A 57133-nucleotide genomic window follows, 5' to 3' on the forward strand; every position below is an offset into this window, starting at 1 on the left:
GCCCAGGATGCTGTCGATGAATTCATCCAGCGACACTTCGATAGGCTCCGGTAAACGCGCGGGGTTTTGCAGGCGGCTGTACGACAGCAATTCCAGCACCAGTTCGTCGAGCTCACGGATGTGATTGACCAACCCCTGCAAGCGCTCGCGGCTGGTGGCGGGCAAATCATCGGAAAGGGCCAGGGCCAGGCCAAAATCCAGGCGGGTCAATGGCGTGCGCAACTCGTGGGATACGGCGTTGAGCAGGTCCCGCTGCTGATTCAGCAGGTTTTCGATGTCGCCAGCCATCGTGTCGAAAACGTTGGCAAGACTGCCGATGTTGGAACTGGCGGCAATCTGCGTACGCTCGCTCAAGTGCCCCTTGCCGAAGCGTTCCGCCGCGCCCTTGAGCCGTTCCAGGTCACGCCAGTGCGGGCGCAGCCACAGCAACAGACAGGCGAGCATGGTCGCGCCGATCAGCACGTTGATGCTCCAGTACAACAGGCTGACGTCCATCGGGTCTGGCGGCACGACCATTTGCACCACGGTGCGCTCGTTCAGCGGTGCCACCGCCAGGGTGCGCCAGCCCCAGTCGCCAACGCGCACGACGTTTTCGCCGCGCTGCAAACGCTGCTGTTCTTCGCTCGACAAGCTGGCATCGTCAATGGCGCTGAGCACGATATGCAGCGGTTCGAATTCCTTGTCCATTTGCGCGGCCAAGGCTGGCCATTGTTCGCTCGGGACGGCCTTGAACTGCCTGACCATGAGGGTTTGCAAACCACGCGAGTAGTCCAGGTTGTAGGTGATGAAGCGCTCGTGGAAGACCTTGATCACTAGGTCCGGCACCAGGTAGATCGCGGTGCTGAACGAAACGATGGTCACCAGGTACAGGCGAAAGAGGATTCTGAACATCGTCTCAGCATTCCCACTCGGATCGACTGAACAGGTAACCCTTGCCCCACACGGTCTTGATCTTGCGAGCCTCGCCGGCATTGTCGTCGAACTTGCGCCGCAGCTTGGAGATGGCCACGTCCACCGAGCGGTCGGTGCCGTTGAACTCGATGCCACGCAGGCGTTGCAGGATCTGGTCGCGGCTCAACACTTCGCCAGCATGTCGGGCCAGCACCACCAGCAAGTTGTACTCGCCGCTGGACATTTCCACCGGTTGCCCGCGCCAGGTCACCGTGCGCTCGGACAGATCGATGCACAGGTTGCCCATGAGGATCCGGTCATTGGCCGCCAATGGCTCGGCAAGGCTGCTGCGCCGTAGCAAGGTGCGCACCCGGGCCAGCAGCACCCGGGGTTCGCAGGGTTTGGTGACGTAGTCGTCGGCGCCCATTTCCAGGCCCAGTACCTGATCGTGGCTGTCGTCGCGGGCGGTGAGCATGAGGATCGGCAAGCTTGCTGAATCGGCGCGCAGCAAACGGCAGACTTGCAAGCCATCGAGACCGGGCAGCATCAAGTCGAGGATCACCAGGTCCGGCGGTGTGAGCCGTGCGCGTTCGCGCACCTGATCGCCTCGACCGATTACGTTGACGGAGTAACCGTTGCGTTCCAGGTAGCTGGCGATCAGCTCGGCGAGTGCGGTGTCGTCTTCGACCAGGAGGATGTTGGGCATGGGTGTTTCCAGAAATGCTGTGGTGCCGGTCAGGCCGCTTTCGCGAGCAGGCTCGCTCCCACAGGGAATGCATTTCAACTGTGGGAGCGAGCCTGCTCGCGAAGACAATCTGACAGGCGCAATAAAATTCATGGCCTGAAGGATATACGCCCTCACACACACCTGAGCAAAACCCTTACACAATTTCACACAGCACCAACAAAGCTTCACCGCTACCATCGCCGTCGCCCAGTAGGATGCTGGGGGTCACTATTGGGGTCATCCATGTCAAAGAAACTGCTTGCCGGGCTCAGCCTGATCGCACTGGCGTTGACGCTGAGCGCGTGCGACAAGTCTTCGATCGCCGAAGAACAGCCGCCATTGGCCAGCGTTCGCATCGAAACCGTCGAAACCCGAGCGCTGTCGATCAGCAGCGAATTGACCGGGCGCATTGCCGCGCCGCGCATGGCCGAGGTGCGCGCCCGCGTCGCCGGCGTGGTACTGCAACGGGCCTTTCGCGAGGGCAGTGACGTGAAAAAGGGCGAGGTGCTGTTCCGGATCGATCCGGCGCCGTTCAAGGCAGATCTCGATAGCGCCGAGGCAGTATTGCGCAAGGCCGAGGCCAACGCGTTCCAGGCGAAACTGCAAGAGCAGCGGTACGCCCAGTTGATTGACGACAAGGCCATCAGCGGCCAGGACTACGACAACGCCCGGGCCAACGCCCGGCAAACCGCCGCCGACGTAGCCGCCAGCAAGGCGGCGGTTGAACGCGCCCGGCTGAACCTTGGCTACGCCACGGTCACCGCGCCGATTTCCGGACGTATCGGTCGCGCGCTGGTCACCGAAGGCGCACTGGTCGGGCAAAACGAGACCACGCCTTTGGCGCTGATCCAGCAACTCGATCCGATCCACGCCGACCTGACCCAATCAACTCGCGAACTCAACGACCTGCGCCGGGCGTTCCGGTCCGGCCAATTGAAGGAAGTGGGCCAAGGCCAGGCCAAGGCCACCCTGATCCAGGACGACGGGAGCCTCTACCCGTTGCCCGGCAAGCTGCTTTTCACCGACATCACCGTCGACCCGGGCACCGGCCAGGTCATCCTGCGCAGCGAATTCCCCAACCCGGACCTCGACCTGCTGCCTGGCAGCTTCGTGCGCGTGCGCCTGGAGCAAGCCGTCAACCAGCAAGGCATCAGCGTGCCGCAACGGGCCATCCAGCGTGACAGCGCCGGCATCGCCCAGGTATTGCTGCTCGACGCAGAGCAGCGCGTCAGCCAACAGCCGGTCGAACTGGGGCCGGTGCAGAACGACCGTTGGGTCGTCACGGGCGGGTTGAAGCCCGGCGACCGCATCGTCATCGAAGGCCTGCAACACGCCCGCCCCGGCGAAAAAGTGCAGGTCGACGACACCCCTCTTCCACTTGCCCAGGTTTCTGGCCAGTAAGCAGGACGCTTGTTTATGCCGCAGTTCTTTATCGATCGCCCGGTGTTCGCCTGGGTGGTCGCGCTGTTCATCCTGTTGGCCGGTGCCCTGGCCATTACGCAGTTGCCGGTGGCGCAATACCCCAACGTCGCACCGCCGCAAATCGAAATCTATGCCGTGTACCCCGGTGCGTCAGCGCAGACCGTGGACGAAAGCGTGGTCAGCCTGATCGAGGAAGAACTCAACGGCGCCGACCATCTGTTGTACTTCGAATCGCAGAGCAGCCTGGGCAGCGCCACGATCAAGGCCACTTTCCAGCCGGGCACCGATCCGGAAATGGCCCAGGTCGACGTGCAGAACCGCCTCAAGGTGGTGGAGTCGCGTCTGCCGCAGGCGGTGAACCAGCAAGGCTTGCAGGTGGAAAAAGTGTCCGCCGGCTTCCTGCTGTTGATCGCCCTCACCTCAAGCGACGGCAAGCTCGACGACGTGGCGCTCAGCGACTACCTGGCGCGCAACGTGATGAACGAGATCAAGCGCCTCGACGGCGTCGGCAAGGCGCAGCTGTATGGCGCCGAGCGCGCCATGCGCATCTGGATTGACCCGCGCAAGTTGATCGGTTTCAACCTGACCCCGGCGGATGTCAACGCCGCCATCGTCGCGCAAAACGCCCAGGTCTCAGCCGGCAGCATTGGCGATTTGCCGAGCCGCACGACTCAGGAAATCACCGCGACCATCCTGGTCAAAGGCCAGCTGTCGAGCCCTGAAGAGTTCGCCGCCATCGTGCTCAAGGCCAACCCTGATGGTTCCACGGTGCGCATCGGCGATGTCGCGCGGGTCGAGATCGGCAGTCAGGACTACCAGTTTTCCACGCGCCTGAACGGCAAGCCGTCGACTGCCGTCGGCGTCCAGTTGTCACCGGGGGCCAATGCCCTGAACACCGCGACCCTGGTGAGGGCCAAGATGGACGAACTGTCGCGCTACTTCCCCGCGGGCGTCCAGTACACGATTCCTTACGACACCTCGCCTTTCGTCAAGGTCTCGATCACCAAGGTGGTCTACACCCTCGGCGAGGCGATGTTGCTGGTGTTCGCGGTGATGTTCCTGTTCCTGCAGAACATCCGCTACACCCTGATACCCACGCTGGTGGTGCCGGTGGCGCTGATGGGCACCTTCGCGACCATGTTGGCCCTGGGGTTTTCCATCAACGTGCTGACCATGTTCGGCATGGTGCTGGCCATCGGTATCCTGGTGGATGACGCGATCGTCGTGGTGGAGAACGTCGAGCGGATCATGGCCAGCGAAGGCCTGTCGCCCAGGGAGGCGACCCGCAAGGCGATGAAGCAGATCACCGGGGCGATCATCGGCATCACCCTGGTGCTGGTGGCGGTGTTCATTCCGATGGCCTTCATGCCGGGTTCGGTCGGGGTGATCTACCAACAGTTCTCGCTGTCGATGGCCACCTCGATCCTGTTCTCGGCCTTCCTCGCCCTGACCTTGACCCCCGCGCTGTGCGCGACCTTGCTCAAACCGATTGCCCAAGGCGTACACCACGAGAAGACCGGATTCTTTGGCGGGTTCAACCGCCGCTTCGAGCGACTTACCGAGCGTTATCAGGGCTGGGTTGCCTATGCATTGCAGCGCACCGGGCGTTACCTGTTGATCTACGCGGTGCTGCTGGTGGCCCTGGGCGTGTGTTTCATGCGCCTGCCCTCCTCGTTCCTGCCGGTGGAAGACCAGGGCTACACCATCACCGACATTCAATTGCCACCCGGCGCGAGCAAGCACCGTACGGTGCAGGTGGTCGAGCAGATCGAAGCGCACAATGCCGGCGAACCGGGCATCAGCGACAGCGTGGTCATTCTCGGTTTCAGCTTCTCCGGCAGTGGCCAGAACGCGGCGCTGGCGTTCAGTACGTTGAAGGATTGGTCCGAAAGAGGCGTCAAGGACTCGGCCGCTGCCATTGCCGACCGGGCCAACGCTGCCCTCAGCCAGATCAAGGATGCCATGGCGTTTTCGGTACTGCCGCCACCCGTCGATGGCCTGGGCACGTCCAGTGGCTTCGAATTTCGCTTACAGGATCGCGGCGGCCTCGGCCATGCCACGCTGATGCAGGCGCGCAGTGAATTGCTCGCGGCGGCTGAAAAGAGCCCGGTACTGATGAACGTGCGCGAAAGCGCCCTGGCCGAAGCGCCGCAAGTGCGGTTGGTCGTCGACCGTCAGCAGGCCAACGCTTTGGGCGTGTCGTTTGCCGACATCGGCAGCGTGCTCTCCACCGCGATCGGTTCGACGTACATCAATGACTTTCCCAACCAGGGGCGGATGCAACGGGTGGTGGTCCAGTCTGAAGGCGATCAACGCAGCCAGGTCGCCGATCTGCTGAAGATTCACGTACGCAACAACAACGGAAAAATGGTGCCTCTATCGGCCTTCACCCAGGCCGAATGGACCCAGGGCCCGGCGCAACTGACCCGTTACAACGGTTATCCGGCGATCAGCATCTCCGGCGAGCCGACACCCGGCCACAGCACCGGCCAGGCCATGGCGGAAATCGAACGGCTGGTGGCGCAAGGTCCGGCCGGATTGGGCCAGGAGTGGACCGGGCTGTCGTTGCAAGAACGTTTGTCCGGCAGCCAGGCGCCGATCCTGCTCGGTTTGTCGCTGTTGATCGTGTTCCTGTGCCTGGCGGCGTTGTACGAGAGCTGGTCGATCCCGACCTCAGTTTTGCTGGTGGTGCCACTGGGTGTACTCGGCGCAGTGCTCGCGGTGACACTGCGCGGCATGCCCAACGATGTGTTCTTCAAGGTCGGCCTGATCACCATCATCGGCCTGTCGGCAAAAAACGCGATCCTGATCATCGAATTCGCCAAGAGCCTGTACGACGAAGGCCACGATTTGATCGACGCCACCCTGCAAGCCGCACGCTTGCGCCTGCGGCCTATCGTCATGACCTCGCTGGCGTTCATCCTCGGCGTGGTGCCGTTGGCGATCGCGACCGGCGCCAGTTCAGCCAGCCAGCAGGCCATCGGCACCGGGGTAATCGGCGGAATGATCTCCGCGACCCTGGCGGTGATATTCGTGCCGGTGTTTTTTGTGGTGGTGATGAAACGGGTGCGCAAGCGCCATAAAAACCTATAACCAACACCACCCCTGTAGGAGCGAGCATGCTCCTACATATTTCCTGCGCTATGGTGCACTGACGCCCTGCCACAGTGAGCCTCCATGCCCTACCTCACTCACACCCACCCTCGCCTGTCCGCCGCCGTCACCTTCGGCATCGCGGCTGGCATCCTGGTTCCGGCCGACTCGATCATCAGCAAAATTCTTATCGGCTGGAACGTCGGGGTCTGGACCTATCTGCTGCTGATGTTCTGGCTCATCGTGCGCTCCAAGGCGACCGATGTGAAACGCATCGCCGATATCGAAGACGAAAACGCCGGGCTGGTGCTATTCGTGGTGTGCATCGCAGCGATTGCCAGCCTGGCGACCATCGCCTTCGAACTGGCCGGCAGCAAAGACCTGGAAACCTCCCGCAAGCTGCTGCACTACAGCTTCACCGCATTGACTGTCATCGGTTCATGGTTGCTGATCGGGGTGATTTTCAGCGTGCACTATGCGCGGCTGTATTACACCTGGAATGGCAAAGAACCTGCACTGCGTTTTGCCGAAGGCTTGACCACACCCAACTATTGGGACTTCCTGTATTTCTCGTTCACCATCGGCGTGGCAGTGCAGACTTCGGATGTCGGCGTGGCCACCCGGGAGATGCGTAAGATTGTCCTGGCGCAGTCGTTGATAGGCTTTTTGTTCAACACGGCGATATTGGGGTTTTCGGTCAATATCGCCGCCGGGTTGTTTGGCTGACGTTGCCTTACTCCGTCGTTATCTCGCTAACCAGGGCGATCTCTCCGCGCTGGCGTTTCATACGTCGGCAACCCGCCTGACAGACGCAGATGACCCCACATAACGGGCTCGACCTCCTTTATCGCTGGGCTCGGCCCGGTTGAGTGCATTGGCCTGACCTCCATCCGTCGACATTCTTCACTTGATGATCATCCCGACCCTTGACGAACGATTGGTTTTTGGTGTTTCCTGAAACCGGTTTCAGCGCCATGCGCCAAACCCAATAAATCCAATAACAAGGTTTTCAGACCGTGAACGATTTCTCCGCCGCCCAGCGCAGCCGCGTGACCATGCTTGATGTCGCCGAACACGCCAAGGTGTCCAAAGCCAGCGTGTCGCGCTTCATCGGCGAGGATCGCGCCCTGCTCTCCGATGCCATTGCCGAGCGCATCGAGCAGGCCATTGCCGAACTGGGCTACCGCCCGAACCAGATGGCCCGCGGTCTTAAGCGCGGCCGCACGCGCCTGATCGGCATGTTGGTGGCCGACATCCGCAACCCTTATTCGATTGCCGTGATGCACGGGGTAGAAACCGCCTGCCGTCAGCACGGCTACAGCCTGGTGGTGTGCAACACCGACCGTGACGACGAGCAGGAACGCCAGCACCTGGCGCTGCTGCGTTCGTACAACATCGAAGGCCTGATCGTGAACACCCTCGGCCATCACCGCGACGAATTGCACGAACTGCATCGGGAAATGCCGCTGGTATTGGTGGATCGCAAGGTGGAGCACCTCGAGAGTGACATGGTAGGGCTGGACAACCCGGCAGCCGTCGACATGGCCCTTACCCATCTTGAAGAACGCGGTTACCGCGACGTGCTGCTGGTGACCGAACCCTTTGACGGCACCAGCTCGCGGATCGAACGTGTCAGCAGCTTCAAGGCGATGATCGAGCAGCGGCCCGCGCTTCGCGGGGCCATCACTGAGACCGGCAGCGAGCTGACTGCGAATCTGAAAACCTTTCTCGACACGCCAGGGCCCGGTCCCAAAGCGCTGTTTTGCGCGAACGGGATTGCGGCGTTGGCCAGCACCCATTCATTGCGCGAACTCAACTGCCACCTGTTCGCGGATGTCGGCCTGATCGCCCTCGATGACCTGGATTGGTACCCGCTGGTGGGTAGCGGCATCACCGCCCTCGCCCAACCGACCACCGAAATTGGCGCCAGTGCGTTTGAGTGTTTGCTCAAGCGTTTGCGGGGGGATGATGGTGCGGTGCGGACCTTGGATTTTTCGGCGAGATTGATTGTGCGGGGATCGACACTTGGAGATCTTCGGTGATTGTTCCGGCCTCATCGCGAGCAGGCTCGCTCCCACAGGGAACCCGGTGTACGCGCAATTTTTGTACAACACAAAACCCTGTTGGAGCGGGCCTACTCGAGATGGCGCCCTAAAGATCGATATTTTTTGAACAAAAATGAAACCGGTTTCAGAGGTAGAAAAACAATGAATACACCCGCCGTTTCCATCAGCCTCTCCAGCTACGGTGCCGATCTTGTGCGCCAACGTGGCCAGGGCAGTTTTATCGAAATACTGGCCGCTGCCGGAGCCTCGCGAATTGAGTGGCGCGAAGAGCTACTGACCAACGAGGACCCCGCTCAACTGGCCATTGCCTCTCAAGCCGAGGGTCTGGAGAGCGTGTATTCCTCGCCGATTGAGCTGTGGCTGGCGGGTCAATCCAAACCCAACCCTGAACTGATTGCCGCCCTGCAACGGGCCCAGGCTTTTGGCGCCAAATGGCTAAAAGTGTCGCTGGGCTATTTCACCGACAACAGCGATCTGCAAACCCTCGCCCGGCTACTGCGCGAGAATGCCGTGCAGTTGCTGGTGGAAAACGACCAGACCCTGCACGGCGGTCGCATCGAGCCCTTCCAGCGCTTTTTCGCGCAAGTCGAGCAGCACAGCCTGCCAATCAGGATGACCTTCGATATCGGCAATTGGCACTGGCAGGACCAGTCGCCAGCGAGCGCTGCGCGATTGCTCGGGCGCCATGTGGACTATGTGCACTGCAAAGCGGTGACCCGTCGCACCGACGGCAAGCTGGTCGCCATACCGCCCGCCGCCAGCGACCTGCAACAGTGGGAACACCTGCTGCGGCACATGGCCCAAGGTGTCATGCGCGCGGCGGAATACCCGTTGCAAGGCGATGACCTGGTGCAGTTGACCCGCGAACACGTCGCCGCTCTCGCCCATCTGGGCCAGCCGCAGCGGGAGAATGCACATGTCTGAGATCGATATCCTGTCGTTCGGCGAAACCATGGCGATGTTCGTCGCCGAGCAGGCCGGTGATCTGGCCAGCGTCGGCCAGTTCCACAAACGCATCGCCGGCGCGGACAGCAACGTCGCCATCGGCCTGTCGCGCCTGGGCTTCAAGGTCGCATGGCTGAGCCGGGTCGGTGCCGATTCACTGGGCCGCTTCGTGATCGATACACTGGAGAAGGAAGGCGTGGACTGCCGCCATGTCGACATCGACACCGCTCACCCCACCGGTTTCCAACTCAAGTCGCGCACCGAGGATGGCAGCGACCCCGCCGTCGAGTATTTCCGCCGCGGTTCGGCGGCCAGTCACCTGTCACCACACTCGATCGTGCCCCAATTGCTCAATGCCCGACACCTGCACGCCACTGGCATCCCGCCAGCGCTGTCGGAAACCGCCCGGCAAATGTCGTTCGAATTGATGACGCGCATGCGCGAGGCCGGCCGCAGCGTATCGTTCGATCCGAACCTGCGCCCCAGCCTGTGGGCCAGCGAGCAACAGATGATCAGCGAGATCAACCGCCTCGCCGCGCTTGCCCATTGGGTGTTGCCGGGGCTCAGCGAGGGGCGCTTGCTCACCGGTTTTGACGATCCGGCCGACATCGCCGCGTTCTACCTCGATCAGGGCGCCGAGGCGGTGGCGATCAAACTCGGCCCGCATGGCGCTTACTACCGCACTCAACAGGATCAGGGTTTTGTCGCTGGCGTGCCGGTGCAAACAGTGATCGATACGGTGGGTGCCGGTGATGGATTTGCCGTGGGCATGATCAGTGCTCTGCTCGAGAACCACAGCTTTGCCGACGCCGTGCAGCGGGCCAACTGGATTGGCAGCCGCGCGGTGCAGAGCCGGGGGGATATGGAGGGGTTACCGACCCGAGCTGAACTGCCTCCCCCTTTCACCGCTCGTTCCCACGCTCCTGCGTGGGAATGCAGCCCGTGACGCTCTGCGTCACAGGGGACGCGGAGCGTCCCTAGAGGCATTCCCACGCGGACCGTGGGAACGATCACCGTTACCTGCTGCGACAAAAACAACAAGCTCAGGAGCACCACCCATGAAAACCGCAACCCTCGCCACCCGCCGCTGGTGGTACATCATGCCCATCGTCTTTATTACCTACAGCCTGGCGTATCTGGACCGCGCCAACTACGGCTTCGCCGCCGCCTCGGGCATGGCGGCCGACCTGATGATCACTCCGGGCCTGTCGTCGATGCTCGGCGCGCTGTTCTTCCTCGGCTACTTTTTCTTCCAGGTGCCGGGGGCGATCTATGCGCAGAAACACAGCGTGAAGAAGCTGATTTTCGTCAGCCTTATCCTCTGGGGCAGTCTGGCAACCTTGACCGGTATCGTCTCCAACGCCTACTGGCTGATCGTCATCCGCTTCATGCTTGGGGTGGTCGAGGCCGCAGTGATGCCGGCCATGCTGATCTATCTGTGCCATTGGTTCACCCGCGCCGAACGCTCGCGGGCCAACACTTTCCTGATCCTCGGCAACCCGGTGACCATGCTGTGGATGTCGGTGGTCTCGGGTTATCTGGTGCAGCATTACAGCTGGCGCTGGATGTTCATCGTCGAAGGTCTGCCAGCAGTGTTCTGGGCCTTCATCTGGTGGCGTCTGGCCGATGATCGTCCGTCCCAGGCCAAGTGGCTCAACGACCAGGAAAAGCAGGACCTGGAAAGCGCCCTGGCCGCCGAGCAAGTCGGCATCAAGGCAGTGAAGAACTACGCCGAAGCCTTCCGCTCGCCGAAAGTCATCCTCCTGGCCCTGCAGTTTTTCTGCTGGAGCATCGGCGTCTACGGCTTCGTGCTGTGGCTGCCTTCAATCCTCAAGGCCGGTGCACAGATGGACATGGTGCAAGCCGGCTGGCTGTCGGCGTTGCCTTACCTGGCGGCGGTGATCGGCATGCTGCTGGTGTCCTGGGGCTCGGACAAACTGCAAAAACGCAAGCGCTTCGTCTGGCCGCCGCTGCTGATCGCCTCATTCGCTTTCTATGGCTCCTACGCCTTGGGCGCCGAACATTTCTGGTGGTCCTACACGTTGCTGGTGATTGCCGGTGCCTGCATGTACGCACCTTACGGACCGTTCTTCGCGATCATCCCGGAGATCCTCCCAGCCAACGTCGCCGGCGGCGCGATGGCGCTGATCAACAGCATGGGCGCCCTCGGTTCGTTTGGCGGCTCCTACCTGGTCGGTTACCTGAACAGCTCCACCGGCTCGCCCGGCGCGTCCTACCTGTTGATGAGCGGCGCGCTGATGCTCTCGGTGGTGCTGACGATTTGCCTCAAGCCCGGCGCCAGTGACCGGGAACGGCCCACGGTCGCATTAACCCGCACCGCTGCACATTCCTGAATTGGATGACGACAATGAAAAAGCAGGTTGTTCTGTACAAGAAACTCTCGCCGCTGCTGATGGCTCGCTTGCACGAGCAGGCCGAAGTGACGCTGATCGAAAACCTCGACGCCGATGGCCTGGCCCGATTGCGCGATGCCCTGCCCCGCGCTCACGGCCTGCTCGGTGCCAGTCTGAAGCTGGATGCCGAACTGCTCGACCTGGCGCCCGACCTTGAAGCCATCGCCAGCGTCTCGGTGGGCGTCGACAACTACGACATCGACTACCTGACCGAGCGCCGCATCCTGCTCAGCAATACACCGGACGTGCTCACCGAAACCACCGCCGATACCGGTTTTGCGTTGATTCTAGCCACCGCTCGACGCGTGGTGGAACTGGCCAATATGGTTCGCGAAGGCCGTTGGCAGCGTAACCTCGGCCCCGCACATTTCGGCAGCGACGTGCATGGCAAAACCCTGGGCATCATTGGCATGGGCCGTATCGGCGAGGCACTGGCCCAGCGCGGACACTTCGGTTTCGGCATGCCGGTCATCTACCACAGCCATTCGCCAAAACCTGCAGTCGAGCAGCGTTTCAATGCGCAGTACCGCAGCCTGGGCGAGCTGTTGCAGCAGGCGGATTTCATCTGCCTGACCTTGCCGTTGACCGCGCAAACCGAGCGGCTGATCGGCACCGAAGAATTTGCCCTGATGCGCCCGCAAAGCATCTTCATCAATATCTCCCGAGGCAAAGTGGTGGATGAAGCGGCGTTGACCGAGGCACTGCGTGCGGGGCAGATTCGCGCAGCGGGGCTGGATGTGTTCGAGCGTGAGCCGCTGGACCTGGACTCGCCGCTGTTGCAGATGGACAACGTGGTGGCAACGCCACACATGGGCTCGGCGACCCATGAGACACGGGAGGCAATGGCGCGGTGTGCGGTGGAAAATCTGTTGGCGGCGTTGGCGGGTGAACGGCCGGCTAATCTGGTGAATGTGCGGGCGTGGAAGGCTTGAGGAATTAGTTGTCCGTCAGGCCGTCTTCTCAGGCAAGCCCGCTCCCACAGTGTCGGTGGTGATCACAAAATCCGTGTCCACATCAGACCCTGTGGGAGCGGGCTTGCCCGCGAAGGGGCCGGTCCGAACAACAAAAAACTGTCAGGCCCGCCGCGCCTCCAGAAGGTCCATGGCGCACTGCCCAATTCGCTGACAGGCATCCGCCAGTTTGCGCCGGTCCACCACCAGCCCAATGCGGATATGCCCCGCCGCACTCGGCCCGAACGCCTCACCTGCCAGTACCGACACGCCATACCCCTCCAGCAGCCGCTCGGCGAAATGCTGGGCGGACAACCCGGTCTGGCGCACGTCGGCCATCACGAACATCCCACCATCCGGGCGAATGGCCCTGATACCCGGGCATTGGTTCAGGCGCGTACACACCAGGTCGCGGCGCTGGCGATATTCTTCACGCATCAGCGCCACCTCCGGCAGGTCTTCATCCAGCGCCAGTTGCGCCGCCTTCTGAACGAACTCCGGAATGCCAAACAGCATGCTCAACGAGAGATGTTCCAGGTGGTCGTTCAAGGTTTTCGGTCCGATCACCCAACCCACTCGCCAACCGCTCATGGCGTGGGATTTGGACAGGCTGTCGATGGTCGCGGTGCGCTCGGCCATGCCCGGCAAGCTGGCCGGGCTGATGTGTTCGCCTTCGTACAGCAGATCGCCGTAGACCTCATCGCTGATCAACCAAAGATCGTGACGCACACACAGCAAGGCCAGCTCCTGCCAGATCATCAGCGACAAACTGGCGCCGGAGGGGTTGTTCGGACTGTTGAGCAACAGCGCGCGGGTCTTGGGTGTGATGCGGGCCGCCACATCCGCCGGATCGACCCGAAAGCCGTTCTCCGGACGCACCGCCACCGGCACCACAGTGGCCCCGCACGCGCCGAATACGCCTTCATACGTTACGTACATCGGCTCGGCAACGATCACTTCGTCCCCCGGATCGAGCAGGCATTGCGCGACCGAATAAACCGCACATTGCGCACCGGGCATCACGATCACGTGATCGGCATCCACCACTTGACCACTTCGACGCCGATGACGGCAGGCAATGCTGTCGCGCAAACCCCGACTTCCGCGCACCTGCGAGTAATGAGTGTCGCCCGCCAGCAAACTGTTGATGGCGGCCTGGACGATGGGGCTGGGTGTATCGAAATCCGGGTCGCCGACCGATAGCAGCAGTACGTCGACGCCTTGTTCGCGCATTTGCAGTGCGCGGTCGTGAATCTGCCAGGCCGCAGCGCCATCTCCGGCGATGCGTTGGGTCAAGCCTGAATAGCGCATGTAGTTCTCCAATCGCGCGAGTTCCTGAGTCAACCCTATCTCAAATCGCGCCACGCGCCACTACCTCGATGAAATCGACGAACGGGTTAGGCAACAGAAATTCAGCAAATCCTCCTACATGGCTGGGTTCTTTTACTGACAGCCAACTCGGCGCAGTCGGATTAAGGTCCAGCACCTGTAATTTGTGACAGGTTCCAAGTGGAGTGATTCGCGCTATAAGGAAGTCGAGCCTCCAGCCCTGAATCAGGTGCCTGAAGGACGGCCGCGCGAACCATGCCATCAAGATGTAGGAAGATTCCGCCGCGCCCACGCCGTCAAAGATGATGAATGGGAGATTCAACTATGTACCGTGCCAATATCGGATCAGTTCGATCAACGCCCACACAGGCCAATTTCCAATCACAGGAGAGCCCTCAACCGAAAGCGATCAAGCTGACGGCTCGGGAACAGGAGTGCTTGAAGTGGACAGCTCTGGGTAAATCGTCCTGGGAAATCGCGCAAATCGTTCAATGCACTGAAGCAGGTGTGAATTATCACTTTTGCAATATTCGCCGGAAATTCGGCGTGAGATCGCGCTGGATCGCCATGGTGATGGCACTGCAACAAGGTCTGATCCAGTCACCTTGACCCCCTGTCTCTTCAGCGGTCGGCTTCTCATTGACCCCTGTTGAGACAATTCATGAGCCGGGACCCCATACCTCGATCCCGACCGTTTGACCTCTACCACGCCAGTGCCTGTGACGATGCGCCAGTGTCCCATGGGCACCGACCGAACAAAGGGCTGCGAATCATCATTGCCGACGATCATCCGATCGTACTGACGGGCATCGAAATGGTTCTCTCCTCCTTTACCGATTTCACATGCTCAGTGGTCGCCAAGGCTGAAAATGCCCTGTGCCCTGGTGATCGTCCTGACAATAAAACTGACTCCCCCAGGCGCGTCAGGCCGCACGAGCGGCCATCCGCCAGACCCGCGCTACGTCACCCGCTCGTTCACGCAATAGACGCGGTGCTTCGCTGCAGGCTTGCGCCAATGTCATCGGCCCGCTCGTCAGGGCAAACGCGGCGTCGATACCATGGGCATACAAGGCTTGATAGCCCTCGCCCAACGTACCGGCAATGACGATGACCGGAACACCGCATTCACGAGCAATACGCGCCACGCCAAAGGGTGTTTTGCCGCGCAATGTCTGTGCATCGAAGCGGCCTTCGCCGGTGATCACCAGATCAGCACCGGCAACCGCATCGGCCAGCCCCACCAGCTCGGCGACCACTTCCACCCCGGCCTTGAACTGCGCCCCCAGGAACGCCTTGGCGGCAAACCCCAGGCCGCCTGCTGCGCCGCTGCCCGGTTCGTCGCGCACGTCTTTGCTCAAGGCTTTTGCGCAGTGGTCGGCAAAGTGCCCGAGGGCAAGATCCAGTTGTTCGACCTGCGCAGGCGTTGCGCCTTTTTGCGGGCCGAAAATGGCCGACGCGCCGTGAGCACCGCACAATGGATTGTTCACGTCGGCGGCGATGTCGAAGCGCACCTCGGCCAAGCGTGGGTCGATGCCACTCATATCGATGCGGGCCAGCTGTGACAGTGCCAAGCCGCCCGGTGCGAGGATTTGCCCCTGTGCATCGAGCAACTTCACGCCCAAGGCTTGCATTGCCCCTGCGCCGGCGTCATTGGTCGCACTGCCGCCGATGGCCAGAATGATACGTTGCGCCCCGGCGTCGAGGGCAGCGCGAATCAATTCACCGGTGCCGAAAGTGCTGCTGATGCAGGCATCGCGGCGGTCGACCGGAACCAGCTGCAAACCACTGGCTTCGGCCATTTCGATGATCGCCGTATGGCTGTGGGGCAACCAGCCCCAGGCAGCATCGACGGCTACGCCGAGCGGCCCGTGAACCGTCGTGCGATGCAGCTCGCCAGCACACGCGGCAAGCACCGACTCGACCGTCCCTTCCCCGCCGTCGGCCATCGGGCATTTAATCAATTGCGCATCGGGCCACACCTCTGCCAGACCGAGGGCAATGGCGTCGGCCACGCCTTGAGCGCTGAGGCTGTCCTTGAACGAGTCGGGGGCGATGACGATTTTCATGGGGGTTCTCCAGTTCCAATGCTATCCATGCTGCCAGCCGGCACGAACAATAACGCCAGGCCGCTGCACAACGGGCATCGAGGATTATTGTTCATTCCCACAAATCTTATGCTTTCCATGTAGGAGCTGCCGCAGGCTGCGATCTTTTGATCTTGACCTTGAAAAGCAAAGTCAAAAGATCGCAGCCTGCGGCAGCTCCTACAGGGGGGGCGGGTTTTGGTCAGGGAGTTGGGGCGGTTTCGGAGAGCAGCTGTACGCCGAGATAGAGGGCGAGCATGCCGTCCAGGCGTAACGGATCAACGCCACTGAGTTCTGCAATGCGCTCCATCCGGTAGCGCAGGCTGTTGCGGTGGATGCCCAGCGCATCGGCGCAGGCCTGGCTCTGGCCATCGTGTTCGCACCAACTGCGCAAGGTCGCCAGTAACTGGCCGTTGTTGTCCCTGGCAATGACTTTACGCAACGGCTCAAGCAGTTCGTCCAGTGCATCTTCGTTGCGATGGCGCCACAGCAATACCGGCAGCCGATAACGGGTAAGCGTCAGCAAACGGGATTGGGGCAACACCTCGCGCCCATAGGCCAGCAAGTCGCCGACCCTACGATAGCCGCGGCGCAATCCTGTCAGCCCATCCGCCTGCCCACCCACGGCAATGCGCAGGATGTTCCAGCCCAGGCCGTCGAGTTTTTCCAGCAGCCGCTCGTTGTCGACGGCCTGGTTCGTCGGTCGGCACCACAGCAACGAAGACTTGGCCGAACTCACGCACCAACTGTCCGGGTAACGACTGGTCAGCCAGGCGCTGAGCGCTTCGACGGAGTGCCCCGGTCCCTGCTCCTGGCCCAGTTCGAACAGGTAAGGCACCCGCGTCAATTGCGGTTTAAGCCCAAGCTGTTGCGCTTCGTCGATCAAGCGCGGCGAGTTGCCGCCGTCACTCAGCAGCAACGCCAGCAGGTCATCGCAACGCTGGCTCCGCCACTGCTTCTCGGCCTGTTGGTTGCGCTGGCCCACCAGCATCTCGGCGGTCATGCGCACCAGCTCCGCGTAGGTGCGCAATTGTTCGGGATCGCCGGTGATGCCCAGCACGCCGATCAAGCGCTGGTCGAGCATCAGCGGCAGGTTGATGCCCGGCTGCACGCCCTTGAGGTGGATCGCGGTCTGTGCGTCGATCTCAACCACACGGCCGTTGGCCAACACCAGTTGCGCGCCTTCATGCCGGGTGTTGACCCGCTCCGGCTCGCCACTGCCGAGGATCAGGCCTTGGCTGTCCATGACGTTGACGTTGTACGGCAGGATGGCCATTGCCCGGTCGACGATGTCCTGGGCCAGGTCGTGATCGAGTTCGAACATAACGGGGTTCCTTGAAACGGGGTGGTCGAGACTCACAGGTTGATCAACGTTACCCTTTGCATCGCCAGAAATCATGATAAAGAGAACTTGCCTGTCACAGGGCTTTTGCCCCGCTATGCCATTGTGGTATTTGATTGAGCCTTTCCCACCGGCAAAAGGATTTCCTCATGAGCTACCGCACGCTGGGTCATTCGGGCCTGCAGGTGTCGACCCTGACCCTGGGCACCATGATGTTTGGTGAGCAGACCAATACCGAAGATTCCCTGCGGATCATCGACAAGGCCTGGGACCAGGGCATCAATTTCATCGATACCGCCGACGTCTACACCAATGGCCGTTCTGAAGAAATCGTCGGCGAGGCGATTGCCGGTAACCGTCACGAATGGGTACTGGCGACCAAGGTCGGTTTCGGCCCGGTGGACGGTGTGCCGAACCGCAGCGGCCTGAGCCGCAAGCACATCTTCAACGGCATCGACGCCAGCCTGACGCGCCTGGGCACTGACTATCTCGATATCTATTACCTGCACCGCGAAGACCACAACACGCCGCTGGAGGTCACGGTGTCGGCCATTGGCGACCTGATACGCCAAGGCAAGATTCGCTATTGGGGCCTGTCGAATTACCGGGGCTGGCGTATCGCCGAGGTGATTCGCGTGGCCGACAAGCTCGGTGTCGACCGGCCGGTGATCAGCCAGCCACTGTACAACATCGTCAACCGCCAGGCAGAAACCGAGCAGATCACTGCCGCGCAGAATTACGGCCTGGGTGTGGTGCCCTACAGTCCGTTGGCCCGCGGCGTGCTCAGCGGCAAATATGCGCCGGACGTCAAGCCGGACGCGAACAGTCGTGCAGGACGTGCCGACAAACGCATCCTGGAAACCGAATGGCGTGTCGAGTCCTTGCGCATCGCCCAGCAGATCCAGCAATACACCCAGGATCGCGGCGTGGGGATCGTCGAGTTCGCCATCGCCTGGGTGCTGAACAACAGCGCCGTGACCTCGGCCATCGTCGGCCCGCGCACTGAAGAACAGTGGGATGCCTACACCAAGGCGCAGGCGGTGAAGATCACGGCTGAGGATGAGGCCTTCATCGATGCGCTGGTGACACCTGGGCATGCTTCGACGCCGGGGTTCAATGATGTGAGTCATTTCGTGTCCGGCCGCAGACCACGTACCAACTGAACATACAAAACCACTGTAGGAGCGAGCCTGCTCGCGATGGTCGTGAACGATAGCGCGTTAAACCAGACGCCCCGCAGCGCCCTCGGGTTTTTCGCGAGCAGGCTCGCTCCTACAGGGATGTTGTAAATATTGATCATCCGGACAATATTCAGCACAAAAACCACGTATCCTCCGCACCCCGTTTCACGTTCAACCTCGCGAGGACAGCTTGTCAAAAGGTATCGCTTTATCGGTTTCAGCCTCGGTGCTGTTTGCCGTCATGTATTACTACACTTCGTTGCTCAAACCGTTGAGCGGCGTTGAGATTTTCGGCTGGCGCATGCTGTTGACCGTGCCCTGCATGACCCTGTTCATGCTGGTGTCGGGAGAATGGCGGCGCGTGGCCGACCTGCTGCGTCGGTTCTGCGCCCAACCCAGGTTGATCGGCATCCTGTTCGTCTCGGCGGCGTTGCTGGGCGTCCAGCTTTGGCTGTTCATGTGGGCACCGCTCAACGGCTACAGCCTCGATGTTTCGCTGGGCTACTTCCTGTTGCCGCTGGCCATGGTGCTGACCGGGCGCATCGCGTACGGCGAACGCCTGTCTTACCTGCAAAAGATCGCGGTGTTCTTTGCAAGCCTGGGTGTGGTCAATGAGCTGTATCAGGTCGGCGGCTTCTCCTGGGCCACACTGGTAGTGGTCGTGGGTTATCCGCTGTATTTCGTGGTGCGCAAATGGCTGAAGACTGACAACCTCGGCGGACTGTGGGTCGACATGACCCTGATGCTGCCGATCGCGCTCTGGTTCGTGAGCAGTGGTGAGCAGGGCTTTGGAGTCTTCGATCAACACCCGGCATTGACCTGGCTGATTCCCCTGCTGGGCTTGATCAGCGCGTCGGCGCTGGTGGTCTACATCATCGCCAGTCGCTTGCTGCCGTTCAGCCTGTTCGGGTTGTTGAGCTACGTCGAGCCGGTGCTGTTGCTGGGCGTGGCGTTGATGCTGGGGGAAAGCATCAAGCCCGGTGAATGGCTGACCTATATTCCGATCTGGATGGCGGTACTGGTGCTGGTGTTTGAAGGGTTCAAGCATTTGATGCGCCATCGCCGCCCTTGAAAGCAAAAGATCGCAGCTTGCGGCAGCTCCTACAGGTGGACCGTGTAGGAGCTGCCGCAGGCTGCGATCTTTTGATCTTTACAACCAATCAGTCAGTGGACAACACACCACGACGTACCTGGTCGCGCTCGATCGATTCGAACAGCGCCTTGAAGTTGCCTTCACCGAAGCCGTCATCACCCTTGCGCTGGATGAATTCGAAGAACACCGGCCCCATCAGGGTTTCCGAGAAAATCTGCAGCAGCAGGCGCTTGTCGCCCGACTCGGACGAACCGTCCAGCAGGATGCCGCGCGCCTGCAACTCGCCTACCGGCTCCCCGTGGTTGGGCAGGCGACCTTCGAGCATTTCGTAGTAGGTGTCCGGCGGCGCGGTCATGAAGCGCATGCCGATACTTTTCAGGTGATCCCAGGTCTTGATCAGGTCATCGCTGAGGAAGGCCACGTGCTGGATGCCCTCGCCGTTGAACTGCATCAGGAATTCTTCGATCTGCCCGGCGCCCTTGGACGATTCTTCGTTCAGCGGGATGCGGATCATGCCGTCTGGCGCGGTCATGGCCTTGGAGGTCAGGCCGGTGTATTCGCCCTTGATGTCGAAGTAACGGATTTCACGGAAGTTGAACAGTTTCTCGTAGAAGTTCGCCCAGTAGGCCATGCGACCGCGGTACACGTTGTGGGTCAGGTGATCGATGATCTTCAGGCCAGCCCCGACCGGGTGACGGTCAACGCCGTCGATGAACACGAAGTCGATGTCGTAGATCGAGCTGCCTTCACCGAAACGGTCGATCAGGTACAGCGGCGCACCGCCGATGCCCTTGATCGCCGGCAGGTTCAGCTCCATCGGGCCAGTCTCGATGTGGATCGGCTGGGCGCCGAGTTCCAGGGCACGCTTGTAGGCCTTTTGCGAATCCTTGACACGGAAGGCCATGCCGCACACCGATGGACCGTGCTCGGCGGCAAAGTACGAGGCGACGCTGTGGGGTTCGTTGTTGAGGATCAGGTTGATCGCGCCCTGGCGATACAGGTGCACGTCCTTGGAACGATGGGTCGCGACCTTGGTGAAGCCCATGATCTCGAAGATCGGCTCCAGGGTATTGGGGGTCGGCGATGCAAGTTCGATGAACTCGAAGCCCATCAGGCCCATTGGGTTTTCGTATAAATCTGCCATGGTTGGCGCCTCATCATGCTTTAGGAATTAACCGCTGAAATTAACAAGCGTTAGTTGCTAGCAATGCTGAGAGCGGTGGGTGGCGCACAGGAGATGCCCCGCACGCTGCGGGCGAGGAAATCACCGTAGATCAATTGAAACCCGAATATCTTCATTGTCGACCCAAGGCTCTGAGGGCGAGGCTTCTGCTGCCAGAAGACGATTATTATTGTATGCGTAACCTGATTCTACACAGCGTAACTCAATTTGTCCGCCTTCTGTATCAAATCCCCTTTTCCCCATGGCGCGCAAGGGCTTTGTTACACAAGAAAATCCCCATTGGAATCATCCCTCGGCACAAGTGCCAAGGGCCAACTATCCTGCCTCTTGCTTGAACGCTTGATGGGAAGCATCACTTCCCGCCAGGCGTTGAGAGCCCCACTTCAGCGATACAGGTTTCGCGAATGCCACTGAAAACCAACGCCCACCCGAGAGGCATCAGGCTCGCTGTAACCTTGTTGAGTGGACTGCTGCCGATCCTGCTGGGTTTCGTCATTCTTTACATGCAGGCCGAACGCGTACTCAGGCTCAGCAGCCAACAAACCGCCGAAGAAGCGACTCGCCAATTCGAACTGATGCTCGACAACACCGCCCAGGCAGCGCGCGAGTTGCTGCCGTTGGCTGGCCAAAGTTGCATTGACGTCAACCTCGCGTTGCGCGAGCAGGTGACACGGCGTCCATTCGTGCGCTCAACCAACCTGCTATGGGACGACACTGTCTATTGCAGTTCCCTGTTCGGTGACTATCACGAAAAAATGGCTTCCGGAGATTTTGCCAACGGCCAGTTGTTGCTGATGAAAGGCAACCCGGTGACGCCCGACACCGCGTTATTGGTTTATCGACTCAGCGACGGTAAACGGGGCGCCATGAGCACGCTGGACGGTTACCACCTGAGTAATATCCTGCGCCTGATCGGGCGCCAGACACTGTTGTTGTTGCAAGTCGGGCCGCACTGGTTATCCGCCGACGGCAGTTTTCACGAAGGCGATCCACCCGAGTTCCCCATCGCACAAAACACGCTGGCATCTTCGCGTTATCCCTTCAGCGTAACGGCCGGTTTCCCCGAAGGCGAAGTGTGGCGCTACATGAGCAGTGAATATCCGCCACTGTTCAGTTTGTTGCTGTTCTTCGGTGTGATTGCCGGTTTTATCGGGCACGTCATACAGAAGCGTTCCTCGTCGCCAACCCTTGAGATGCAGCGCGCACTGGACGCGGCGGAATTCGTTCCGTACTTCCAGCCAGTGGTGCATGCGCTGAGCAAAAAATGCACGGGAGTCGAGGTACTGATGCGCTGGAACCATCCCAAGGAAGGTTTGGTCAGCGCCGATCTGTTCATTCCGTTTGCCGAACACAGCGGGCTGATCGTGCCGATGACGCGCTCGATCATGCAACAAACCGCCAGGCTGTTGGCACCGAAGTCGGCGTCGTTCGATGAGCCGTTCCATGTGGGCATCAATATCACCGCCAATCATTGCCAGGATCTTGCGCTGGTCGAGGATTGCCGGCAATTCCTCGCCGCCTTTGCCCCGGGCTCCATACACCTGGTGCTGGAGTTGACCGAGCGCAAACTGATCGAGCCCTCGGCCATTACCCATCAATTGTTCGAGCAACTGCATGAGCTTGGCGTAATGATTGCCATCGACGACTTCGGCACCGGCCACTCGAGCCTCGGTTACCTGCGCCAGTTCAACGTGGATTTCCTGAAAATCGACCAGAGCTTCGTCGCCATGATCGGCATCGATACCCTCTCCAGCCACATTCTGGAAAGCATCATCGAGTTGGCGGCCAAGCTTGACCTGGCAATGGTTGCCGAAGGTGTGGAAACCCAGGAGCAAAGTGACTACCTGACGGCCCACAACGTGAACTACCTGCAAGGTTATCTGTTTGGTCGGCCGATACCCGCCGCCGATTTCATTAATGCATTAAGTGATGATTAACTAGTGGCCTTTAGCAGCGATTCAACGACACACCGCACTCCTCCATTTGAATCAAGTACAACTCTTGTTACATGAACAAAAAGTCATGATTTACTCTTGCCCCATTAACTACTACAATTTTTCATGCCTGCATCAGATTGGCAGGTGTGGCATCTAATCCCCGAGTCGCTTCAAGGCTCTTGGCTTATAGCTTTGTTTGCGGTTGGTATCAGCCAAACACACTATTGGAGTAAAGATATTGTCCAGACTCGCTGAATTTCGTGCAGCTGAAAAGGCCCTTCAAGAGCAGCTCAAGCAGCTTGAATCCCTGAAGAACGATGCCGGGCTCAAGAAAGAAATCGAATTCGAAGAAAAGCTCCAGGGGCTGATGAAAACCTACGGCAAGAGCCTGCGCGACATCATCGCCATCCTCGACCCGAACCCGGCAAAATCCGGTCTGCAACAGGCCGCTCCAAAGACCCGCCGCGCCCGCGTGGTCAAGGTTTATCAGAACCCGCATACCGGCGAGCTGATTGAAACCAAGGGCGGCAACCACCGTGGACTGAAGGCCTGGAAGGAACAATACGGTGCCGCCACCGTTGATTCCTGGCTGCGCGGCTAAACCCTCGCACTGAAAAAACAAAGCCCTGCACCTGCAGGGCTTTTTTTCATTGAAGGCATCTAAAGGCAAGGCTGACCGGTACTTTTCCGGCAACTTTGTGCTTAATCCTTTTGGCTATCTAACGCCGTCGGCACAGACATGAAATCGGTGCCCATTGAAGCCTTCAGCTAAAGTTTCAAGCCGTTACGAGCCGCCTCTATTTCATTCTGACTGGCCTTATAAGCTTCGGCCTGCCCGGCGTAGGAAAATACGTAGGCCTTATCGGCATCCACCGCGGCAACCAATGTTTGAGACAGCACATGCCGACCGTTTTGTGTGATGGTGCAAGTGGTTTCCAGCGCCGGCAAGCGACTCAAGGTGGCCGAGTGAATCCGGTTGCAAACACTTTGATAACCACCCCGGAAAAAGTCTTTCTGCACTGATTTGCGCATCTCCAGCAACACAGCTTCCAGGTTCACCTGGTGATCGGGTTGCACCCGGCTCACGGTCAATTCCATCACCATCAACGGCATGCCTTGCGCGTCGTTCTTGACCGCGCGCTGGCGACTGACACCGGAGCCAGCTTCGCCTTGGGCAACGGCTTCGACCTGCCAGCCCGGCGGCCACGCCACGACGGGCTCATCGGCGTGAGCCCGGGCCAACACAGAAAGCACACCACTCAGGATAATCAACGACCTGCACAATCGAATCATTACCATCAACACCCAGCCAGTTAGCCCTGAAGTTTGATCTTCGGCCAGCGGTCAGGCAATAGCAGACGCTTTGGGTTTGGTGATGTCGCAACCCATGCGTATCATTGTCGGCAGCCCCATTTAATTTCCGGAGGGCCCATGAGCCTGCAAGATCTGAACACCTTCCCCGGCGTGACTGCACAGCCTGACACCGCCACCCAGAAATTTGTCTTCAACCACACCATGTTGCGGGTCAAGGACATCACCAAGTCCCTGGACTTCTACACGCGCGTTCTCGGCTTCTCGCTGGTGGAGAAACGCGATTTTCCAGAAGCTGAATTCAGCCTGTACTTCCTCGCCCTGGTCGACAAGCGTCAGATTCCGGCCGATGCCGCCGAGCGCACGCAATGGATGAAGTCGATCCCGGGCATTCTGGAACTGACCCATAACCACGGCACCGAGAACGATGCGGACTTCACCTATCACAACGGCAATACCGACCCGCGCGGATTCGGCCACATCTGCATCTCGGTGCCGGACATCGTGGCTGCGTGCGAACGCTTCGAAGCGCTGGGCTGCGATTTCCAGAAGCGCCTGAACGATGGCCGCATGAAGAGCCTGGCGTTCATCAAGGACCCGGATGGGTATTGGGTCGAAATCATCCAGCCAGCCCCCCTGTAAAAATCTGGCTTGATCGTTATGATCGTTCCCACGCTCTGCGTGGGAATGCAGCCTGGGACGCTCCGCGTCCCAAAAAGCGTGACGCGGAGCGTCACGGGAGGCGTTACCACGCAGAGCGTGGGAACGATCAGCAAAAAAAACCCCATGATCATTCATGGGGTTTTGTGTTTTCAGCGCCCGGTTTACGCCGGGGCCGAGGTGCGAATCAAGTGGTCGAATGCGCTAAGGGAAGCCTTGGCGCCCTCGCCCACCGCGATCACGATCTGCTTGTAGGGCACCGTGGTCACATCGCCTGCCGCGAACACACCCGGTATCGATGTCTCGCCACGGGCATCGACGATGATCTCGCCACGCGGCGACAACTCAATGGTGCCCTTGAGCCAATCGGTATTGGGCAACAGACCGATCTGCACAAAGATCCCTTCCAGTTCCACGCTGCGCAATTCGTCGCTCTCGCGATCTTTATAGCGCAAGCCGTTGACCTTCTGCCCGTCGCCCATCACTTCAGTGGTTTGCGCACGGGTGATCACCGTCACGTTCGGCAGGCTGTGCAACTTGCGCTGCAATACCGCATCGGCACGCAGCTGCACATCGAACTCCAGCAGCGTGACATGGGCCACGATACCGGCCAGGTCGATGGCCGCTTCGACGCCTGAGTTACCGCCGCCAATCACCGCCACACGCTTGCCTTTGAACAACGGGCCGTCGCAGTGCGGGCAGTACGCCACGCCCTTGTTGCGATATTCCTGCTCACCGGGCACGTTCATTTCGCGCCAGCGTGCACCCGTGGCTACGATCACCGTCCTGGCTTTGAGTTTCGCGCCGCTGGCGAAGTGGACTTCGTGCAGCTCGCCGTCTTTGCCCGGCAGCAATTTGTCGGCGCGCTGCAGGTTCATGATGTCCACGTCGTACTGCTTGACGTGCTCTTCAAGCGCGACCGCCAGTTTTGGCCCTTCGGTTTCCTGCACGGAGATGAAGTTTTCGATGGCCATGGTATCCAGCACCTGGCCACCAAAACGTTCGGCAGCGACACCGGTGCGAATGCCTTTGCGCGCGGCATAGATGGCCGCCGCAGCACCGGCCGGGCCACCGCCCACCACCAGTACGTCAAAGGCTTCCTTGGCGCTGATCTTCTCGGCCTGGCGCTCGATGCCGCTGGTGTCGATTTTGCCGAGGATTTCTTCCAGGCCCATGCGGCCCTGGCCGAAGTTCACGCCGTTGAGGTAGATACTCGGTACCGCCATGATCTGGCGCTCATCGACTTCAGCCTGGAACAGCGCGCCGTCTATGGCGACGTGGCGGATATTGGGGTTGAGTACCGCCATCAGGTTCAACGCCTGGACCACGTCCGGGCAGTTCTGGCAGGACAGCGAGAAATACGTCTCGAAGTTGAATTCGCCCTTGAGCGAGCGGATCTGTTCGATCACTTCGACACTGGCCTTGGAGGGGTGGCCGCCGACTTGCAGCAAAGCCAGCACCAGGGAAGTGAATTCATGGCCCATGGGGATGCCAGCGAAACGCAGGCTGATATCCGCGCCGGGGCGGTTGATCGAGAACGATGGCTTGCGTGCATCGTCACCGTTATCGAGCAAGCTGATCTGGCTGGAAAGACTGGCAACGTCTTTCAGCAGTGCGAGCATTTCCTGGGATTTCGCACCGTCGTCGAGGGAGGCAACGATCTCGATCGGCTGGGTGACCCGTTCCAGGTACGATTTCAACTGGGCTTTAAGATTGGCGTCCAACATACGGGCGATTTCCATGCTGTTTGGTGAAGAGACGGAGACGAAAAAAAACGCCCGAGCGAATCTCGCCCGGGCGTTTTTATTGGGCGGTGCAGCTTGCTTAGGTGCGGAAGTCCGCCCTGATGAAGCGCGTCACAGACTTAGATCTTGCCAACCAGGTCCAGGGACGGCGCCAGAGTGGCCTCGCCTTCTTTCCACTTGGCTGGGCAAACCTGGCCCGGGTGAGCAGCGACGTATTGGGCAGCCTTGATCTTGCGCAGCAGCTCGCTAGCGTCACGGCCAACACCGCCGTCGTTCAGTTCAACGATCTTGATCTGGCCTTCAGGGTTGATCACGAAGGTGCCACGGTCAGCCAGGCCAGCTTCTTCGATCAGTACGTCGAAGTTGCGGGAGATGGCGTGGGTCGGGTCGCCGATCATGGTGTACTGGATCTTGCCGATGGCTGGCGAAGTGTTGTGCCAGGCAGCGTGGGCGAAATGGGTGTCGGTGGAAACACTGTAGATCTCGACGCCCAGCTTCTGGAACGCGTCGTAGTTGTCAGCGAGGTCTTCCAGCTCGGTCGGGCAGACGAAGGTGAAGTCGGCCGGGTAGAAGAACACCACCGACCACTTGCCTTTAAGGTCAGCGTCCGAGACTTTTACGAAGTCGCCATTTTTGAATGCGTCAGCTTTGAACGGTTTAACTTGGCTGTTGATGATAGGCATCGTTGACTCTCCGTCAGGGGTTAAGAAGTTGATGGAGAGAACTTTACCCACTCGACGGACGGTTGGCTCATTGGCAAACCTCATGCCGCTGATTGGCTTTCGCTATTAGCAGACTGTATTGATAGAAGAAAACCGAATTTACCCCGACAATGCTAGAATGCGTTTTTCGTGGTACGTACCACACAGCAAAACAGCAGGAGATCTCATGGCCCGTGGCGGCGTGAACAAACAAGTGGTGCAAGCGGCGCGATTGGCGATCCTGGCCCGCGGCGAAAATCCCAGCATCGATGCCGTACGGATCGAAATGGGCAATACCGGCTCGAAAACCACGATCCATCGCTACATGAAGGAGCTCGATGATAGCACCCCGGGGCCAGACGAAGCCCCTTCCGAGCCGATCGACGAAGAGTTGCTGGCGCTGGTAACACGCCTCGCGCAGCGCCTTAAAGAGCAGGCGCAGGAACCCATTGACCAGGCCCGCGAACAGTACGAGCAACAACGCAAGGCGCTGGAAACGCAACTGCAGCAAGCCGAGCAAGCCAATACGCAACTGCAGCAACACTACGAGCTGCAGAGCCTGGCACTGACCCAGGAATCCGAGGCACTGCAAAGCACGCGCACCCTGCTTCAGGGTGAACAAACGCGCAATGCCGGGCAGACTCAGGCACTGGCTGATTTTGAGCTGCGCCTGCAGGACAAAGACGAGCAGATTCGCTCGCTGGAAGAAAAACACCTGCACAGTCGTGATGCCCTGGAGCACTACCGCAACGCGATCAACGAGCAGCGCGAGCAAGAGCAAAGCCGCCACGAAGGCCAGGTACAGCAACTGCAGATGGAGTTGCGCCAAGCCCAACAAAGCGCCTTGGTACGCCAGGACGAAATCACCCAGTTGCACCGCGACAACGAACGCCTGCTGACGGAGAATCGCGGCACACTGCGCGAGCTGAGCCTGCTGCAAGAGCAACTCAAGCAAAGCAACACCCGCCAGGATCAACTGCTCGACCAGGCCACGCGTGTCGACAGCGAGCGCACCCTCCTCCAGGAACGCCTGCGCGTAGCCATGCTGGAAAGCCAGGCGCTCAAGCAGAGCGTCGAGGAACAAGCGCAGGTTAACAAGGCACTGGAAATCGAACTGCAGAAAGCCCGGGCCGACCTCGAAAAAAGCCTACGCCTGGCCGCTGCCAATGCAGCAGCGCCAGACGTCGCCAGGGTCGATTAAGCGCCGACCGGTGTACGCAGGGTGACAAACTCTTCGGCGGCCGTCGGGTGCACACCGATGGTTTCGTCGAAGTGGCGCTTGGTGGCGCCGGCCTTCAAGGCGATAGCCAGGCCCTGGACAATTTCGCCAGCCTCCGGCCCCACCATGTGGCAGCCCAGCACCTTGTCGGTCTGGGCATCCACCACCAGTTTCATCAGCGTGCGCTCCTGACATTCGGTCAGGGTCAGCTTCATCGGCCGGAAGCGGCTTTCGAAGATCTGTACCTCGTGGCCCGCCTCGCGCGCTTCTTCCTCGGTGAGGCCGACCGTGCCGATATTGGGCAGGCTGAACACCGCCGTCGGGATCATCTTGTAATCCACCGGGCGATACTGCTCAGGCTTGAACAAGCGCCGCGCCACCGCCATGCCTTCAGCCAGCGCCACCGGCGTCAGCTGCACCCGGCCGATCACATCGCCCAGGGCCAGGATCGAAGGCTCGGCCGTCTGGTACAGGTCGTCCACCTCGACGAAGCCTTTCTGATCGAGCTTCACCGCGGTATTTTCCAGCCCGAGATTGTCCAGCATCGGACGTCGACCGGTGGCGTAGAACACGCAATCGGCCTCCAACTGACGACCATCCTTGAGCGTCACTTTCAAGCTGCCATCGGCTTGCTTGTCGATACGCTCGATGTCGGCATTGAATTGCAGGTCCATGCCGCGCTTGGTCAGCTCTTCCTGCAGATGCTTGCGCACGGAACCGTCAAAGCCCCGCAGGAACAGCTCACCGCGATACAACAACGTGGTCTGCGCGCCCAGGCCGTGGAAGATCCCGGCGAATTCGACGGCAATGTAACCACCGCCCACCACCAGCACACGCTTGGGCAGTTCCTTGAGGAAGAACGCCTGGTTGGAACTGATCGCGTGCTCGTGCCCCGGAATCTCGGGAATCTGCGGCCAGCCACCGGTAGCGATCAGAATGTTCTTAGCCGTGTGGCGCTCGCCATTGATCTCGACCGTATGCGGGTCGACGATCTTGGCGTGGCCTTCGTGCAGCGTCACGCCACTGTTGACCAGCAGGTTGCGGTAAATGCCGTTGAGGCGATTGATCTCGCGATCCTTGTTGGCGATCAGCGTCGCCCAGTCGAACTGCGCCTCATCCAGGCTCCAGCCAAAACCCGAAGCCTGCTCGAAGTCCTCGGCGAAATGCGCGCCGTACACCAGCAGCTTTTTCGGCACGCAGCCGACGTTTACGCAAGTACCGCCCAGGTAGCGACTCTCGGCCACCGCCACTGTCGCGCCGAAGCCGGCCGCAAACCGGGCCGCCCGCACACCGCCAGAACCGGCGCCAATCACATAAAGGTCAAAATCGTAGGCCATTTTCTATCTCCTCGGCAGGTGACCAGCATACCTGTGGATAGCCGCGGAGCAAGCATTGCGCTTAAATGCCCGGGCCGCGGGTCGCACTGTAGGAGCCAGGCTTGCCCGCGAACCAGGCGCTGCGGTTTAGCTGTAAGACCGCGTCATCGCTCTTCGCCTGTAGGAGCGAGGCTTGCCCGCGAACCAAACGCTGCGGTGTATCTGTAAGACCGCGTCATCGTTCTTCGCCTATAGGAGCGAGGCTTGCCCGCGAACCAAACGCTGCGGTGTATCTGTAAGACTGTGTCATCGTTCTTCGCCTGTAGGAGCGAGGCTTGCCCGCGAACCAAACGCTGCGGTGTATCTGTAAGACTGTGTCATCGTTCTTCGCTGGCAAGCCTGGCTCCTACAGGCGAACCAGTCGCTGCGGTGCATTTTTTAGCGACAAGCCTGGCCACAGGAAACCAGGTACTTTTCAGCGCACAAAAACAAACGCCCCGATCAAGTCGGGGCGTTTATTTAGGCCTTCATCAGCTTGTTGGCAACTGGTGAAGGTCGTTTTTCAATACAAGCCGCTGAGGCGCTATCAGTAAGCCTTGCCCGTCTTGTAGAAGTTTTCGAAGCAGAAGTTGGTCGCGTCGATGTAGCCTTCGGCGCCGCCGCAGTCGAAACGCTTGCCCTTGAACTTGTAGGCCATGACGCAGCCGTTTTGCGCTTGCTTCATCAGGGCGTCGGTGATCTGGATTTCGCCGCCCTTGCCTGGCTCGGTCTGTTCGATCAGGTCGAAGATGTCCGGGGTCAGGATATAGCGACCGATAATGGCCAGGTTCGACGGCGCATCTTCAGGTTTTGGTTTTTCCACCATGCTGTGCACGCGGTAGATGTCGTCGCGGATCATCTCGCCGGCGATCACGCCGTACTTGTTGGTCTCTTGCGGGTCGACTTCCTGGATGGCCACGATCGAGCAGCGGAACTGCTTGTACAGCTTGACCATCTGGGTCAGTACGCCGTCGCCTTCGAGGTTGACGCACAGGTCGTCAGCCAGCACCACGGCGAAGGGTTCGTCGCCGATCAGCGGACGGCCGGTCAGGATCGCGTGGCCCAGGCCTTTCATTTCGGTCTGGCGGGTGTAGGAGAACGAGCAATTGTCGAGCAGCTTGCGAATGCCGACCAGGTACTTTTCCTTGTCGGTGCCCTTGATCTGGTTTTCCAGCTCGTAGCTGATGTCGAAATGGTCTTCCAGGGCGCGCTTGCCACGACCGGTGACGATGGAGATTTCCGTCAAGCCAGCGTCCAGTGCTTCTTCGACGCCGTACTGGATCAGTGGCTTGTTTACCACCGGCAGCATTTCTTTAGGCATGGCTTTGGTCGCTGGGAGGAAGCGAGTGCCGTAACCGGCTGCTGGAAACAAGCATTTCTTGATCATATAAGTCCTTGAAAGGGCTGTGTGTACGGGTTTCGGCGCAGTCTAATCAGGCGGCGTACACCTTACAATGCCCCGCACTGGCTAACCGATGCCATCATAGAGAAATATTCTCGCCGTTAGTTCCGCAGCGAGCACCGCGAATGGACCGACAGCCTGTTATTGATAGCAGAGTCCGCCAGGTTTGCACGCCAAGTCAACCCATGGCCAAGTGCACCAACCCGCGCCCAGCGGCACCCGAACGGTGCATTTGGCGGTATCATGGCGCCCTTGAACCAGCCAACGAGGCAAATAGATGTCAGAAGCAAAAAGCGTCAACGGGTACTTGATCAACAAGGCCAAAGACGGCCAGTGGTGGGTAGCCGGCGTTGGCGGTGAGAATATTGCCGGACCTTTCCCGTCCGAAGCCATGGCGATCGAAGTGGCATCGGTGTTGCAACTGGAACACCCGGCACCAAAACGACGGGGCAAGGACAAGAATTGATCCAGGCCTGACGCCCTGTCCTTGTGCAGGGCTTCTTTTGCAAATATCCGCAAGAAGTGGCCTTTGGCTATAACCTTTTGCCCACCGCGCTGTCACAGGCTTTGCCCCCTCATCCTGACGACGACAACGACATGACCAAATTTTTGCCGCTGATTGCGGTCCTGGCCCTCAGTGGCTGCGCCACCTCCGAAACCACTTACCTGAACAATGGCGAACAAGGCCTGGCCATTGACTGCTCCGGCGAGGCCAATTCCTGGGCGACCTGCTACGAAAAGGCCGATGCGTCTTGCGCTGGCACCGGCTACCGGATCGTTGGCACTGACGGCTCACCCGCCCCCAAGGAAAGCGACAAGACCCTTGGCGTCGACGTTGGCAACTACAAGAATCGTAGCGTCGTGGTGGTCTGCAAATAGGGCATCGGGCCCTACATGTGGATTTCGGCGAACTTGATCCCCAGGCCGCGTACGGTCTCGATCAGTTCGTCGAGACTGCTGAAGGACTCGACTTCGTCGCTTTCGTCTACCAGGAAAAAACTGCGCCCGGCGCTTTTCTTGAAAAAAACGATCCACTCCCCCGGATTCGCCGGGTTCTGAATCACATGGGTGGCGCAGATTTGGCCCTCTGCATGCCGCTCCCGTACCCGCTCTCGCTTCATATTCGACTCCAGAAATGACAATGCCGGCAAAGGCGCGCTTTGACGGCATTGGTGCTGACGGTCGACAGTCTATCAGCCGGAAATGCACGCCGTGGCGGCATCGCGTACATCGAAGGGACGTATCGGCACATTGGAGATGCGCTCGTGCAGCTTGATGCTGCTGCCACCAGAGCGCTGTTCGATATCAAACACCGCGGCCGGCCCCGAGGAAAGCTTCTGCGGCACGATCACCCGCACCCCGTCTTTCTGCGTCTCGACCTGCAAGGCGCCACGGCTGTCGGCGAGTTTTTCGCTCAGGCATTGGGCGTACTCAAGGGGCTTCTTGCCGGAAATCACATTCATCGTCGGCAGCGTCTGGTTGATGTCCGAGACACTTGCACAACCACCGATTGCCAGGACCCACGGCAAGCCAAACATGCCCCACTTCATATGAAATCTCCAATAAAGACCCTCGGACAGCACAAATACGGGTTTTCTCCGGGCTTGACTGCTTTTTTCTTCCCAGGCACGCGATATATGCATTTTTATTGTCCACCCGGGCCCGGAGAGCCGGATAATAACGCCCCGGGGCTGATAAACTGCGCCAATCGACCATGCTATCGTTTTGATTTTGTAGAAAAAGCCCTTCTGGAGGCGCCTCATGAAATTTATCCACCAGCGCGAGCACCTCAACGAGGACGACATCGTCGTCATTCAATGCTCGCAAACGTGCAACATTCGCTTGATGAACGACGCCAACTTCCGCAGCTTCAAGAATGGCGGTCGTCACACCTATCACGGCGGCGCGTTCGACACCTTCCCGGCCCGCATCACGGCGCCGAGCACCGGGTTCTGGAACATCACCATCGATACGGTCAACCGCCGCCCGATCAGTGTGACGCGCAAGCCGACCCTGACGCATTCGATCAAGATCATCCGCCGCTCCAGTTCGAAACTGAGCTGAGCAGCGCCTTAATACACAGACTGACAGGTATGACCGTGGCCCAGACGACCAAATACGTCATCAAGTACAAACTCAATGGCGAACGCCGCTTCGAATTTGCCCAGCTGGAAAACGGCACGGTAGAAGAAGCCAAAGCCGCGCTGGACGGGCTTCATGGCCAGGGCGAAGACGTCATCAGCGACATCAGCGTCAGCAAAGCGCTGTAACAACGCCTGGAGCGACAATATGGACGTCCGCTCCCTGGCGACATTCGACCGCAAGTGTCGGAGTGTCTGCATTCGTCATACCCCTTAGTCTCGCCACCTCGATAACCTGAGGGCCTGGCAATGAGCGAGCAATACCTGGACAAGCTGGACTGGCCCCTGCTGGAACAGCAACTCGATGCGGACGGCTGCGCGGTCATTGCATCGCTGTTGAGCCCCAGGGCCTGTGATCAGATCAGCGCCTTGTACGGCCAATCCGAACACTTTCGCTCGCATGTGATCATGGCCCGGCACGGTTTCGGTCGTGGCGAATACAAGTATTTCGACTACCCCTTGCCGCCGCTGGTGGCCCGCCTGCGCAGCGCGCTCTACCCGCGACTGGTGCCGATAGCCAATCGCTGGCATGAGCAGATGGATTTGCCGAGCCGTTTTCCCGAGAGCCTTCCGGCCTTCCTCGAACGTTGTCACGCCGCTGGCCAACAGCGTCCGACACCCTTGCTGCTGCAATACGGACCACAGGACTACAACTGCTTGCATCAGGATGTGTATGGCGAGCATGTCTTCCCGCTCCAGGTGGCGATTCTTCTGTCGACGCCTGGGGAGGATTTCACCGGCGGTGAGTTCGTGCTGACCGAGCAGCGGCCGCGCATGCAGTCGCGCCCGCAGGTCATCGGTCTGAAAAAAGGCGACGGCCTGATCTTCGCGGTCAACCAGCGCCCGGTCAAAGGCGTGCGCGGTTACTATCGGGTCACCCTGCGCCACGGCGTCAGTCGCCTGCACAGTGGAAAACGGCATACTCTTGGGATCATCTTTCACGACGCATCATGAGCACCATGAAACCGACCACCCTGGACTTGTTTGCCGATGTAGAGCCCGAGCAGGATCGCCGACGCGAGCAGATCGGCGAACAGTCCTACGTCCTCAGGGGCTTTGCCCTGCCCTGGCTTGCGCGCTTGTTACCGGCACTGGAGACCGTGTTGGCGGCCGCACCGTTCCGGCAAATGGTCACCCCTGGCGGCTTCACCATGTCGGTGGCCCTGAGCAGTTGCGGGACCTGGGGCTGGACCACCGACCGCAGTGGTTATCGCTACACCCGCGAGGATCCCCGGACCGGCCTGCCTTGGCCCCCCATGCCCGAGGTGTTTTTGCAATTGGCGCAGGCGGCGGCACGGGAAGCAGGATTTGCCGATTTCGTGCCGGACTCCTGCCTGATCAATCGCTATGTGCCCGGGGCGAAAATGTCCTTGCATCAGGACAAGGACGAAAAATCCTACGCTGCACCCATCGTTTCAGTATCGCTGGGGCTACCCGCAATGTTTCTGTTCGGCGGCTTCGCGCGCAGCGACAAAAGCCAACGGGTGCCGTTGCTGCATGGCGACATCGTGGTCTGGGGCGGCGTGGATCGCTTGCGTTATCACGGTGTGCTGCCGATCAAGGATGGCTACCATCCACGCTTGGGCAAGCAGCGGATCAACTTCACGTTTCGTACCGCGCGGTGAGACCGTGGAGTTTGACCGCAAGCGCCGGAGTGTGGGCCTACGGGCCGCTGGTTAATCTGCGGCAAACGGGTCAACGGATGTAAAGCCATGACAAGCCAATCGACAACGAGCAGCACCGAAAACGATCCACGCTGGGCCGCGGTGGTCGCCCGCGATCCACAGGCGGACGGGCAGTTTGTCTATGCGGTGAAAACCACCGGGATCTACTGCAACCCCAGCAGCCTCTCGCGCTTGCCGAAACCGCAGAACGTCGAGTTCTTCGACAGCGCCGAACTTGCCCAGGCCGCCGGTTATCGCCCAAGCAAGCGCGCGGCCAAGGACCAAAGCGCGCTCGCCGCGCAACATGCCGCCACCGTGGCCGCCGCGTGTCGCCAGATCGAAACCGCCGAGGCGCTGCCCGCGCTGAACGAGCTGGCGCAAGCGGCAGGACTGAGCAGCTTTCATTTCCATCGGGTGTTCAAGTCCGTTACCGGCCTGACGCCCAAAGGCTACGCCGCGGCCCATCGTTCGCGCCGAATGCGCGAACGGCTGGCGGATGGCCGCTCGGTCACCGATGCGTTGTACGACGCCGGGTTCAACTCGAACAGCCGTTTCTATGAAGCGGCGGATCAGGTGCTGGGGATGAAACCTACTGATTACCGTGCCGCGGGGCAAAACAATGACATTCGTTTTGCGGTTGGCCAGTGTTCCCTCGGCGCGATCCTGGTGGCGCAAAGCGCGCGTGGGGTCTGCGCGATTCTCCTCGGCGACGATCCGCAGCAACTGGTTTGCGACCTGCAGGACAAATTTCGCCGCGCCACACTGATCGGTGCCGATCAGGCCTTCGAACAGTTGATCGCCAGGGTCGTGGGTTTCATAGAAGCCCCGGCCCTGGGGCTGGACTTGCCACTGGATGTGCGCGGCACCGCATTTCAGGAACGGGTCTGGCAAGCCCTGCGAGACATCCCCGTTGGCAGCACCGCCAGCTACGCCGACATCGCCCAACGCATCGGCAACCCCAAAGCAGTGCGCGCAGTGGCGCAAGCTTGCGGCGCGAACAGCCTGGCAGTCGCGATCCCCTGTCACCGCGTGGTACGCAGCGATGGCAACCTGTCGGGGTATCGTTGGGGCGTGGAGCGTAAGCGGCAATTGCTCGAACGGGAAAAGCCCCTATAGGAGCGAGCAGGCTCCGGGCGGCGTTCCGACGATGGTCGTCAACGATAACGCTGGGCACCTGACACCACACGGCGCTCTCAGGTTTTTCGCGAGCATGCTCGCTCCTACAGTCGATCAGCGATTCACATCCACCACCACTCGCCCGCGCAGCTGTCCGGCCAGCAGGCGCGGGGCGGCTTCGATTGCTTCGCTCAAAGCGATTTCATGGCTGATCAACGGCAACAAGTTAAAGTCCAGATCCTTGGCCAATCGACTCCAGGCCTCTACACGCCTGGCTTTGGGCTGGGTCACGCTGTTAATCCCGGCCAGCGTCACGCCGCGCAGGATAAAGGGCGCGACGCTGGCCGGAAAGTCCATGCCCTGGGCCAGTCCACAAGCGGCGACGGTGCCTTCGGAGCGGGTACTGGCACAGGCGTTGGCCAGGGTGTGACTACCCACCGAGTCGATGACCGCAGCCCAACGTTCCTTGGCCAGCGGCTTGCCGGGCTCGGATAAGGTGGCGCGATCGATGATTTCACTGGCGCCCAGTTGCTTAAGGTATTCGTGTTCCGACAGGCGACCAGTGGAAGCGACGACCCGATAGCCAAGCTTGCTCAGCAATGCGATGGCGAAACTGCCCACGCCGCCGTTGGCCCCGGTGACCAGAACCTCGCCTTGGTCGGGCGTCACACCGTTGCGCTCCAGTGCCATGATGCACAGCATCGCCGTGTAGCCTGCCGTGCCAATGGCCATGGCCTGGGCTTCAGTGAAGGCCTCGGGCAACGCAATCAGCCATTCGCCCTTGAGACGCGCCTTTTGCGCCAGGCCACCCCAATGCCCTTCGCCCACGCCCCAGCCATTGAGCAGGACTTTGTCACCCGCCTTGTAGTCCGGATGCGTGCTGACCTCGACAGTCCCCGCCAGGTCGATCCCCGGCACCATCGGGAATTTGCGCACCACCGGGCTGCTGCCGGTGATCGCCAGGCCATCCTTGAAATTCAGCGTGCTGTACGCCACACGCACCGTCACATCGCCCTCGGGCAGCTGGTCTTCATTGATCTGTTGCAGTGTGGCCCGGTACCCGCTTTCGTCTTTGTCGATCAAAATACCTTGGAACATTGCTGCCTCCTGGTGGGTTCACCTGTTGTGGTGTGATTTAAATACCACTTCGCAAAATATTACCGTATTGGACTTTAAGCCAATTCGCCTGCGGCAGACATGACTGGCATAACCGCAGGCATTGCTGTTACAAATCGAGCCCTGCCCGGTTCCAACGTCGGAGTACAACTGAAATGAGTCAATGGCCAGATACGCGCATTCTTGACCTGCTCGGGATCGAGCTGCCGATTATCCAGGCCCCCATGGCCGGCGCCACCACCGCTGCCATGGTCATTGCGGCGAGCAACGCCGGCGGCCTCGGCTCGATGCCTGCCGCCATGCTGAGCGTCGAGCAATTGCGTGACGAGCTCAAGGGCATTCGCCAACACTGCCAGCGCCCGATCAACGTCAACTTCTTCTGCCATCAACCGCCAGCGGTCGACGAGCAACGCGCCCAGGACTGGAAAAACCTGCTGCAGCCCTATTACCGCGAATTGGGTGTCGACTTCGATGCACCGACACCGGTGTCCAATCGCGCGCCGTTCGACCAGGTTGCCTGCGAAGTGGTCGAACAATTGCGCCCCGAAGTCGTGAGTTTCCACTTTGGCCTGCCGGAAAAATCCCTGCTGGATCGAGTCAAGGCCACCGGGGCAAAGGTACTGTCCTCGGCCACCACCGTCGAAGAAGCCATCTGGCTCGAGCAGCAGGGTTGCGACGCGATCATCGCCATGGGTCTTGAGGCGGGCGGGCATCGGGGTATGTTTCTCAGTGATGACCTGAGCAGCCAGGTCGGTACCTTCGCCCTGGTGCCCCAAGTGGTCGATGCCGTGAAAGTACCGGTGATTGCCGCTGGCGGCATTGCCGATGCGCGGGGTGTGGCGGCGGCGTTCATGCTGGGGGCTTCGGCGGTGCAAGTGGGCACGGCGTACCTCTTCACGCCAGAGGCCAAGGTCAGTGCCGCGCATCACCAGGCCTTGCGGACCGCCAGGGAACGCGAGACCGCGGTCACCAACATTTTCACCGGTCGCCCGGCACGGGGGATACTCAATCGGGTAATGCGCGAGCTCGGGCCGATGAGCGACCAGGCGCCGCGTTTTCCCCTCGCAGGCGGTGCATTGCTGCCGTTGCGTGCCAAAGCCGAGGCAGACTTCAGCAACCTCTGGGCCGGACAGGCGTTCACCCTGGGGGTTGAGTCGGGTACCGCCGAATTGACCCGACGCCTGGCCGAGGAAGGGTTGGCGAAGTTGCTCCGGCGCTGACCGTGGTGGCGGGCAACACGGTTAGCGCTGCAACAAATTCCGTTTACCGGAATTTCGCTATATATTCCGATATATAGCGATTCACCCATCTTGCAGTACTTGCCTGTGACGGAGCCGTTTCATGACCATTCGTGCCTCACGTTTTGCCCCCACTTGCCTGGCGTGCCTGCTCGCCGTGTTCGCCTTCGGCTGCGCTCAGGCAGACGAAGTCCAGGTTGCTGTCGCTGCCAACTTCACCGCGCCGATCCAGGCCATTGCCGCTGACTTCGAGAAGGACACCGGGCACAAACTGGTCACGGCTTTCGGTGCCACCGGCCAGTTCTATACCCAGATCAAGAATGGCGCGCCGTTCGAGGTGTTCCTCTCGGCAGACGACACCACCGCGCAAAAACTTGAAGCCGAAGGCGACACCGTCAAGGGCTCGCGCTTCACCTACGCCATCGGCACGCTGGCCCTGTGGTCGGCCAAGGCAGGCTACGTCGATGCCAAGGGCAACGTCCTGAGCGATAACACCTATCAGCATCTGTCCATCGCCAACCCGAAAGCCGCGCCTTACGGCCTGGCGGCGACCCAGGTGCTGGCCAAAAAAGGCCTGGCCGACAAGGTCAAGGACAAGCTCGTCGAAGGCCAGAACATCACCCAGGCCTACCAGTTCGTGTCCACCGGCAATGCCGAACTCGGCTTCGTTGCCTTGTCGCAGATCTACAAGGACGGCAAGATCACCAGCGGCTCGGCGTGGATCGTCCCGGCCGACCTGCATGACCCGATCAAGCAAGACGCAGTCATCCTCAACAAGGGCAAGGATAATCCTGCCGCCAAGGCACTGGTCGAGTACCTCAAGGGGCCAAAAGCCGCTGCCATCATCAAGTCCTACGGTTACCAGATCTAAATGTCGCTATCGAGTGCCGATTTTTCCGCCATCTGGCTGACCCTGAAACTGGCGTCCCTGACGACCGTCATCCTGTTGCTGGTCGGTACTCCACTGGCGTTATGGCTCTCGCGCACACAATCCTGGCTGCGCGGCCCGGTCGCGGCGATCGTCGCCCTGCCCCTGGTGCTGCCGCCCACGGTGATCGGTTTCTATCTGTTGCTGGCGCTCGGCCCCCACGGGTTTGTCGGCCAGTTAACCCAATCCCTGGGACTTGGCACCCTCACCTTCAGTTTTGCAGGGTTGGTGATCGGCTCGGTGCTGTATTCGATGCCGTTCGTGGTCCAGCCGCTGCAAAACGCTTTTTCCGCCATTGGCACCCGTCCGCTGGAAGTGGCCGCCACCCTGCGCGCCGGTCCCTGGGACACATTTTTCAGCGTCACCCTGCCCCTGGCCAGGCCCGGTTTCATCACCGCGGCCATCCTCGGCTTTGCCCACACCGTCGGCGAATTCGGCGTGGTGCTGATGATCGGCGGCAACATCCCCGACAAGACCCGAGTGGTCTCGGTGCAGATCTACGATCACGTCGAAGCCATGGAATATGCCCAGGCCCATTGGCTGGCCGGGGTCATGCTGGTGTTCTCATTTGCAGTGTTGCTGGCGCTGTACTCCAGCCGTAAAACCAAAACAGGCTGGAGCTGATCGATGATTCAAATGCGTCTGAAACTGAGCTATCCGGGGTTCGCCCTCGATGTCGACCTGCAGTTGCCCGGCCGCGGGGTGACGGCGCTGTTCGGACACTCCGGGTCTGGCAAGACCACCTGCCTGCGCTGCATCGCCGGGCTGGAACGCGCCGACGAGGGATTAATCCAAGTCAACGATGAAGTGTGGCAAGACAGCGCCAAGGGGGTTTTCGTCCCCCCGCACAAGCGCGCACTGGGTTACGTGTTTCAGGAAGCCAGCCTGTTCCCTCATCTATCGGTGCTGGCCAACCTGCAATTTGGCCTCAAGCGCATTCCCAAGCCTCGGCGCCGGGTCGACATGGCACACGCGACCGACCTGCTGGGTATCAGTCATCTGCTCGACCGCCATCCGCAGCACCTTTCCGGCGGCGAACGGCAGCGTGTCGGCATGGCGCGCGCCCTGCTCACCAGCCCGACACTGCTGTTGATGGACGAACCGCTGGCAGCACTGGACACGCAACGCAAAAGCGAGATCCTGCCTTACCTGCAACGGCTGCACGATGAACTGGACATCCCGGTGCTCTATGTCAGTCATTCCCAGGATGAAGTTGCACAACTGGCCGATCACCTGGTCCTGCTCAGCGACGGCAAGGCGCTGGCCAGCGGCCCCATCGGCCAGACCCTCGCACGCCTCGACCTGCCGCTGGCGCTGGGTGACGACGCCGGCGTAGTGATCCAAGGGCATGTCGCCGCCTATGACGCCGACTACCAGTTGTTGACGCTGCAACTGCCCGATACGGACCTGAACATTCGCGTGACTCACACGCCGATGGCGATGGGCCAGGCGTTACGTTGCAAGGTCCAGGCGCGGGATGTCAGCCTCAGCCTGCTCGGCGATTACCAAAGCAGCATCCTCAATCGCCTGCCCGTGACGGTGGTCAGCGAAATGCCCGCCGACAACAACGCCCATGTGCTGGTGCGCCTGGACGCCGAGGGCAGCCCTTTGCTTGCACGTATCACCCGCTATTCCCGGGACCACCTGCACCTGCATCCGGGCCAACGTCTCTGGGCGCAAATCAAGGCCGTGGCCGTGCTGGCGTAACGCCGTGGGCACGACTGGCGCGGCGCGGGGTCAATGGCTGTAACGGCCCCTCGATCCCTCGCCCAGGACAATCGCCATGCCCGATGCACTGCCCCGTGACCTGCATTACGTCGATGACACCCAGCCCGGCATCACCCGCCGCAAACTGCGCGGCAAATTCTGCTATTTCGACCCCACTGGCCAGCGCATCGTCGACCCGCAAGAAATACAGCGCATCAACGCACTGGCGGTCCCCCCAGCCTACACCGACGTGTGGATCTGCAGCGACCCGCGCGGGCACCTGCAGGCCACCGGTCGCGACGCCCGCGGGCGCAAGCAGTACCGCTATCACCCGCGCTGGCGCGAGGTGCGCGACAGCGACAAATACTCGCGGCTGAGGGATTTCGGCCTGGCCCTGCCCAAGCTGCGCAAACAACTGGAAACCTTGCTGGAGGCGCCGGGTTTGAGTCGCGACAAGGTCATGGCCACCGTCATCACCTTGCTCGACGCAACGCTGATCCGTGTCGGCAATACCCAGTACGCACGAGACAACCGCTCCTACGGCCTGACCACCCTGCGCAACCGCCATGTCGAGGTCAACGGCAGTGCGATCCAGTTCCAGTTTCGCGGCAAGAGTGGCGTCGAGCACCAGATCACCGTGAAGGACCGGCGCCTGGCGCGGATCATCAAGCGTTGCCAGGACATTCCCGGGCAAAACCTTTTTCAATACCTCGATGAAAACGGCGAGCGACACACGATCACTTCCGCCGACGTCAACGCCTACCTGCAAACCCTGACTGGCGCCGACTTCACCGCCAAGGACTACCGCACCTGGGCCGGCAGCGCCCTGGCCCTGGCGGTTCTGCGCGAGCTCGAGTGGCAACCCGAGTCCCAGGCGAAACAGCACGTGGTGGCGATGGTCAAGGACGTCGCCAGGCAGTTGGGCAATACTCCGGCGGTGTGCCGCAAGTGCTACATCCACCCGGCGGTACTCGAGGGTTTCCTGCTCGGCGCCTTGGCGCAACTGCCAAAGCCGAGGGTTCGTAAAGGCCTGCGGGCGGAGGAAGTCGCACTGGCGATGCTGCTGGAGAAAATGGCGTCCGAGGCGACGAACTGACCTGCCTATTTTTTGCACGATTGCAAATGGCTTCTATAGTTGATCTGTACGCCAATCAGCTGCGGTGAAGCCATGGAAGACATTTTCGTCGTCAAGCGCTGCAACAAGATCATCATTCATGGACGCCGGGCTGGAGAAACCACGCATCAACCCGCTGAAGCCGCCGTCTGGTACCGCATCGCCGATACCCGCACCAACGGTTTCATCGGTGACGGCTACGATCATGAATACGATGCCCAGCGGGTATGCCGACAGCTCAACGCCCGGTCACAAGTGATGGTCCGGCAAGGCTGACAAACATTCGCGGGTCTATACTGACAAAGTGCTGAAGGATCAGCGCCCATCGGTACAAAGCTCGCTTGCGGCGGGCTTTTTACTGCCAATCTTCAGGTTCTTAAACGGAGGTGTTTCCCATGTCCGAAAAAGAGTCCATCACCACCCTGCTCACCCTGCTCGACTCCCGTCAGGTTCGCCTGGCTGCCGCGTGCAAGGAAATCGCCGACTGGGTCGATCATCAAGGCGGACACCCGACTGCGCTCAGAATCCGTGATCGTCTGAACGACATCGAAAAGGATACACCCCTGATCCGCAATACACTGTCGTCGCTCAAGCCAGTCGACCCACCGCTGCCACGGTTCAGATGATCCTGATCTGGATACCGATGCGCAGGCAGGATCTGACGCAGGACGCATGATCGGCGACGCTACGTCACCGCGCGTGCGTGTGAGTGCCTGCCTGATTCCTGTCCTCCAACCCAGCCAGGTGCTGGGATTTTTTTTGCGCCTTTCAACCGCGAACATCACTAGAACAGGGTTGTCTAACGATTACTTCGTTACGAAGGAGACGTTCTGATGGTCACCCACTTCAAAGTCAGCGGGCACCTCGCCTGCGGTCACAAGGGCAGCAACCTCACCTCCACCCGGGAACTGAATCGGGTGAAATGCAGAAGCTGTCGCAACACCGACGCTTACAAAGAGGCGCGCAAAACCGAGCGCAACGCTGCACGCCGCGCCGCACGCAAGGCAAAAATCGCTCACGTGGTCAATGACTGGCGCCAGGCCTGGACCGAGCGGCTGACCGCCATGGCAGGACTGCAACGGCTGCCACGGGGCTTTCATGGGCAAGGCTTTGTCTAGAGGCACGAGGATCGGGTCGATCTGATCGGCCCGTTCCTGATCATCGATGCATCCCCCCCGGTTATTTCGCAGCGACGTCCGACGCACCGCTGCAGCAGGTGCCCTAACCCGTCCGATGTGAGGCATTGGCGACAATGGCCTTCCTCGGCTAGGGTCATTTTGCGTATAGAACCAAGGCGTCTTGATTGGCAGAAATCACCCCAAGGAGGAAGCGATGTCATCCACTCGTAATGCCGAACAAACCTATCGCCAGTGGTCCAGCCCGATCCTGCTTGAACTCAAGGAGCGGGAACACCAAATGTCCCCGTCAGACCGCGAGGCGCTGCAAAACATCTTGCTGGAAAGAAGGCTGATCGACGTCGGCAACCCGAACGGCAACGATCGGCGCAAAGCGGATTTGAACACTGAGGATAAACAGCAATAACGAGCGGCCTGACACCCGACCAGGCTTTTGCAGAGCCCCCCAATCCCCTGTAGGAGCGAGCCTGCTCGCGATGGACGTCAACGATAACGCGCCCTGTCTGGATGAATACGTTGTCAGGACGTTCTTCGCGAGCAGGCTCGTTCCTACAGGCTCACTCGCTATATAAAGTGAAACCACAAATCGCCGTTACCGCAGGAATGGATATCCACCCATTCCAGATATGCACCTAAGCCGCTCGCTCCAGGGCATCCAGCAAATCGGCAAACTCCAGCGAAAGCTTATGGCGCGGAGCCAGATGAACCAGGGGAACCGACACTTGGTGAGACTCGCGCATCTTCACAGAGCGACTCAGGTAAACCGGCAGCAGCGGTATCCCTTCGGCCAACAGCTCATCCACCAGATGCTGGTGCAACCCGGTCTGCCCCGAGAACTGATTGACCACCACCCCTTCCACCTTCAGCGACTCATTGTGATCAAGTCGTAACTCTTCTACTTGCGCAATGACGCGATACAGCGCCAGACGAGAAAACCTGTCGCAATCGAAGGGAATCAGCAGCCTGTCCGCCGCCACCAAGGCGCTGAAGGTGTAGAAATTCAATGACGGCGGTGTATCGATATAAATGCGCTCGTAGTCCTCGGACAGTTCCACCAGCAGCTTGCGCAGCTTGTTGACCTTGAACTTGCTCTGCAGCTTTGACTGCAGGTCAGACAGCTCAGGGCTGGCGGTTACCAGGTCGAGGTTGGCGTAAGGCGTGCGGGTGATATTCACGCGATGCTTCCTGCCTTCGAAACCGCCGGACAAGGTCTGCTTGAAAAAATCGGCGATGCCCGCAGGAATATCCTCATTCACCAGGCCGGTGAGGTAGTGAGTCGAATTGGCCTGGGGATCGAGATCAACCAGCAGCGTTCGGTAGCCTTCGGCAGCACTCACGGCGGCGAGGTTGCAGGCAATGCTGGATTTCCCAACCCCGCCTTTCTGATTGAATACGACACGACGCATGTGACTTGCTCATCCATGAAAAAAGCCAGAGGCCAACTGACGGTAAATGTAAGAAGCCGTGTCAATTGTATGACCGGAACATTACAGTTTTGCGACAGTGGCGGCACAAGGCCCGGATTAGAGCGATGGAGTGAGAGGCCTTCATGACCTGTTCAATAAAGGAACGTCGATGGTTGAAGTACAAATAATCGACGAACGACATCTAATCCACGATCTACGACCACGCAGGGCGCGAATTGTCGAACTAATCTTGCACGACTGCCTTGAGCAGTGAATGGAAATGTCATCGCGTTGTTTGATGGCTTCCTTGAACTGTCCAGGCTAAACGTTGGGGGGGTTACTAACGATCATGCTTGTTGTTTTGCGCTCGATGTTTGAGCGGCCTACAACGGGTATTGGAACTTGAGAAAGGAAACCTTATGAACGAGTTCGCGCACCGCCCCAGATTTTACCTCGCCTGTTCATTGTTGATGGCAATCAACTTTGCCCAAGCCGCACAAACCGAAAAACCCAATATCCTGTTCATCGTCTCCGACGACACCGGCTACGGTGACCTTGGCCCCTATGGCGGCGGTGTAGGTCGAGGGATGCCAACGCCGAGCATCGACCGGCTCGCCGCAGACGGCACCACCTTCTACTCCTTCTATGCCCAACCAAGCTGCACCCCAGGCCGCGCCGCCATGCAGACCGGACGCATCCCCAATCGCAGCGGCATGACCACGGTGGCGTTCCAGGGCCAGGGCGGTGGTTTGCCAGCGGCTGAATGGACATTGGCATCGGTGCTGAAAACCGGCGGCTATGAGACTTACTTCACCGGCAAGTGGCACCTGGGCGAGGCCGATTACGCACTGCCCAATGCCCAGGGCTACGACGTGATGAAGTACGTTGGCCTCTATCACCTCAACGCCTACACCTATGCCGACCCTACCTGGTTCCCGGACATGGATGAAGAAACCCGTGCCATGTTCGCCAAGGTGACTCAGGGCGCGTTGTCGGCCAAGGCCGGTGAAAAAGCCGTTGAAGAGTTCAAGATCAACGGCCAGTACGTCGACACCCCGGTAGTGGATGGCAAGCCCGGTGTCGTGGGCATTCCGTTCTTCGACAACTATGTGGAAAAGGCGGCGCTGGAGTTTCTCGACACCGCGGCCAAATCCAGCAAGCCGTTCTTTATCAACGTCAATTTCATGAAGGTTCACCAGCCCAACCTGCCAGCACCGGAGTTCGTCCACAAGTCGATCTCCAAGACCAAGTACGCCGACTCCGTGGTTGAGCTCGATACCCATATTGGCCGCATCCTCGACAAGCTCAAGGCGCTGGGCCTGGATAAGAACACCCTGGTGGTCTACACCACCGACAACGGCGCCTGGCAGGACGTTTATCCGGACGCTGGCTACACGCCCTTCCGTGGCACCAAAGGCACCGTGCGTGAAGGAGGCAACCGGGTGCCGGCGATCATGTCCTGGCCCGGCAAGATCAAGCCGGACGCAAAAAACCACGACATCATCGGCGGACTGGACTTGATGGCGACGTTCGCCTCGGTTGCCGGGATCAAGCTGCCGGACAAGGATCGCGAAGGCAAACCGATCATCTTCGACAGCTATGACATGACCCCTGTGTTGCTCGGCACCGGCCCTGATCCGCGCAAGGAGTGGTTCTACTTCACCGAGAACGAACTCTCCCCGGGCGCTGCCCGTGTCGGCAATTACAAGGCGGTGTTCAACCTGCGTGGCGACAACGGCGCCGTGACCGGTGGCCTGGCCGTCGACAGCAACCAAGGCTGGAAAGGCCCGTCCAAGTATGTAGCGACCGTACCGCAGGTGTTCGACTTGCTGCAGGATCCGCAGGAACGCTATGACATTTTCATGAACAACTACACCGAGCGCACCTGGACAATGGTGCCTATCAGCATGGCAATCACCCAGCTGATGAAAACCTACGTTCAGTACCCTCCTCGCAAACTGCAAAGCATGAGCTATGACGGCCCGATCGAACTGTCCAAGTACCAGAAGTTCCAATCGGTACGCGAAGATCTGGAGAAAGAAGGCATCACTATTCCAATGCCCAACTAGCGCAAGCAGCCAGCGCCTGCGCTTGATCGGCGCGGCGCTGGCCTTCGACGGCGGATTCAACCCGCGGATGTTCGTTGAGAATCGCTGGCAGCGAGGTAGTTTTTGTCACTCTGAGCATTCATTACCAGGTTTCCCGAGGCAATCTCCCGCGCACGAGATACCCCCCATGCCAGTGCCGTGGTCATCGTATCGTGGGGCAAATAGTCGTGGGCCTCTTCAAATAAGGGCGAGCCGTTTTTGTCGTAGACACCGATGAATAGCTGCGTTCTACCCTTTCTGGAAACTCTTGTTTGAACATCAATGAGAGTGCCATCATTTTGCAATTCATCGTGGGATCGACAATGCAACTCGCAGTCCGCCCAGAGCCAATACGTGGAACCTCTGCGCATCATCTTCGTGGCCTCCCTCTTTGTTGAATTTCGATGAAAACCAACGCAATACGAAATATTTAGTACGACAAATCTACAGCGTCAACTTCCTGAAACCTGCCACTTGTCGGACGATTTCCTCCACGAAAATCATTCCCAAAACTATATATTTGCAATATCACTGTCGCTGCGCATTTAGCTTTCCTCTATGAATTAACCGCCTGTCGTGGCAATCAATCCAATGACTTTACGGTCAGGTCGAAAAACTTGACGGCAGGTCTTTGCCATAAACGTTGATGACTTAGAGATTGCGGCAATGAAAATCGCCCAAATAGCCCCGCTGTATGAATCCGTGCCCCCTTATCTCTATGGAGGAACCGAAAGAGTTGTAGCTCATCTAACGGATGCTTTAGTCGGACTGGGACATGACGTCACCCTTTTCGCCGCCGAGGGATCGCGCACTTGTGCAAACTTGGTTGCAGCCCGGGATCAAGCGTTACGGCTCGACAGTAGTCCGTTGAAGTCCGAGTTGGCGAGTCACTTGAGTTTGCTGTATGAGTTGCGACATCGAGCGGCAGCGTTCGATGTGCTGCACTTTCATATAGACCTGTTGCATTTTCCATTTTTCGAAGACATGGCGCATAAGGTCTTGACCACTATTCATGGTCGCCTTGATATCAAGGATCTGGAGGGAGCCTATTCTCGATGGTCTCACTATCCCCTGGTTTCAATTTCGCAACATCAGCGCCAGCCATTACCGAACGCCAATTGGATCGACACCGTTTATCACGGTTTACCGCAGTCCAGTCTGACGTTCCATTCAAGACCGGGTGACTACCTCGCCTTCCTGGGGCGTATTTCTCCGGAAAAGCGTCCCGACCGGGCTATCCGCATTGCGCGCGCTACCGGGTTGCCCTTGAAGATCGCCGCCAAAGTCGACGCCGCCGATCGCGAATACTTCGAACGGCAGATACGCCCTTTATTGGCACAACCAGGCATCGAATTCATCGGCGAGATTGGCGATGCCGACAAATCCGCATTCCTGGGCAACGCCCGGGCGCTGCTCTTTCCCATTGATTGGCCCGAACCCTTCGGCCTGGTGATGATCGAGGCCATGGCCTGCGGTACGCCGGTCATCGCCTGGCGCTGCGGTTCTGTCCCCGAAGTGGTTGATCATGGTGTAACCGGCTTCATAATCAATAGCGAACAGGAGGCAGTGCTCGCTGCCCGTCAGGTACTTGAACTTGATCGACAAGTGATACGTGACGTATTCGTCGGACGTTTTTCAGCCAAGGTGATGGCGCAACGTTATGTTGACCTCTACCGGACACTCACCAACAGGCCTGATTACGTAGTGCCGGACATAGCCCATGAATACCTCGTCCAGCAGTCCTGAACAGCCGCAACCAAAACCCGGTGCGAATGAACCCATTGCGCATACCTTGTATGTGCTGGTCGATCACAATACGTACCTGGTGGCTAATGCATTCGGTGATATCGACGGGGGTGCCGTGGGCATGTTCTACCACGACACGCGTTTGTTATCCGAATATCAATTGACCGTGGCGGGTCGGCGTCCGTCGCTGCTCTCGGCGGCGGTCAGCCGCGACAACGTGTACTTCCGTTCACATTTGACCAACCACCCGCTACCGGTACTGGGAGAAGAGGACACACCGCAAGGCGTCATCCATATCGAGCGCAAGCGCTTTCTTTGGGAAGAGCGAATGTTCGAGCGCATCTGCTTTTTCAACTACAGCGAGCAACCTGGCAAACTACCGATCGAACTGCGGTTCCGTGGAGACTTCCTCGACATGTTCGAAGTTCGTGGTCAAAAACGGCCACTGCGTGGCACGCTGACCAAGCCTGAAGTGCTCGAACAAGGCGTGATGCTTCATTACCAGGGACTGGACCATCAGCGACGCTGCATGGCGATCAGTTTTTCCCGATTGCCAGAACACATCAGCGGCGACAGTGCGAGTTTCCACATCGATATCGGCGCTCACGAGCGCCGCGAGCTGTATGTTGAAGTAGGCTCCAGCATTGTCAGTCCCGGCCGCACGCGTTACCGGTCCGCCGCCGCGCAAGCTTGCCGAGCCATGCGCAGGAAAGAGCAGCGAGGTGCACGTATCAAGGCTTCCGGCCGGCTGTTCCAGGGTTGGATAAACAAATCCCGGGCTGACCTAGCCTTATTGACTGCCGATCTTCCCTCCGGCCCCTACCCCTATGCCGGCGTTCCTTGGTACTCCACACCTTTTGGCCGCGATGCGATTATCACAGCCTATCAATCACTCTGGCTCAACCCGTGCCTTGCCCGAGGTGTGCTCGCCTACCTGGCGGCTCATCAGGCCACGGAGATTTCGACCTTCAGCGATGCTGAGCCGGGAAAAATCATGCATGAGACGCGACAGGGCGAAATGTCGAAACTCAACGAATTACCCTTTGCCCGTTATTACGGAGGCGTCGATACGACCCCCTTGTTCGTGATGCTGGCCGGCGCCTATGCAAAACGCACCAACGATCGGGCGTTCATTGAAGCGCTTTGGCCGGCACTGGAACTGGCCACGCTCTGGATGGAGACCAATGCCTCGAAGAATGCCGAAGGCTTTATCAGCTACCAGCGAGGGGAAGTCACCGGCTTGGCCAATCAAGGCTGGAAAGACAGCCATGACGCCATTTTTCATCGCGATGGCCGCACCCCGGTTGGGCCCATCGCATTGATAGAAGTGCAAGGCTACGCCTGGCGCGCATTCTTGAGCATGAGCACCTTGGCCAGGCAACGAGGCAATGAGCAAGCTGCGGTTCGATGGCAAGGCATCGCAGAAAACTTGCGCCAGGCGGTTGAACGATGCTTCTGGATGGAGGATCAGCAATTTTACGCACTGGCGCTCGATGGCAATGGCCAGCGTTGCGAGGTGAAAGCCTCGAACGCAGGTCACCTGCTGTTCACGGGATTACCCATGCCTGAACGGGGAAAAACGGTTGCCCGGCAATTTCTGACCAACATCTTCAATAACGGCTGGGGCGTTCGAACACTTGAAACCGGGGCCGTGCGGTTCAACCCCATGTCTTATCACAACGGTTCGGTTTGGCCGCATGACGTTGCCCTGTGCGCAGCAGGTATGGCCCGATATGGCGAGTATACGGGCGTCGTTCGTATCCTCAGCGGGATGTTCGAAGCCGCGACGTTTTTCGGGATGCGATTACCCGAACTGTTCTGCGGGTTCAAGCGTGGTCCGGGTGAGGCACCGGTTGCCTATCCAGTCGCCTGTTTGCCTCAAGCCTGGGCAGCAGGCTCCATTTTCATGCTCTTGCAGGCATGCCTGGGGATCAGCATTGACGCCGCTGACTGTCGAGTGGTCATCAGGCAACCTCGACTGCCTATTGGTATTGACCGTCTGGAAGTGCGGACACTCCAGTTCAATGAACACAGCGTCGACCTCAGTTTTCAAAGAATTGGCGACCGCGTTGCGGCTTACATAGAACGGCAAGATGGTCCAAGCTTGATTCGACTCGACGTGAAATTGTAAATCGCTGTCATCCGCTGATATCCACGCCAGGGACCGGAGTTGCGGGTTGCGCTGGGCAGCTGAAGGCAGAGCTTGCCCCGGCGATCAAGGTGCCACCTATGAAAACCACTGCGAAGCGCTCACCCAATGTTCCGCATCGAAAGGAACTGACCCCTAGCAACCTCGCATTCCCGGTGGTCGGGATTGGCGCCTCCGCTGGCGGCCTCAACGCGGTGAAATCGTTCTTCGAACACATGCCCAATGACAATGGCATGGCCTTCGTGGTCATTCTTCATTTGGCGCCAGACCATGAAAGCATCGCCGACCGGATCATCCAGGACGTCACGCAAATGCCGGTGCGCCAGGTGACCGAGACGATCCCGATCGAGAAAAACTGCGTCTACGTCATTTCGCCGGCCCATGACCTGATCATGAATGACGGCTATCTGTCGGTCGCTCCTGCACAGCGCTCGGCGGGAAGCCACATTGCTATCGATCTGTTCTTCAGGGACCTGGCGGATGTGCACAAGGAGCGCGCTTTTTGCGTGGTGCTTTCTGGCGCCGGTTCCGATGGCGCGGTCGGCCTGTCGCGAATCAAGGAGCAAGGGGGCGTCACCCTGGTCCAGACGCCCGAAGAGGCTGAGTTCGACAGCATGCCGCGCGCGGCCATTGACACCCGGATGGTTGACCTGGTGATGCCCGTGGCGCAAATGCCACAAAAGCTCCTGGAGCTTTGGCACAACGCACAAACCATCACCCTGCCCGGCGCCAATGATCCAGGCCTCAAGACGCCCCTTCCCGAGGAGCAAGATGCAGCGAAGACCGAGCGTATTTTGCAGGACATCCTGCTGCACTTGCGCACCAATACCGGCCACGATTTCAAGCACTACAAGCGCGCCACGGTCCTGCGCCGGATAGAGCGACGCTTGCAAGTGACCGCCCAGCCAAACCTGGTCGCCTACTACGACTACCTGCAAACGCACCCGGAAGAAAACAACGCCCTGCTGGGCGATATGCTGATCGGCGTGACCAACTTTTTCCGCGACCGCGAAGCCTTCGAAGCGCTGGAACGCGAAGTGGTGCCCAACCTGGTGAAATCGCTACGCGACTCCCAGCCGCACCGTGAGGAAATTCGCATCTGGTCTGCCGGTTGTTCGACCGGCGAGGAAGCCTATAGCGTGGCCATTCTGGTCAGTGACCAATTGGCGCTAGAGGCTACAGCGGCCAAAGTGCAGGTATTTGCCACGGACATCGATGAGCGCGCCATCGCCGTTGGACGCAGGGGCCTTTATCCCGGGGCGATCATCACCGATGTCCCTCCCCAGCGCCTGCGTCAGCATTTCATCAAGGAGGGCCAGAACTTCAGGGTGCACAAGGAGATCCGTGACAAGGTGCTGTTCGCCAAGCACAGCCTGTTACAGGACCCACCGTTCTCGCAGATGGACCTGATTGTCTGCAGGAACCTGTTGATTTACCTGGACCGCGACGTACAACGCACCCTCTACGAGATGTTTCATTTTGCCTTGCGGCCGGGCGGTTTCCTGTTTTTGGGGGCATCCGAATTCGCCGATGGCTGCCCGGACCTGTTTACCCCGGTGGACAAACGCAATCGCATCTTCCGCGCCAAGAGCCCTGCGACCACGCCTCGGCGCGCCCCGGCCCTGCCTCACGACGGCTATGCGCGAACCGCCATCAGCGCCCGCCCCCTTGAAACCCCAACGACTCGCAAGATTTCCTTCGCCGATATCCATCTGCGCGCGCTGGAAAAGACCGCACCACCGAGCATTATTGTCGACGTCAACGGCAACATCCTGCACCTGAGTGAAGGTGCCGGGCGCTTTCTGCGGTATGTGGCGGGAGAGCTGACCCGCAGCCTGCTGGCACTCGCGCTTCCAGAATTGCGACTGGAGCTGCGCACGATGCTCTACCAGGTCCATCAAACAGGCGCTGCCGTCACCTCGAACAAGGTCCGTATCCAGCGCGAACAGCGGTATTACCAGGTGGATCTGAGCGCGCACCCGTACAAGGATGAAGAGACCGACAGCGAGTACGTGCTGGTGATCCTCGAGGAGCAGGAAATCGTTGCGAATGTACAGTTGGATGTTGCCTCGAACGAGAGCGACAACCAACTGCTGGCCAGCCTTGAGCATGAACTGCAGCGCACCAAGATGCACTTGCAGGAGACGATCGAACAGTCGGAAGTCTCCAGTGAAGAACTCAAGGCGTCCAACGAAGAAATGCAGGCCATCAACGAAGAGCTGCGTTCGGCCACCGAGGAGCTGGAAACCAGCAAGGAAGAGTTGCAGTCGATCAACGAGGAACTGCTGACGGTCAACTACGAGCTCAAGACCAAGGTTGAAGAAACCGACAAGATCAACGACTACCTTTCCAACCTGATTACCTCCACCGACATTGCCACGGTGTTCGTCGATCGCAACATGCGCATCCGTTGGTTCACCCCCCGGGCCACGGACATCTTCAGCATGCTGCCGGTCGATACCGGGCGCTCGTTGCTGGACATCACCCACCGCCTCGATTACCCGGAGATGGTCGAGGATGCGGAGACGGTTTTTGGCTCGCTGAACATGATCGAGCGCGAGGTCAGCAGCAACGACCAACGCTGGTACATCGCCCGATTGCTGCCCTATCGTTCCAGCGAGGATCATATCGACGGCACGGTGCTGACCTTTATCGACATCAGCAAGCGTCGCGCGGCGGAGGATGAGTTGCGCTTGAATAACGAGCGCATGCGCCTGGTTGCCGAAAGCACCCACGATTTTGCGATCATCATTCTCGATGAGCATGGCGTGATTACCGACTGGAACACCGGCGCGCAGCTGATTTTCGGTTACGCCAAGGACGAAGTGCTCGGCGCCTATTACGACCTGATCTTTACCCCCGAGGACCGCGCCGAGGGCGTGCCGGAAACCGAACTACGCCTGACCCGTGAGCAAGGCCGCGGCGAAGACGAACGCTGGCACCTGCGCAAGGACGGCAGCCGCTTCTATTGCAGCGGCGAAGTCACGCTGCTCAAGGGCGAGAACCTGCAGGGCTACGTGAAGATTGCCCGCGACCTCACCGGTCACAAGCGCATGCATGACCAACAAAGCCAGCAACTGGCCGAGACCCAGACCAGCAGTCACCTCAAGGACGAGTTCTTTGCGGTGATGTCCCACGAACTCAAGCACCCGCTCAATCTCATCCAGCTCAATGCCGAACTGCTGCGGCGCCTGCCGATGACCAAATCCGCCGGGCCGGCCATGAAAGCCGTGAACACCATCTGCGATGCGGTCGCCAGCCAGGCGCGGATCATCGACGACCTGCTGGACGTCGCCCGGGTACGCACCGGCAAGCTCAAGCTGAAAAAACAGGCAGTGGACCTGGGACGAATTCTCCAGGATATCTACACCGTGGTGATCAATGACCAGCATCCGTGCGAGGTCACGCTGCAGCTGCCCCAGCCTCCCGAGCCGCCCCTGGTGGTCGATGCCGACAGCACACGCCTGGAGCAGATCATCTGGAACCTGCTCAACAATGCACTGAAGTTCACGCCCAGGGATGGCCGCATCGAGCTGATCGCCCATCGTGTCGAGAACATGGCGCAACTGGACGTCATCGACAGCGGCGTGGGGCTCGAGCAGGACAATCTGCACAAGGTGTTCGATCTCTTCAGCCAGGCGGACAACCAGCATGCCAGCCATCAGCGCGAAGGCCTGGGCATTGGCCTGTCTTTGGTGCGGCAACTGGTGGAAGCCCACGGCGGTTCGGTAGATGTACAGTCCGAAGGCATTGGTCGTGGCTGTACCTTCACCATCCGGTTGCCGCTCTCTCGGCCCTCACAACAGCCGGACAAACAGCCGACAGTCGCCGAACAGGGGCGTCTGGTTGGCCAGAAAGTGCTGCTGGTGGAAGACTCCAAGGACGTCATGGAAGTCCTGCAAATGTTGCTGGAAATGGAAGACGCGCATGTCGAAGCCTTCAGCGATCCCCTGCAAGCCCTGAAAGCGGCGAAGGACAGCAACTACGACGTGATCATCTCGGACATCGGCATGCCGGTCATGGATGGCCATCAGTTCATCCGGGCCATCCGTCAGATTTCCCACCTGAAACACACGCCTGCCATTGCCCTCTCGGGCTACGCCACCAGCGAGGAGCAGAAAAAAACCAGGCAATCAGGGTTTAATTATCATGTAGGTAAACCGGTATCCCATGACGACTTCATCGACCTCATTGACGAGGCTTGCAATACGCGGCCTTATTGAGTGAAGCATTCATTCACGAGACTCGATCCAGCCCGCCCAAAGCCACTAGTCGGCCAATAGGTATTGCTCGTCCAGAGCGTGTTGACGCACCACCCTGCCAAGCGTTGAATTTTCTTGTAGCTCATACAGGGAGGACACCACATGGCAAAAATAAAAATCCTGGCGGGGGATTTCCTTGAAGGTTCTGCAGAACTTGAACCTGGGTTCATAACCATTCAAACGGCCGTCTATCCATGGCCAGGCCTGAAGATCACCACGTGCGAAATACTCGACGTCACGGTTGTCAATGAATCTTCTTATCGGGACGTATCGAGCGCTGTCGGCTTGGGGCTGGCCGGCGCATTGGCTCTCGGACCGATCGGAGCTGTCGCTGGCGTGATATTGGCAGACGATGAAATCGAGCTGACCTTTTCGATGCAACTGAGGGATGGACGGTCGCTGCTTTGCGCGACCGATAAGCGCACCTACCGAGACATTGAAGCCGCAATCGGTAAGCAGGCGATGACGAAGCACTTCAAATAACCTTGCGTGGGCAGACGCCGTATTCTTGAGCCCGGCCAGCAAATGTCCAGGCGAACAAGAAACCTGTGGTGAGGGGATAAAACCCTCACCACACAAGTCCTCTCACCACATGAATTCCTAGCGAATGCCCGCCCCTGCCAGGGACTCAGGCGACCACTGTGCCTTGGACAGCGCATTGATGTAGTGGATGCCGCCGTACGGGCCAACCACGCCGTTGATGTTGTAGGAACCGCCGACCAGGTCGTAGATCATGTACGGCGTGGCGTCCGGAACCTGCTTGTCATAACTCTGGCTCAGGAAGGCGAAGGAACCACGGTAGAGCTGCCCACGGGAATCGTACTGGTCAGAGGCCAGAGCGACCCAGCTGTCTTCATCCAGATAGAAGCGGCGTTTCTGGTACACGTGACGTGCGCCGGACTTCAGGTTGCCCTCCACCACCCAGACGCGGTGTTTCTCCCAGCGCACCATATCCGGTGCCAGGTGGTTGGAGGTCGTCAGCGACTTCGGATCCTGGGCGTAGGTCAGTTTGTAGGTGTTATAGGGCACGATCATTTCCTGCTTGCCCACCAACTTCCAGTCATAGCGATCCAGCGCGCCGTTGAACACGAACACGTCGTCGTAGGTGCCGGTGCCGGCCGTACCTGGGTTAGGCGTGTCGTAGGCCAGGCTCGGGGCCAGCTTCACCCGGCGCTGGCCAGGCAGGTACTGCCAGGCGCGGCGCGGCATCTCGATGGCGTTGGTCGCGTCCTTGAGCATGATGGCTTCACCGGCGCGCCGCGCCGGGCCGGTGTAATACAGTTTCATCTGGTAGTACACGTCGGAGCTGGTGATGGGCTGCGACATGTTCTCGTAGATCGGGTAGTTGATGAACGCTTGAGCGGTGGTCGCCAGGCTGGCCACACCGGCCGAATCGACGTTCCAGGAGTCGTACTTGGCATTGATATTGACGCCCTGGTAGCGCAGCAGGAAGTTCCACATGGCCTCGGCGCCCGATTGCGGAATCGGGAACGGCACGCCCGGCAAGACGTTGTCGATGGCCAACCCGCCTTCGAGAGACTTGGCCCCGGACGCGTTCTTCACGCTGTTGTCCAGGACTGCCTGCGGCAGTACTACAGTGCGGTGGGTCGGATAAACATCGACGCGGTAGCTGGGAAATCGCTCGATCAACTTCGCCGTGGTGGCCGTGAGCATGCCCTGGTACTGGGCGAGGTTCTTGCCGTCGATCACCAGCACCGGCTTTTCACTGGCAAAGGGGTCCGGACGAAACGTATCGCCCGCCTTGAAGCTGGCCGGTGCGGTGGTCAGGCCGCCGCTATAGGCCGGAATGGAGCCATCGGCACTACCGGCCTTTTCGGCCCCCACCAGCGTCAGGCTGGAGCCCAGCCTGGCCACCTGTTCAGGGGACACTGCGGCGTGTACCGCTGTTGTGAAAACCATTGCCAGGGAAGTCGCCATCAACCTTTTCACGAACATCATTGCGTAGATCTCCTGCCCGGCACCCGGGCAATGCGAATGTTTAGAAAGTTTTGTTCAAGGTCAGGCCACAGCCAACTGACTTCGCCTCGGGCACGCACTACAAACGCTATGTTCATGCATTGACTTGTCTCCGTTTATTTTTGTTTTTATTCAAACAACATCAAATACTTCGATGACGCATTTTCCTGCCGAAACTATTGTTAATAGCCTTTTATTGAACTCAACCTTTGTAGCGAACACACGCCTGGCGTTGCTGGCCAAGTTTTTCAATACCCAGCGTAACAATGTCGTTTTCTTCAAGGAAAACCGGTGTG

54 protein-coding genes (2 of these 54 cut by a window edge) are annotated in these 57133 nt (G+C 59.5%); 36 read left to right on the forward strand and 18 right to left on the reverse strand.

The window, feature by feature from the left end; genetic code table 11:
* Both AC1Q8Q_RS03525 and AC1Q8Q_RS03530 read right to left on the reverse strand, forming a co-directional pair.
* Positions 1-891, reverse strand: the 5' portion of a protein-coding gene (locus AC1Q8Q_RS03525; RefSeq protein ID WP_083349188.1) for an ATP-binding protein. 408 nt of this gene lie to the left of the window's left edge; the window shows 891 of its 1299 coding nt (coding positions 1-891); it begins with the start codon at positions 889-891; its stop codon lies off the left edge, out of view.
* A gap of 4 nt (positions 892-895) precedes the next feature.
* Complete coding sequence (locus AC1Q8Q_RS03530) at positions 896-1597, reverse strand: response regulator (RefSeq protein WP_020797194.1); 702 nt, start codon at positions 1595-1597, stop codon at positions 896-898.
* Positions 1598-1861: 264 nt separating this feature from the next.
* Between AC1Q8Q_RS03530 and AC1Q8Q_RS03535 the strand changes: the two genes are divergently transcribed.
* From AC1Q8Q_RS03535 to AC1Q8Q_RS03570, 8 genes are all read left to right on the forward strand, one after another.
* On the forward strand, positions 1862-3019 hold the full coding sequence (locus AC1Q8Q_RS03535; RefSeq protein ID WP_020797195.1) for an efflux RND transporter periplasmic adaptor subunit: 1158 nt from the start codon (positions 1862-1864) through the stop codon (positions 3017-3019).
* A 15-nt stretch (positions 3020-3034) separates the two neighbouring features.
* Positions 3035-6133: a multidrug efflux RND transporter permease subunit gene (locus AC1Q8Q_RS03540; RefSeq protein ID WP_020797196.1), complete on the forward strand. Its 3099-nt coding sequence runs from the start codon at positions 3035-3037 to the stop codon at positions 6131-6133.
* Positions 6134-6217: 84 nt separating this feature from the next.
* The gene (locus AC1Q8Q_RS03545; protein ID WP_020797197.1) at positions 6218-6859 is read left to right on the forward strand and encodes a DUF1345 domain-containing protein; all 642 of its coding nucleotides are present in this window, start codon (positions 6218-6220) and stop codon (positions 6857-6859) included.
* Positions 6860-7149: 290 nt separating this feature from the next.
* Positions 7150-8175 carry a LacI family DNA-binding transcriptional regulator gene (locus tag AC1Q8Q_RS03550; protein WP_151141968.1) on the forward strand — a complete coding sequence of 342 codons (1026 nt, stop codon included), beginning with the start codon at positions 7150-7152 and terminating at the stop codon, positions 8173-8175.
* Positions 8176-8340: 165 nt separating this feature from the next.
* Entirely contained in the window at positions 8341-9123 is a 783-nt protein-coding gene (locus AC1Q8Q_RS03555; protein ID WP_020797199.1) for a sugar phosphate isomerase/epimerase family protein, read from the forward strand.
* Positions 9116-10090 (forward strand): sugar kinase, encoded by a 975-nt coding sequence (locus AC1Q8Q_RS03560; protein WP_492614830.1) that lies wholly within the window; start codon positions 9116-9118, stop codon positions 10088-10090. Before AC1Q8Q_RS03555 ends, AC1Q8Q_RS03560 begins: the two co-directional genes overlap by 8 nt.
* Positions 10091-10202: 112 nt before the next feature.
* A complete protein-coding gene (locus tag AC1Q8Q_RS03565) occupies positions 10203-11498 on the forward strand; it encodes an MFS transporter (RefSeq protein ID WP_020797201.1) in 1296 nt (431 codons plus the stop codon).
* Between the two features lie 14 nt (positions 11499-11512).
* Positions 11513-12490 (forward strand): 2-hydroxyacid dehydrogenase, encoded by a 978-nt coding sequence (locus AC1Q8Q_RS03570; RefSeq protein ID WP_020797202.1) that lies wholly within the window; start codon positions 11513-11515, stop codon positions 12488-12490.
* A gap of 141 nt (positions 12491-12631) precedes the next feature.
* On the opposite strand, the gene AC1Q8Q_RS03575 is transcribed toward AC1Q8Q_RS03570, so the two are convergent.
* Both AC1Q8Q_RS03575 and AC1Q8Q_RS03580 read right to left on the reverse strand, forming a co-directional pair.
* A complete protein-coding gene (locus AC1Q8Q_RS03575) occupies positions 12632-13819 on the reverse strand; it encodes a pyridoxal phosphate-dependent aminotransferase (protein WP_492614831.1) in 1188 nt (395 codons plus the stop codon).
* A 40-nt stretch (positions 13820-13859) separates the two neighbouring features.
* On the reverse strand, positions 13860-14159 hold the full coding sequence (locus AC1Q8Q_RS03580) for a hypothetical protein (protein ID WP_042955339.1): 300 nt from the start codon (positions 14157-14159) through the stop codon (positions 13860-13862).
* Between the two features lie 2 nt (positions 14160-14161).
* Between AC1Q8Q_RS03580 and AC1Q8Q_RS03585 the strand changes: the two genes are divergently transcribed.
* Positions 14162-14446: a helix-turn-helix transcriptional regulator gene (locus AC1Q8Q_RS03585; RefSeq protein ID WP_033040402.1), complete on the forward strand. Its 285-nt coding sequence runs from the start codon at positions 14162-14164 to the stop codon at positions 14444-14446.
* Between the two features lie 314 nt (positions 14447-14760).
* Here AC1Q8Q_RS03585 and AC1Q8Q_RS03590 read toward each other — a convergent pair whose 3' ends face one another.
* Together AC1Q8Q_RS03590 and AC1Q8Q_RS03595 are read right to left on the reverse strand one after the other, a co-directional pair.
* A complete protein-coding gene (locus tag AC1Q8Q_RS03590) occupies positions 14761-15903 on the reverse strand; it encodes a glycerate kinase (protein WP_432668206.1) in 1143 nt (380 codons plus the stop codon).
* Between the two features lie 220 nt (positions 15904-16123).
* Positions 16124-17245: a sugar diacid recognition domain-containing protein gene (locus AC1Q8Q_RS03595; protein ID WP_432668207.1), complete on the reverse strand. Its 1122-nt coding sequence runs from the start codon at positions 17243-17245 to the stop codon at positions 16124-16126.
* Between the two features lie 167 nt (positions 17246-17412).
* On the opposite strand from AC1Q8Q_RS03595, the gene AC1Q8Q_RS03600 reads away from it, so the two are divergent.
* Together AC1Q8Q_RS03600 and rarD are read left to right on the forward strand one after the other, a co-directional pair.
* Complete coding sequence (locus AC1Q8Q_RS03600) at positions 17413-18426, forward strand: aldo/keto reductase (RefSeq protein ID WP_492614832.1); 1014 nt, start codon at positions 17413-17415, stop codon at positions 18424-18426.
* Between the two features lie 208 nt (positions 18427-18634).
* On the forward strand, positions 18635-19516 hold the full coding sequence (gene rarD, locus AC1Q8Q_RS03605; RefSeq protein ID WP_168758237.1) for an EamA family transporter RarD: 882 nt from the start codon (positions 18635-18637) through the stop codon (positions 19514-19516).
* An 88-nt stretch (positions 19517-19604) separates the two neighbouring features.
* Here the strand turns inward: rarD and hppD are convergent, their stop codons facing one another.
* The gene (gene hppD / locus AC1Q8Q_RS03610; RefSeq protein WP_020797211.1) at positions 19605-20681 is read right to left on the reverse strand and encodes a 4-hydroxyphenylpyruvate dioxygenase; all 1077 of its coding nucleotides are present in this window, start codon (positions 20679-20681) and stop codon (positions 19605-19607) included.
* A 443-nt stretch (positions 20682-21124) separates the two neighbouring features.
* Between hppD and AC1Q8Q_RS03615 the strand changes: the two genes are divergently transcribed.
* Together AC1Q8Q_RS03615 and AC1Q8Q_RS03620 are read left to right on the forward strand one after the other, a co-directional pair.
* Positions 21125-22657, forward strand: a complete 1533-nt coding sequence (locus AC1Q8Q_RS03615) for an EAL domain-containing protein (protein WP_168758238.1) — start codon at positions 21125-21127, stop codon at positions 22655-22657.
* 238 nt (positions 22658-22895) lie between these two features.
* Positions 22896-23258, forward strand: a complete 363-nt coding sequence (locus tag AC1Q8Q_RS03620) for a histone-like nucleoid-structuring protein, MvaT/MvaU family (RefSeq protein WP_008065377.1) — start codon at positions 22896-22898, stop codon at positions 23256-23258.
* 167 nt (positions 23259-23425) lie between these two features.
* On the opposite strand, the gene AC1Q8Q_RS03625 is transcribed toward AC1Q8Q_RS03620, so the two are convergent.
* A complete protein-coding gene (locus AC1Q8Q_RS03625) occupies positions 23426-23950 on the reverse strand; it encodes a DUF4946 domain-containing protein (RefSeq protein WP_168758239.1) in 525 nt (174 codons plus the stop codon).
* A gap of 138 nt (positions 23951-24088) precedes the next feature.
* On the opposite strand from AC1Q8Q_RS03625, the gene gloA reads away from it, so the two are divergent.
* Entirely contained in the window at positions 24089-24610 is a 522-nt protein-coding gene (gloA, locus tag AC1Q8Q_RS03630) for a lactoylglutathione lyase (protein WP_168758240.1), read from the forward strand.
* A gap of 182 nt (positions 24611-24792) precedes the next feature.
* Here the strand turns inward: gloA and ahpF are convergent, their stop codons facing one another.
* Both ahpF and ahpC read right to left on the reverse strand, forming a co-directional pair.
* Positions 24793-26355 (reverse strand): alkyl hydroperoxide reductase subunit F, encoded by a 1563-nt coding sequence (gene ahpF, locus AC1Q8Q_RS03635; protein WP_168758241.1) that lies wholly within the window; start codon positions 26353-26355, stop codon positions 24793-24795.
* Between the two features lie 137 nt (positions 26356-26492).
* On the reverse strand, positions 26493-27056 hold the full coding sequence (gene ahpC / locus AC1Q8Q_RS03640; protein WP_007975937.1) for an alkyl hydroperoxide reductase subunit C: 564 nt from the start codon (positions 27054-27056) through the stop codon (positions 26493-26495).
* 205 nt (positions 27057-27261) lie between these two features.
* Here ahpC and AC1Q8Q_RS03645 point away from each other — a divergent pair, with 205 nt between their 5' ends.
* Positions 27262-28275 carry a DNA-binding protein gene (locus tag AC1Q8Q_RS03645; protein WP_020797216.1) on the forward strand — a complete coding sequence of 338 codons (1014 nt, stop codon included), beginning with the start codon at positions 27262-27264 and terminating at the stop codon, positions 28273-28275.
* Here the strand turns inward: AC1Q8Q_RS03645 and gorA are convergent.
* Positions 28272-29630: a glutathione-disulfide reductase gene (gorA, locus tag AC1Q8Q_RS03650; RefSeq protein WP_083349195.1), complete on the reverse strand. Its 1359-nt coding sequence runs from the start codon at positions 29628-29630 to the stop codon at positions 28272-28274. The two genes, AC1Q8Q_RS03645 and gorA, sit on opposite strands and share 4 nt — an antisense overlap.
* A gap of 565 nt (positions 29631-30195) precedes the next feature.
* The gene (galU, locus tag AC1Q8Q_RS03655; RefSeq protein ID WP_008065368.1) at positions 30196-31035 is read right to left on the reverse strand and encodes a UTP--glucose-1-phosphate uridylyltransferase GalU; all 840 of its coding nucleotides are present in this window, start codon (positions 31033-31035) and stop codon (positions 30196-30198) included.
* A gap of 292 nt (positions 31036-31327) precedes the next feature.
* Here galU and AC1Q8Q_RS03660 point away from each other — a divergent pair, with 292 nt between their 5' ends.
* Positions 31328-31516, forward strand: coding sequence for a hypothetical protein (locus tag AC1Q8Q_RS03660; protein ID WP_110747774.1), 189 nt, complete (start codon positions 31328-31330; stop codon positions 31514-31516).
* A 131-nt stretch (positions 31517-31647) separates the two neighbouring features.
* Positions 31648-31929, forward strand: a complete 282-nt coding sequence (locus AC1Q8Q_RS03665) for a lipoprotein (RefSeq protein WP_033040807.1) — start codon at positions 31648-31650, stop codon at positions 31927-31929.
* A gap of 11 nt (positions 31930-31940) precedes the next feature.
* Here AC1Q8Q_RS03665 and AC1Q8Q_RS03670 read toward each other — a convergent pair whose 3' ends face one another.
* Both AC1Q8Q_RS03670 and AC1Q8Q_RS03675 read right to left on the reverse strand, forming a co-directional pair.
* Entirely contained in the window at positions 31941-32171 is a 231-nt protein-coding gene (locus AC1Q8Q_RS03670; protein WP_020797221.1) for a hypothetical protein, read from the reverse strand.
* Positions 32172-32243: 72 nt separating this feature from the next.
* A complete protein-coding gene (locus tag AC1Q8Q_RS03675) occupies positions 32244-32600 on the reverse strand; it encodes a hypothetical protein (RefSeq protein WP_020797222.1) in 357 nt (118 codons plus the stop codon).
* 211 nt (positions 32601-32811) lie between these two features.
* Between AC1Q8Q_RS03675 and AC1Q8Q_RS03680 the strand changes: the two genes are divergently transcribed.
* From AC1Q8Q_RS03680 to ada, 5 genes are all read left to right on the forward strand, one after another.
* On the forward strand, positions 32812-33114 hold the full coding sequence (locus AC1Q8Q_RS03680; RefSeq protein ID WP_008065357.1) for a DUF1883 domain-containing protein: 303 nt from the start codon (positions 32812-32814) through the stop codon (positions 33112-33114).
* Between the two features lie 29 nt (positions 33115-33143).
* Entirely contained in the window at positions 33144-33320 is a 177-nt protein-coding gene (locus AC1Q8Q_RS03685; protein WP_492598585.1) for an RNA-binding protein, read from the forward strand.
* 120 nt (positions 33321-33440) lie between these two features.
* Positions 33441-34145 carry a 2OG-Fe(II) oxygenase gene (locus AC1Q8Q_RS03690; protein ID WP_020797224.1) on the forward strand — a complete coding sequence of 235 codons (705 nt, stop codon included), beginning with the start codon at positions 33441-33443 and terminating at the stop codon, positions 34143-34145.
* 5 nt (positions 34146-34150) lie between these two features.
* Positions 34151-34816 carry a DNA oxidative demethylase AlkB gene (gene alkB, locus AC1Q8Q_RS03695; RefSeq protein ID WP_492598615.1) on the forward strand — a complete coding sequence of 222 codons (666 nt, stop codon included), beginning with the start codon at positions 34151-34153 and terminating at the stop codon, positions 34814-34816.
* An 87-nt stretch (positions 34817-34903) separates the two neighbouring features.
* The gene (gene ada / locus AC1Q8Q_RS03700) at positions 34904-35971 is read left to right on the forward strand and encodes a bifunctional DNA-binding transcriptional regulator/O6-methylguanine-DNA methyltransferase Ada (RefSeq protein ID WP_492598586.1); all 1068 of its coding nucleotides are present in this window, start codon (positions 34904-34906) and stop codon (positions 35969-35971) included.
* A 114-nt stretch (positions 35972-36085) separates the two neighbouring features.
* On the opposite strand, the gene acuI is transcribed toward ada, so the two are convergent.
* Positions 36086-37069, reverse strand: coding sequence for an acrylyl-CoA reductase (NADPH) (acuI, locus tag AC1Q8Q_RS03705; protein WP_033042223.1), 984 nt, complete (start codon positions 37067-37069; stop codon positions 36086-36088).
* Positions 37070-37242: 173 nt separating this feature from the next.
* On the opposite strand from acuI, the gene AC1Q8Q_RS03710 reads away from it, so the two are divergent.
* The 9 genes from AC1Q8Q_RS03710 to AC1Q8Q_RS03750 all read left to right on the forward strand — a co-directional run bounded on the left by AC1Q8Q_RS03710 (position 37243) and on the right by AC1Q8Q_RS03750 (position 43616).
* The gene (locus tag AC1Q8Q_RS03710) at positions 37243-38307 is read left to right on the forward strand and encodes an NAD(P)H-dependent flavin oxidoreductase (RefSeq protein ID WP_492614833.1); all 1065 of its coding nucleotides are present in this window, start codon (positions 37243-37245) and stop codon (positions 38305-38307) included.
* A 121-nt stretch (positions 38308-38428) separates the two neighbouring features.
* Complete coding sequence (gene modA / locus AC1Q8Q_RS03715; protein WP_492614834.1) at positions 38429-39196, forward strand: molybdate ABC transporter substrate-binding protein; 768 nt, start codon at positions 38429-38431, stop codon at positions 39194-39196.
* A complete protein-coding gene (gene modB, locus AC1Q8Q_RS03720) occupies positions 39197-39877 on the forward strand; it encodes a molybdate ABC transporter permease subunit (RefSeq protein WP_033042228.1) in 681 nt (226 codons plus the stop codon).
* 3 nt (positions 39878-39880) lie between these two features.
* Entirely contained in the window at positions 39881-40960 is a 1080-nt protein-coding gene (gene modC / locus AC1Q8Q_RS03725) for a molybdenum ABC transporter ATP-binding protein (protein ID WP_168758248.1), read from the forward strand.
* Between the two features lie 76 nt (positions 40961-41036).
* Positions 41037-42056: a DNA topoisomerase IB gene (locus AC1Q8Q_RS03730; protein ID WP_033042232.1), complete on the forward strand. Its 1020-nt coding sequence runs from the start codon at positions 41037-41039 to the stop codon at positions 42054-42056.
* A 72-nt stretch (positions 42057-42128) separates the two neighbouring features.
* A complete protein-coding gene (locus AC1Q8Q_RS03735; protein ID WP_020797233.1) occupies positions 42129-42350 on the forward strand; it encodes a hypothetical protein in 222 nt (73 codons plus the stop codon).
* Positions 42351-42469: 119 nt separating this feature from the next.
* A complete protein-coding gene (locus AC1Q8Q_RS03740; protein WP_008055683.1) occupies positions 42470-42700 on the forward strand; it encodes a hypothetical protein in 231 nt (76 codons plus the stop codon).
* Between the two features lie 207 nt (positions 42701-42907).
* On the forward strand, positions 42908-43192 hold the full coding sequence (locus tag AC1Q8Q_RS03745) for a hypothetical protein (RefSeq protein ID WP_020797234.1): 285 nt from the start codon (positions 42908-42910) through the stop codon (positions 43190-43192).
* Between the two features lie 214 nt (positions 43193-43406).
* Positions 43407-43616 (forward strand): hypothetical protein, encoded by a 210-nt coding sequence (locus tag AC1Q8Q_RS03750; protein WP_033042238.1) that lies wholly within the window; start codon positions 43407-43409, stop codon positions 43614-43616.
* 226 nt (positions 43617-43842) lie between these two features.
* Here the strand turns inward: AC1Q8Q_RS03750 and AC1Q8Q_RS03755 are convergent, their stop codons facing one another.
* Positions 43843-44616, reverse strand: coding sequence for a ParA family protein (locus tag AC1Q8Q_RS03755; RefSeq protein WP_492614835.1), 774 nt, complete (start codon positions 44614-44616; stop codon positions 43843-43845).
* Between the two features lie 470 nt (positions 44617-45086).
* Here AC1Q8Q_RS03755 and AC1Q8Q_RS03760 point away from each other — a divergent pair, with 470 nt between their 5' ends.
* The 5 genes from AC1Q8Q_RS03760 to AC1Q8Q_RS03780 all read left to right on the forward strand — a co-directional run bounded on the left by AC1Q8Q_RS03760 (position 45087) and on the right by AC1Q8Q_RS03780 (position 55343).
* On the forward strand, positions 45087-46685 hold the full coding sequence (locus AC1Q8Q_RS03760) for an arylsulfatase (RefSeq protein ID WP_492614853.1): 1599 nt from the start codon (positions 45087-45089) through the stop codon (positions 46683-46685).
* Between the two features lie 684 nt (positions 46686-47369).
* Entirely contained in the window at positions 47370-48449 is a 1080-nt protein-coding gene (locus tag AC1Q8Q_RS03765) for a glycosyltransferase family 4 protein (protein WP_168758251.1), read from the forward strand.
* On the forward strand, positions 48424-50580 hold the full coding sequence (locus AC1Q8Q_RS03770) for an amylo-alpha-1,6-glucosidase (protein WP_492614836.1): 2157 nt from the start codon (positions 48424-48426) through the stop codon (positions 50578-50580). The genes AC1Q8Q_RS03765 and AC1Q8Q_RS03770 overlap by 26 nt, the downstream gene beginning before the upstream one ends.
* Positions 50581-50678: 98 nt before the next feature.
* On the forward strand, positions 50679-54821 hold the full coding sequence (locus AC1Q8Q_RS03775; protein WP_492614837.1) for a CheR family methyltransferase: 4143 nt from the start codon (positions 50679-50681) through the stop codon (positions 54819-54821).
* A gap of 141 nt (positions 54822-54962) precedes the next feature.
* Complete coding sequence (locus tag AC1Q8Q_RS03780; protein WP_042955601.1) at positions 54963-55343, forward strand: hypothetical protein; 381 nt, start codon at positions 54963-54965, stop codon at positions 55341-55343.
* Positions 55344-55460: 117 nt separating this feature from the next.
* On the opposite strand, the gene AC1Q8Q_RS03785 is transcribed toward AC1Q8Q_RS03780, so the two are convergent.
* Positions 55461-56819, reverse strand: a complete 1359-nt coding sequence (locus AC1Q8Q_RS03785; protein WP_492614838.1) for a DUF1329 domain-containing protein — start codon at positions 56817-56819, stop codon at positions 55461-55463.
* A 220-nt stretch (positions 56820-57039) separates the two neighbouring features.
* Positions 57040-57133, reverse strand: the end of a protein-coding gene (locus tag AC1Q8Q_RS03790) for a fumarylacetoacetate hydrolase family protein (RefSeq protein WP_492614839.1). Its footprint extends 758 nt past the window's final position; only the last 94 of its 852 coding nucleotides appear in the window; its start codon lies beyond the right edge, outside the window — the gene reads right to left on this strand; it ends in the stop codon at positions 57040-57042.

Source organism: Pseudomonas sp. GW823-FHT06B06 (assembly GCF_058795195.1).

Bases quoted from the DNA above. Each gene is read 5' to 3' on its own strand.
- AC1Q8Q_RS03530 (WP_020797194.1), bottom strand. From the start codon at position 1,597: ATGCCCAACATCCTCCTGGTCGAAGACGACACCGCACTCGCCGAGCTG.
- AC1Q8Q_RS03535 (WP_020797195.1), top strand. From the start codon at position 1,862: ATGTCAAAGAAACTGCTTGCCGGGCTCAGCCTGATCGCACTGGCGTTG.
- AC1Q8Q_RS03540 (WP_020797196.1), top strand. From the start codon at position 3,035: ATGCCGCAGTTCTTTATCGATCGCCCGGTGTTCGCCTGGGTGGTCGCG.
- AC1Q8Q_RS03545 (WP_020797197.1), top strand. From the start codon at position 6,218: ATGCCCTACCTCACTCACACCCACCCTCGCCTGTCCGCCGCCGTCACC.
- AC1Q8Q_RS03555 (WP_020797199.1), top strand. From the start codon at position 8,341: ATGAATACACCCGCCGTTTCCATCAGCCTCTCCAGCTACGGTGCCGAT.
- AC1Q8Q_RS03560 (WP_492614830.1), top strand. From the start codon at position 9,116: ATGTCTGAGATCGATATCCTGTCGTTCGGCGAAACCATGGCGATGTTC.
- AC1Q8Q_RS03565 (WP_020797201.1), top strand. From the start codon at position 10,203: ATGAAAACCGCAACCCTCGCCACCCGCCGCTGGTGGTACATCATGCCC.
- AC1Q8Q_RS03570 (WP_020797202.1), top strand. From the start codon at position 11,513: ATGAAAAAGCAGGTTGTTCTGTACAAGAAACTCTCGCCGCTGCTGATG.
- AC1Q8Q_RS03575 (WP_492614831.1), bottom strand. From the start codon at position 13,819: ATGCGCTATTCAGGCTTGACCCAACGCATCGCCGGAGATGGCGCTGCG.
- AC1Q8Q_RS03585 (WP_033040402.1), top strand. From the start codon at position 14,162: ATGTACCGTGCCAATATCGGATCAGTTCGATCAACGCCCACACAGGCC.
- AC1Q8Q_RS03590 (WP_432668206.1), bottom strand. From the start codon at position 15,903: ATGAAAATCGTCATCGCCCCCGACTCGTTCAAGGACAGCCTCAGCGCT.
- AC1Q8Q_RS03595 (WP_432668207.1), bottom strand. From the start codon at position 17,245: ATGTTCGAACTCGATCACGACCTGGCCCAGGACATCGTCGACCGGGCA.
- AC1Q8Q_RS03600 (WP_492614832.1), top strand. From the start codon at position 17,413: ATGAGCTACCGCACGCTGGGTCATTCGGGCCTGCAGGTGTCGACCCTG.
- hppD (WP_020797211.1), bottom strand. From the start codon at position 20,681: ATGGCAGATTTATACGAAAACCCAATGGGCCTGATGGGCTTCGAGTTC.
- AC1Q8Q_RS03615 (WP_168758238.1), top strand. From the start codon at position 21,125: ATGCCACTGAAAACCAACGCCCACCCGAGAGGCATCAGGCTCGCTGTA.
- AC1Q8Q_RS03625 (WP_168758239.1), bottom strand. From the start codon at position 23,950: ATGATTCGATTGTGCAGGTCGTTGATTATCCTGAGTGGTGTGCTTTCT.
- gloA (WP_168758240.1), top strand. From the start codon at position 24,089: ATGAGCCTGCAAGATCTGAACACCTTCCCCGGCGTGACTGCACAGCCT.
- ahpF (WP_168758241.1), bottom strand. From the start codon at position 26,355: ATGTTGGACGCCAATCTTAAAGCCCAGTTGAAATCGTACCTGGAACGG.
- ahpC (WP_007975937.1), bottom strand. From the start codon at position 27,056: ATGCCTATCATCAACAGCCAAGTTAAACCGTTCAAAGCTGACGCATTC.
- AC1Q8Q_RS03645 (WP_020797216.1), top strand. From the start codon at position 27,262: ATGGCCCGTGGCGGCGTGAACAAACAAGTGGTGCAAGCGGCGCGATTG.
- gorA (WP_083349195.1), bottom strand. From the start codon at position 29,630: ATGGCCTACGATTTTGACCTTTATGTGATTGGCGCCGGTTCTGGCGGT.
- galU (WP_008065368.1), bottom strand. From the start codon at position 31,035: ATGATCAAGAAATGCTTGTTTCCAGCAGCCGGTTACGGCACTCGCTTC.
- AC1Q8Q_RS03660 (WP_110747774.1), top strand. From the start codon at position 31,328: ATGTCAGAAGCAAAAAGCGTCAACGGGTACTTGATCAACAAGGCCAAA.
- AC1Q8Q_RS03665 (WP_033040807.1), top strand. From the start codon at position 31,648: ATGACCAAATTTTTGCCGCTGATTGCGGTCCTGGCCCTCAGTGGCTGC.
- AC1Q8Q_RS03670 (WP_020797221.1), bottom strand. From the start codon at position 32,171: ATGAAGCGAGAGCGGGTACGGGAGCGGCATGCAGAGGGCCAAATCTGC.
- AC1Q8Q_RS03675 (WP_020797222.1), bottom strand. From the start codon at position 32,600: ATGAAGTGGGGCATGTTTGGCTTGCCGTGGGTCCTGGCAATCGGTGGT.
- AC1Q8Q_RS03680 (WP_008065357.1), top strand. From the start codon at position 32,812: ATGAAATTTATCCACCAGCGCGAGCACCTCAACGAGGACGACATCGTC.
- AC1Q8Q_RS03685 (WP_492598585.1), top strand. From the start codon at position 33,144: ATGACCGTGGCCCAGACGACCAAATACGTCATCAAGTACAAACTCAAT.
- AC1Q8Q_RS03690 (WP_020797224.1), top strand. From the start codon at position 33,441: ATGAGCGAGCAATACCTGGACAAGCTGGACTGGCCCCTGCTGGAACAG.
- alkB (WP_492598615.1), top strand. From the start codon at position 34,151: ATGAAACCGACCACCCTGGACTTGTTTGCCGATGTAGAGCCCGAGCAG.
- ada (WP_492598586.1), top strand. From the start codon at position 34,904: ATGACAAGCCAATCGACAACGAGCAGCACCGAAAACGATCCACGCTGG.
- acuI (WP_033042223.1), bottom strand. From the start codon at position 37,069: ATGTTCCAAGGTATTTTGATCGACAAAGACGAAAGCGGGTACCGGGCC.
- AC1Q8Q_RS03710 (WP_492614833.1), top strand. From the start codon at position 37,243: ATGAGTCAATGGCCAGATACGCGCATTCTTGACCTGCTCGGGATCGAG.
- modA (WP_492614834.1), top strand. From the start codon at position 38,429: ATGACCATTCGTGCCTCACGTTTTGCCCCCACTTGCCTGGCGTGCCTG.
- modB (WP_033042228.1), top strand. From the start codon at position 39,197: ATGTCGCTATCGAGTGCCGATTTTTCCGCCATCTGGCTGACCCTGAAA.
- modC (WP_168758248.1), top strand. From the start codon at position 39,881: ATGATTCAAATGCGTCTGAAACTGAGCTATCCGGGGTTCGCCCTCGAT.
- AC1Q8Q_RS03730 (WP_033042232.1), top strand. From the start codon at position 41,037: ATGCCCGATGCACTGCCCCGTGACCTGCATTACGTCGATGACACCCAG.
- AC1Q8Q_RS03735 (WP_020797233.1), top strand. From the start codon at position 42,129: ATGGAAGACATTTTCGTCGTCAAGCGCTGCAACAAGATCATCATTCAT.
- AC1Q8Q_RS03740 (WP_008055683.1), top strand. From the start codon at position 42,470: ATGTCCGAAAAAGAGTCCATCACCACCCTGCTCACCCTGCTCGACTCC.
- AC1Q8Q_RS03745 (WP_020797234.1), top strand. From the start codon at position 42,908: ATGGTCACCCACTTCAAAGTCAGCGGGCACCTCGCCTGCGGTCACAAG.
- AC1Q8Q_RS03750 (WP_033042238.1), top strand. From the start codon at position 43,407: ATGTCATCCACTCGTAATGCCGAACAAACCTATCGCCAGTGGTCCAGC.
- AC1Q8Q_RS03755 (WP_492614835.1), bottom strand. From the start codon at position 44,616: ATGCGTCGTGTCGTATTCAATCAGAAAGGCGGGGTTGGGAAATCCAGC.
- AC1Q8Q_RS03760 (WP_492614853.1), top strand. From the start codon at position 45,087: ATGGCAATCAACTTTGCCCAAGCCGCACAAACCGAAAAACCCAATATC.
- AC1Q8Q_RS03765 (WP_168758251.1), top strand. From the start codon at position 47,370: ATGAAAATCGCCCAAATAGCCCCGCTGTATGAATCCGTGCCCCCTTAT.
- AC1Q8Q_RS03770 (WP_492614836.1), top strand. From the start codon at position 48,424: ATGAATACCTCGTCCAGCAGTCCTGAACAGCCGCAACCAAAACCCGGT.
- AC1Q8Q_RS03775 (WP_492614837.1), top strand. From the start codon at position 50,679: ATGAAAACCACTGCGAAGCGCTCACCCAATGTTCCGCATCGAAAGGAA.
- AC1Q8Q_RS03780 (WP_042955601.1), top strand. From the start codon at position 54,963: ATGGCAAAAATAAAAATCCTGGCGGGGGATTTCCTTGAAGGTTCTGCA.
- AC1Q8Q_RS03785 (WP_492614838.1), bottom strand. From the start codon at position 56,819: ATGATGTTCGTGAAAAGGTTGATGGCGACTTCCCTGGCAATGGTTTTC.